This window comes from Helicobacter sp. (assembly GCF_022511165.1).
Taxonomy (GTDB): domain Bacteria; phylum Campylobacterota; class Campylobacteria; order Campylobacterales; family Helicobacteraceae; genus Helicobacter_C.
The window spans coordinates 1-48,610 of record NZ_JAFLSB010000007.1 but is presented as its reverse complement, the minus strand read 5'-3'; the positions used below and the strand labels follow the sequence as shown (position 1 = coordinate 48,610).

The 48,610-nt window shown below is 38.4% G+C and carries 51 protein-coding genes; 22 read left to right on the top strand and 29 right to left on the bottom strand.

Annotated elements, in window-relative coordinates; genetic code table 11:
* Positions 1 to 297: hypothetical protein (locus J1E28_RS01970; RefSeq protein ID WP_291026263.1), on the top strand; the 297-nt coding region annotated here is incomplete at its 5' end.
* Between the two features lie 97 nt (positions 298 to 394).
* Here the strand turns inward: J1E28_RS01970 and tsf are convergent.
* On the bottom strand, positions 395 to 1,462 hold the full coding sequence (tsf, locus tag J1E28_RS01965) for a translation elongation factor Ts (RefSeq protein ID WP_291026262.1): 1,068 nt from the start codon (positions 1,460 to 1,462) through the stop codon (positions 395 to 397).
* A complete protein-coding gene (gene rpsB, locus J1E28_RS01960) occupies positions 1,463 to 2,251 on the bottom strand; it encodes a 30S ribosomal protein S2 (protein WP_291026261.1) in 789 nt (262 codons plus the stop codon). It abuts the gene before it with no gap.
* Positions 2,252 to 2,643: 392 nt separating this feature from the next.
* Here rpsB and flhF point away from each other — a divergent pair, with 392 nt between their 5' ends.
* Genes flhF through fliY form a run of 6 tightly spaced genes read left to right on the top strand, consistent with a single transcriptional unit; the run spans position 2,644 to position 7,964 of the window.
* Entirely contained in the window at positions 2,644 to 4,110 is a 1,467-nt protein-coding gene (gene flhF / locus J1E28_RS01955; RefSeq protein WP_291026260.1) for a flagellar biosynthesis protein FlhF, read from the top strand.
* Between the two features lie 18 nt (positions 4,111 to 4,128).
* On the top strand, positions 4,129 to 5,001 hold the full coding sequence (locus tag J1E28_RS01950) for a MinD/ParA family protein (protein WP_291026259.1): 873 nt from the start codon (positions 4,129 to 4,131) through the stop codon (positions 4,999 to 5,001).
* Positions 5,002 to 5,021: 20 nt separating this feature from the next.
* Positions 5,022 to 5,366 (top strand): hypothetical protein, encoded by a 345-nt coding sequence (locus J1E28_RS01945; RefSeq protein ID WP_291026258.1) that lies wholly within the window; start codon positions 5,022 to 5,024, stop codon positions 5,364 to 5,366.
* A gap of 12 nt (positions 5,367 to 5,378) precedes the next feature.
* Positions 5,379 to 6,086: an RNA polymerase sigma factor FliA gene (locus tag J1E28_RS01940; protein WP_291026257.1), complete on the top strand. Its 708-nt coding sequence runs from the start codon at positions 5,379 to 5,381 to the stop codon at positions 6,084 to 6,086.
* Positions 6,079 to 7,140 carry a flagellar motor switch protein FliM gene (gene fliM, locus J1E28_RS01935; RefSeq protein ID WP_291026256.1) on the top strand — a complete coding sequence of 354 codons (1,062 nt, stop codon included), beginning with the start codon at positions 6,079 to 6,081 and terminating at the stop codon, positions 7,138 to 7,140. Before J1E28_RS01940 ends, fliM begins: the two co-directional genes overlap by 8 nt.
* Complete coding sequence (fliY, locus tag J1E28_RS01930; RefSeq protein WP_291026255.1) at positions 7,137 to 7,964, top strand: flagellar motor switch protein FliY; 828 nt, start codon at positions 7,137 to 7,139, stop codon at positions 7,962 to 7,964. Before fliM ends, fliY begins: the two co-directional genes overlap by 4 nt.
* A gap of 149 nt (positions 7,965 to 8,113) precedes the next feature.
* Here the strand turns inward: fliY and J1E28_RS01925 are convergent, their stop codons facing one another.
* From J1E28_RS01925 to ccoS, 3 genes are all read right to left on the bottom strand, one after another.
* Positions 8,114 to 8,299, bottom strand: a complete 186-nt coding sequence (locus J1E28_RS01925; protein WP_291026254.1) for a hypothetical protein — start codon at positions 8,297 to 8,299, stop codon at positions 8,114 to 8,116.
* A gap of 68 nt (positions 8,300 to 8,367) precedes the next feature.
* Positions 8,368 to 9,342: an NAD(P)-binding domain-containing protein gene (locus J1E28_RS01920; RefSeq protein WP_291026253.1), complete on the bottom strand. Its 975-nt coding sequence runs from the start codon at positions 9,340 to 9,342 to the stop codon at positions 8,368 to 8,370.
* On the bottom strand, positions 9,339 to 9,557 hold the full coding sequence (gene ccoS / locus J1E28_RS01915; RefSeq protein ID WP_291026252.1) for a cbb3-type cytochrome oxidase assembly protein CcoS: 219 nt from the start codon (positions 9,555 to 9,557) through the stop codon (positions 9,339 to 9,341). The genes J1E28_RS01920 and ccoS overlap by 4 nt, the downstream gene beginning before the upstream one ends.
* 161 nt (positions 9,558 to 9,718) lie before the next feature.
* Here ccoS and J1E28_RS01910 point away from each other — a divergent pair, with 161 nt between their 5' ends.
* The 3 genes from J1E28_RS01910 to J1E28_RS01900 all read left to right on the top strand — a co-directional run bounded on the left by J1E28_RS01910 (position 9,719) and on the right by J1E28_RS01900 (position 14,814).
* Positions 9,719 to 11,389 (top strand): methyl-accepting chemotaxis protein, encoded by a 1,671-nt coding sequence (locus tag J1E28_RS01910; protein WP_291026251.1) that lies wholly within the window; start codon positions 9,719 to 9,721, stop codon positions 11,387 to 11,389.
* Between the two features lie 56 nt (positions 11,390 to 11,445).
* A complete protein-coding gene (gene bioD / locus J1E28_RS01905; protein ID WP_291026250.1) occupies positions 11,446 to 12,057 on the top strand; it encodes an ATP-dependent dethiobiotin synthetase BioD in 612 nt (203 codons plus the stop codon).
* Positions 12,058 to 12,240: 183 nt separating this feature from the next.
* Positions 12,241 to 14,814, top strand: coding sequence for an AAA family ATPase (locus tag J1E28_RS01900; protein ID WP_291026249.1), 2,574 nt, complete (start codon positions 12,241 to 12,243; stop codon positions 14,812 to 14,814).
* A 435-nt stretch (positions 14,815 to 15,249) separates the two neighbouring features.
* Here J1E28_RS01900 and J1E28_RS01895 read toward each other — a convergent pair whose 3' ends face one another.
* The 6 genes from J1E28_RS01895 to J1E28_RS01870 form a co-directional block, all read right to left on the bottom strand.
* Complete coding sequence (locus J1E28_RS01895; protein WP_291026248.1) at positions 15,250 to 16,464, bottom strand: malic enzyme-like NAD(P)-binding protein; 1,215 nt, start codon at positions 16,462 to 16,464, stop codon at positions 15,250 to 15,252.
* A gap of 206 nt (positions 16,465 to 16,670) precedes the next feature.
* Positions 16,671 to 17,225: a WG repeat-containing protein gene (locus tag J1E28_RS01890; RefSeq protein WP_291026247.1), complete on the bottom strand. Its 555-nt coding sequence runs from the start codon at positions 17,223 to 17,225 to the stop codon at positions 16,671 to 16,673.
* Positions 17,226 to 17,409: 184 nt separating this feature from the next.
* Complete coding sequence (locus J1E28_RS01885) at positions 17,410 to 17,586, bottom strand: hypothetical protein (protein WP_291026246.1); 177 nt, start codon at positions 17,584 to 17,586, stop codon at positions 17,410 to 17,412.
* The gene (locus J1E28_RS01880; protein ID WP_291026245.1) at positions 17,583 to 18,044 is read right to left on the bottom strand and encodes a hypothetical protein; all 462 of its coding nucleotides are present in this window, start codon (positions 18,042 to 18,044) and stop codon (positions 17,583 to 17,585) included. Before J1E28_RS01880 ends, J1E28_RS01885 begins: the two co-directional genes overlap by 4 nt.
* Before the next feature lie 265 nt (positions 18,045 to 18,309).
* Complete coding sequence (locus J1E28_RS01875; protein ID WP_291026244.1) at positions 18,310 to 18,480, bottom strand: hypothetical protein; 171 nt, start codon at positions 18,478 to 18,480, stop codon at positions 18,310 to 18,312.
* Positions 18,481 to 18,594: 114 nt separating this feature from the next.
* Positions 18,595 to 19,866, bottom strand: coding sequence for a metallophosphoesterase (locus J1E28_RS01870; RefSeq protein ID WP_291026243.1), 1,272 nt, complete (start codon positions 19,864 to 19,866; stop codon positions 18,595 to 18,597).
* A gap of 185 nt (positions 19,867 to 20,051) precedes the next feature.
* Between J1E28_RS01870 and J1E28_RS01865 the strand changes: the two genes are divergently transcribed.
* Complete coding sequence (locus J1E28_RS01865) at positions 20,052 to 21,776, top strand: cation:proton antiporter (RefSeq protein ID WP_291026242.1); 1,725 nt, start codon at positions 20,052 to 20,054, stop codon at positions 21,774 to 21,776.
* Between the two features lie 20 nt (positions 21,777 to 21,796).
* On the opposite strand, the gene ung is transcribed toward J1E28_RS01865, so the two are convergent.
* The 6 genes from ung to J1E28_RS01835 form a co-directional block, all read right to left on the bottom strand.
* Entirely contained in the window at positions 21,797 to 22,504 is a 708-nt protein-coding gene (gene ung / locus J1E28_RS01860; protein ID WP_291026241.1) for a uracil-DNA glycosylase, read from the bottom strand.
* On the bottom strand, positions 22,501 to 22,779 hold the full coding sequence (gatC, locus tag J1E28_RS01855; RefSeq protein WP_291026240.1) for an Asp-tRNA(Asn)/Glu-tRNA(Gln) amidotransferase subunit GatC: 279 nt from the start codon (positions 22,777 to 22,779) through the stop codon (positions 22,501 to 22,503). The genes ung and gatC overlap by 4 nt, the downstream gene beginning before the upstream one ends.
* Before the next feature lie 89 nt (positions 22,780 to 22,868).
* Positions 22,869 to 23,669: a shikimate dehydrogenase gene (locus J1E28_RS01850; protein WP_291026239.1), complete on the bottom strand. Its 801-nt coding sequence runs from the start codon at positions 23,667 to 23,669 to the stop codon at positions 22,869 to 22,871.
* Positions 23,669 to 24,487, bottom strand: coding sequence for an SH3 domain-containing protein (locus J1E28_RS01845; RefSeq protein ID WP_291026238.1), 819 nt, complete (start codon positions 24,485 to 24,487; stop codon positions 23,669 to 23,671). Before J1E28_RS01845 ends, J1E28_RS01850 begins: the two co-directional genes overlap by 1 nt.
* Before the next feature lie 23 nt (positions 24,488 to 24,510).
* A complete protein-coding gene (purM, locus tag J1E28_RS01840) occupies positions 24,511 to 25,518 on the bottom strand; it encodes a phosphoribosylformylglycinamidine cyclo-ligase (protein WP_291026237.1) in 1,008 nt (335 codons plus the stop codon).
* A 99-nt stretch (positions 25,519 to 25,617) separates the two neighbouring features.
* Positions 25,618 to 26,823, bottom strand: coding sequence for an NAD(P)/FAD-dependent oxidoreductase (locus J1E28_RS01835; RefSeq protein ID WP_291026236.1), 1,206 nt, complete (start codon positions 26,821 to 26,823; stop codon positions 25,618 to 25,620).
* A gap of 146 nt (positions 26,824 to 26,969) precedes the next feature.
* Here J1E28_RS01835 and mutY point away from each other — a divergent pair, with 146 nt between their 5' ends.
* Positions 26,970 to 28,022, top strand: coding sequence for an A/G-specific adenine glycosylase (gene mutY, locus J1E28_RS01830; RefSeq protein WP_291026235.1), 1,053 nt, complete (start codon positions 26,970 to 26,972; stop codon positions 28,020 to 28,022).
* 62 nt (positions 28,023 to 28,084) lie between these two features.
* Here mutY and gdhA read toward each other — a convergent pair whose 3' ends face one another.
* Both gdhA and recO read right to left on the bottom strand, forming a co-directional pair.
* Positions 28,085 to 29,437: an NADP-specific glutamate dehydrogenase gene (gene gdhA, locus J1E28_RS01825; protein ID WP_291026234.1), complete on the bottom strand. Its 1,353-nt coding sequence runs from the start codon at positions 29,435 to 29,437 to the stop codon at positions 28,085 to 28,087.
* A gap of 97 nt (positions 29,438 to 29,534) precedes the next feature.
* Positions 29,535 to 30,155, bottom strand: coding sequence for a recombination protein RecO (recO, locus tag J1E28_RS01820; protein WP_291026233.1), 621 nt, complete (start codon positions 30,153 to 30,155; stop codon positions 29,535 to 29,537).
* 114 nt (positions 30,156 to 30,269) lie between these two features.
* Here recO and J1E28_RS01815 point away from each other — a divergent pair, with 114 nt between their 5' ends.
* The 5 genes from J1E28_RS01815 to J1E28_RS01795 are packed head-to-tail and all read left to right on the top strand — an operon-like array spanning position 30,270 to position 33,726.
* Positions 30,270 to 31,031: an inositol monophosphatase family protein gene (locus J1E28_RS01815; protein WP_291026232.1), complete on the top strand. Its 762-nt coding sequence runs from the start codon at positions 30,270 to 30,272 to the stop codon at positions 31,029 to 31,031.
* Complete coding sequence (gene accD / locus J1E28_RS01810) at positions 31,018 to 31,899, top strand: acetyl-CoA carboxylase, carboxyltransferase subunit beta (protein WP_291026231.1); 882 nt, start codon at positions 31,018 to 31,020, stop codon at positions 31,897 to 31,899. Before J1E28_RS01815 ends, accD begins: the two co-directional genes overlap by 14 nt.
* Complete coding sequence (locus J1E28_RS01805) at positions 31,871 to 32,329, top strand: 23S rRNA (pseudouridine(1915)-N(3))-methyltransferase RlmH (RefSeq protein WP_291026230.1); 459 nt, start codon at positions 31,871 to 31,873, stop codon at positions 32,327 to 32,329. The genes accD and J1E28_RS01805 overlap by 29 nt, the downstream gene beginning before the upstream one ends.
* A 9-nt stretch (positions 32,330 to 32,338) precedes the next feature.
* Positions 32,339 to 32,695 carry an RNA polymerase-binding protein DksA gene (gene dksA, locus J1E28_RS01800; RefSeq protein ID WP_291026229.1) on the top strand — a complete coding sequence of 119 codons (357 nt, stop codon included), beginning with the start codon at positions 32,339 to 32,341 and terminating at the stop codon, positions 32,693 to 32,695.
* Positions 32,695 to 33,726 carry a hypothetical protein gene (locus J1E28_RS01795; protein ID WP_291026228.1) on the top strand — a complete coding sequence of 344 codons (1,032 nt, stop codon included), beginning with the start codon at positions 32,695 to 32,697 and terminating at the stop codon, positions 33,724 to 33,726. Before dksA ends, J1E28_RS01795 begins: the two co-directional genes overlap by 1 nt.
* Here J1E28_RS01795 and J1E28_RS01790 read toward each other — a convergent pair.
* The 4 genes from J1E28_RS01790 to J1E28_RS01775 all read right to left on the bottom strand — a co-directional run bounded on the left by J1E28_RS01790 (position 33,723) and on the right by J1E28_RS01775 (position 38,512).
* Positions 33,723 to 35,096, bottom strand: a complete 1,374-nt coding sequence (locus tag J1E28_RS01790) for an NFACT family protein (RefSeq protein WP_291026227.1) — start codon at positions 35,094 to 35,096, stop codon at positions 33,723 to 33,725. The genes J1E28_RS01795 and J1E28_RS01790 overlap by 4 nt on opposite strands.
* Complete coding sequence (locus J1E28_RS01785) at positions 35,093 to 36,643, bottom strand: AAA family ATPase (RefSeq protein WP_291026226.1); 1,551 nt, start codon at positions 36,641 to 36,643, stop codon at positions 35,093 to 35,095. The genes J1E28_RS01790 and J1E28_RS01785 overlap by 4 nt, the downstream gene beginning before the upstream one ends.
* An 18-nt stretch (positions 36,644 to 36,661) precedes the next feature.
* Complete coding sequence (locus J1E28_RS01780) at positions 36,662 to 37,531, bottom strand: NAD(+)/NADH kinase (protein WP_291026225.1); 870 nt, start codon at positions 37,529 to 37,531, stop codon at positions 36,662 to 36,664.
* Between the two features lie 357 nt (positions 37,532 to 37,888).
* Positions 37,889 to 38,512: a hypothetical protein gene (locus J1E28_RS01775; RefSeq protein WP_291026224.1), complete on the bottom strand. Its 624-nt coding sequence runs from the start codon at positions 38,510 to 38,512 to the stop codon at positions 37,889 to 37,891.
* A 354-nt stretch (positions 38,513 to 38,866) separates the two neighbouring features.
* Between J1E28_RS01775 and pta the strand changes: the two genes are divergently transcribed.
* The 5 genes from pta to J1E28_RS01750 all read left to right on the top strand — a co-directional run bounded on the left by pta (position 38,867) and on the right by J1E28_RS01750 (position 43,668).
* Positions 38,867 to 39,877, top strand: coding sequence for a phosphate acetyltransferase (gene pta / locus J1E28_RS01770; protein ID WP_291026223.1), 1,011 nt, complete (start codon positions 38,867 to 38,869; stop codon positions 39,875 to 39,877).
* A 15-nt stretch (positions 39,878 to 39,892) separates the two neighbouring features.
* The gene (locus J1E28_RS01765) at positions 39,893 to 41,104 is read left to right on the top strand and encodes an acetate kinase (RefSeq protein ID WP_291026222.1); all 1,212 of its coding nucleotides are present in this window, start codon (positions 39,893 to 39,895) and stop codon (positions 41,102 to 41,104) included.
* A complete protein-coding gene (locus J1E28_RS01760) occupies positions 41,104 to 41,649 on the top strand; it encodes an isochorismatase family protein (RefSeq protein ID WP_291026221.1) in 546 nt (181 codons plus the stop codon). Before J1E28_RS01765 ends, J1E28_RS01760 begins: the two co-directional genes overlap by 1 nt.
* 142 nt (positions 41,650 to 41,791) lie before the next feature.
* Complete coding sequence (locus J1E28_RS01755) at positions 41,792 to 42,679, top strand: J domain-containing protein (protein WP_291026220.1); 888 nt, start codon at positions 41,792 to 41,794, stop codon at positions 42,677 to 42,679.
* A gap of 269 nt (positions 42,680 to 42,948) precedes the next feature.
* Complete coding sequence (locus tag J1E28_RS01750) at positions 42,949 to 43,668, top strand: endonuclease (protein ID WP_291026219.1); 720 nt, start codon at positions 42,949 to 42,951, stop codon at positions 43,666 to 43,668.
* 10 nt (positions 43,669 to 43,678) lie between these two features.
* Here the strand turns inward: J1E28_RS01750 and J1E28_RS01745 are convergent, their stop codons facing one another.
* The 6 genes from J1E28_RS01745 to J1E28_RS01720 form a co-directional block, all read right to left on the bottom strand.
* On the bottom strand, positions 43,679 to 43,903 hold the full coding sequence (locus J1E28_RS01745; RefSeq protein WP_291026218.1) for a YdcH family protein: 225 nt from the start codon (positions 43,901 to 43,903) through the stop codon (positions 43,679 to 43,681).
* A gap of 112 nt (positions 43,904 to 44,015) precedes the next feature.
* Complete coding sequence (gene argJ / locus J1E28_RS01740) at positions 44,016 to 45,230, bottom strand: bifunctional glutamate N-acetyltransferase/amino-acid acetyltransferase ArgJ (protein ID WP_291026217.1); 1,215 nt, start codon at positions 45,228 to 45,230, stop codon at positions 44,016 to 44,018.
* On the bottom strand, positions 45,223 to 46,350 hold the full coding sequence (locus J1E28_RS01735) for a potassium channel family protein (protein WP_291026216.1): 1,128 nt from the start codon (positions 46,348 to 46,350) through the stop codon (positions 45,223 to 45,225). The genes argJ and J1E28_RS01735 overlap by 8 nt, the downstream gene beginning before the upstream one ends.
* Before the next feature lie 14 nt (positions 46,351 to 46,364).
* A complete protein-coding gene (rpmB, locus tag J1E28_RS01730) occupies positions 46,365 to 46,553 on the bottom strand; it encodes a 50S ribosomal protein L28 (protein ID WP_291026215.1) in 189 nt (62 codons plus the stop codon).
* Between the two features lie 65 nt (positions 46,554 to 46,618).
* Complete coding sequence (locus J1E28_RS01725; protein WP_291026214.1) at positions 46,619 to 47,596, bottom strand: efflux RND transporter periplasmic adaptor subunit; 978 nt, start codon at positions 47,594 to 47,596, stop codon at positions 46,619 to 46,621.
* A gap of 15 nt (positions 47,597 to 47,611) precedes the next feature.
* Positions 47,612 to 48,610: TolC family protein (locus J1E28_RS01720; RefSeq protein ID WP_291026213.1), on the bottom strand; the 999-nt coding region annotated here is incomplete at its 5' end.

Below are 48,610 nucleotides of genomic sequence, written 5' to 3'. Positions count from 1 at the left end.
GAGGATTTTTTGGCTGTCGATAGGGTGCTAAGTGGGCTTAATTATGTGCTTTTAGCTCCGCTTAATCTTTGGACGATGCAGGTGTATTATCCTATGGAGCAAGTGAATCTTCATCAAATGCTGCAAAGAAATCTCTCTAACACAGCAATGCTTGGGGTTTTATGGGGTAATCGCAAACAAGATGGCTCATTTATACACGGCAAATTAGTAGAAATCTCCCACAGACTTGAGCATTCCTACATCACAAGACGATTAAGAAGGATTAAAAACTCCATACTCAAAAGGCTTAAAGGCTAAGATTTATATTATCATACATAGCTCATATAAGCTATGTATGCTTTATAGGGGGCTACCCAAAAAGTAACGCCCTATTAAAGCAATGCCCTAAAGTTGCCTATTTCATTTGAGCGGCGACTTCAGCAGCAAAATCCTCAACCTTTTTCTCAATCCCCTCGCCTAGCTCAAAGCGGACATATTGGACAATCTCAATATTATCATTGAGCTCTTTGCCCTTAGATTCAAGCACTTGAGCAATAGTTTTTTTATCGTCCATTACATAAAACTGCCCTAAAAGCGTCATTCTTTGATCAAGCAATGTGCTATCAGCTACAAATCGCTCCATTTGTCCGGGCAGAATCTTATCCCAAATTTTTTCAGGCTTCCCTTGAGCCTTCAAATCCTCTCGTAATTTTTGCTCTTGGGCTTTAAGCACAGATTCTGTAAGCTCGCTGCGGCTGATGTATTGTGGAATCTTATAGAGTGGTTTGCCAAGTCGCTTCAACTCCTCATTTTCTTTTGTCAGCTCAGCAATGATAGCAACTTTTTCTTTTTGAATAAAATCATTCTCAAGCTCTGTATAGCTTAAAACTTGAGGCTTCATCGCCGCTGCGTGCATACAAATACCTTTGGCAAGCTCCACACAAGCTGCCCTAGAGCTATCCTTGCCATATTTCATTGCAATAAGCACCCCCACGCGCCCATTTGAATGCACATAGCCATTGACGATGCCATTGCCCTTTGATTCTATACTCATAATGCGGCGCACCACGATGTTTTCTCCAATTTTTGCGATATTTTGTTGGAGATATTCCTCAAAATTCGCACCATCGACATTCATCGCGTGAAGCTCCTCTGTGCGAGAGAGTGAATGCTCATAGACAATCTTGCCTGTCTTTGCCACAAGCTCTTTAAAAGTATCATTTTTAGCGACAAAATCTGTTTCAGAATTTATCTCAATCATACTTGCTTTGCTGTGAGTATCTGCTACTTCTACGCTCACAATGCCTTCACTTGCCACCCTATCAGCTTTTTTAGCAGCCTTGCTTAAGCCTTTTTCTCTTAAATATTCTACCGCCTTATCAATATCACCATTTGTCTCCACAAGAGCTTTTTTGCAATCCATCATACCCGCATCCGTCATTTCGCGGAGCTGTTTTACAAGTTGTGCTGAAATATCTGCCATTTACGCCTCCTCTTGCATATCTTTTGCAAGCTCTTGGGTAAGTTCATCTAAAAGTGCTTCTTTTTCTCCTTCTGTGGCAGGAATCTGCTCTTCTTGGCTTTGCTCATCTTTATTTTCAGCTCTGCCCTCCAAAATCGCTTCACTAATTTCTTTGCAGAAAAGCTGAATTGAGCGAATCGCATCATCATTGCCCGGAATTGGATAATCCACCATATCCGGATCGCAATTTGTATCAAGTGGCGCAACCACAGGGATTCCAAGTCTGCGTGCTTCAGCCACGGCAATTTTTTCCTTTGCCGCATCAATGACAAAAAGCATATCAGGCGCTTTTTTCATATGACGCACACCGCCAAGATATTTATTGAGTTTCTCTTTTTTGCGCTGCAACATCAGCTTTTCTTTTTTAGTAAGCAAATCAATTTGCCCACTGCTTTCCATTTCCTCAATAATTTCAAGTTTGCGCACACTCTTTTTAATCGTGCTAAAATTTGTAAGCATACCGCCAAGCCAACGATAATTGACATAGGGCGCATTCACAGATTCTGCATAGGTTTTAAGCGTTTCACTTGCTTGTTTCTTTGTACCTACAAACATAATCACCTTGCCTTCACCCGCAGCTTCTTTGACAATATTATAAGTATAGCGGAAGTATCGCAAAGTCTTTTGTAAGTCAATAATGTGGATATTTTTTCTTACACCAAAAATAAATCGTTGCATTTTTGGATTCCAACGGCGTGTTTGATGCCCAAAATGCACACCGCACTCAAGTAAATCTTTCATTGTTACCATAAATTTCTCCTTGATAAGATGTGGTTTGTCCTCCATACCCCTTAACAAAGCTAAAAATAAGCTTAAAACTTTGCAACCTAACAAAAGGATTGGTATGTGTGAATTTTGCGTAACAAAATACTTTAATCTAAGCCCAAGATTCTAAAGAGCAAACAAGAATCTTGCCCAAAAGTATTTGCAAACAAAGGGCGTCATTTTAGTCTTGTTTCTCTAAAATTTTGCTTATAAATGCAGAATTTTGTATTTTTATGCGCAAAAAAGTAAAAAACATTTACATAATTTATTTTTTGCTTTTCCATATATAAATATAATGAAACTTAAGCCCTAAAAAGCTACAATAAGACTCTTAAAAATTGATTTCAAGTTTTTACATTAAAGAGGCGGAGACGACAATGGCAAAAAAACTGCATACCTTTATGGGGGATACCCCTGCACAAGCCCTCAAGAAGGCGCAAGATACCTTTGGGAGCGATGTTTTGCTCGTAGAAAATAAAGAGATACGTAAAAAATCCCTCGCACAGCCGGGCTTATATGAGATAGTGATTGCGGTTGATGATGATACACAACCCTCACTTGCAGAATCCACACATACACAAGCCCAAGAGGCAAAGCAAGAAGTTGCAGAATCTGCACCAAATAGTGTGCAAAAAAGGCTTGATGAAATTGCAGAGAAGAAAATGGCACAAAAGCGCCAAAAGAAGCAGCCTAAAATTTATGATGAGGTAACACTCCAGCTCTCTGATGCAGTCAAGCAAATCTCACAAATTGCTAATGTCCCAAGCAATATGCCTGAAAATCCTAAGATTCAAGCTTCTGCGCCTCAAACTTATACAAAAGCTTTCAAAGCAAAGTCTACAAAAACCACAAATATTGATGAACGCGCAAATGAGAGAATCCAAGATTTACAGCAAACGCGCTTGGAACAGCAAATTAATGATAAAATTGAGCTTAAAAATATTAAAAGTGAGCTTGATGAGCTCAATGACAAACTTAAAATCATTCAAAATATGCTATGGGAGGAAAAAGGACCAAAAAATGATGGACTAAATATCCCCCAAGAGTTTGCCGAGATTTATAGAATCGCCAAAAATAGTGGTATGAAAAGAGAGCATTTAGATACGATAATGCAGCTCTCTTTAGAGCTTATGCCTTTGAAAATGCGCTCAAATTCTACGACTATTAAACGTTATTTTCGCGAGGTATTGCGCAAGATGATTTATTGCAGAAATGAGAATCCGCAAAATGATACAAAAAAAATAATGATGCTTGTAGGACCCACAGGTGTGGGCAAAACAACAACCCTAGCAAAACTTGCTGCGCGCTATTCTTTAATGCTTAATGCCCGCTATCGTGTGGGAGTGATTACGCTTGATACCTATCGTTTAGCAGCAGTCGATCAGCTTATGGCATATGCGCGTATGATGAAGCTAAGCATTGATACGGTGGTAGAGCCTGAAGAATTTGGCAAAGCAATAGATTCTTTGAAGCATTGTGATTATATCCTTATTGATACTGCGGGACATTCGCAGCACGATAGAAAGAAATTACAAACGCTTAAAAGCTATCTCAATAGCGATTATAAGATCGATATAAGCCTTGTTCTTGCGGTAAATGCTAAGTATGAGGATTTGCGCGATACCTATAATGCCTTTGGTGAACTTGATATTGATACCCTCATTTTTAGCAAACTCGATGAAAGTCGCTATTTTGGGAATATTTTTTCACTCGTGTATGAAACAAAAAAACCTATTTCTTACCTTTCAATCGGGCAAGGAGTGCCTAATGATTTAGTATTGGCAGGAAATGATTATTTGGTAGATTGTTTGCTTGATGGATTTAGACGTCCAGAATCAAAGTAGTTATGTAAAGAGGCATAAATGATACAAAACCAAGCCTATGAGCTTCAATCTCTTGTTCAAAGCCAAGATAAACGCAACTTGAGCGCCACAAAATTTATAGCTATCACTTCAGGCAAGGGAGGCGTGGGAAAATCAAGCATAAGCGCGAATTTGGCATATTGTTTATGGAAAAATAAAAAAAGAGTAGCGGTTTTTGATGCAGATATTGGCTTGGCAAATCTTGATTTGATTTTTGGGGTGCGCTCACAAAAAAATATCCTTCACGCATTGCGCGGGGAAGCGAGCTTTCAGGAGATTATCCACCCCATAGAAGAGGGATTATATCTTGTCCCCGGAGATAGTGGGGAAGAGATTCTCAAATACGCTAAGAGTGGTGTATTTGAGCGTTTTTTGCAAGAAAGTGATATTTTAGATGATATTGATTATATGATTATTGATACAGGTGCGGGGATTGGCGGTGTTACGCAGGATTTTTTAGATGCAAGTGATATTGTCGTGGTAGTTACTATGCCCGATCCATCGGCACTTACTGATGCGTATGCGACCATTAAGCTTAATAGCAAAAAACATAATGAAATATTTATGATTCTCAATATGGTAAAAAATGCCAAAGAATCACAGCTTGTTTTTGAACGTATTGTAGGATTGGCACACAAAAATATCCCTTCATTGCAATTACATTCGCTTGGTTTTATTGAGCAAAGCCAAGTCGTGGCAAAAGCTGTGCGCCAACGAGAGCTTTTTGTCAAAGCAGAGCCTTTGAGCGCAGTAAGCGGACAAATAGAAAGTATTGTTCAAAATCTATTGACTAAGGTGGAACGCAATATGCTTACTTTACCTCAAAAGCAGCATTTTGCTCATTTTTTGAGGCGAGTGTTTGGTTACTTTTAGGGATTAGATAAAGGCAGGGTATGAAACCAGATAATTTTATGAGTTTTAGCATCGTGGCAGGGTTTTTTATAGGACTTGCTTTTTCTATTAGCAAGTTTGATGAACCTGAAATTATGGTACTATGGACAATCATAACAACACTAGGTATGTATCTTATCGTAGTAGTGAGTGTATCGTTGCACTTTTGGTTTCTTGATTTTGAACGTTCTAAGCTTAAAAAGAGCAAGTTAGAAAATAATTTAGAATTTTATCGCCTTGAATTTGATAGACGAGAAAAAGAATCTGTTAAGATTCGCAATTTTATCCGCAGTATAGAGGCTGATGATGAAGAAGAAATGCAGCAGCAAAATGATAATGCAAACTAGGGGGAAAGGTGCGTGAAAAGTATAAGTCAAGGCAATGGATACAATCAAACACTCAAGCATGCTCAAGATGAGCTTGCCTTGCAATATCTCCCAGCGGTTAAAGCAATGGCATTTCGCCTTAAAGAGCGCCTGCCAAGCTCTATTGAAATGGCGGACCTTGTATCTATTGGCACAGAAGAGCTTATCAAACTTGCAAGACGTTATGATAGTAGCCTCAATGATTCATTTTGGGGCTTTGCTAAAACGCGCGTGAATGGAGCAATGCTTGATTATTTGCGCAGCCTTGATGTTCTCTCACGCGCGAATCGTAGGCTTGTAAAAAGCATTGATTATGAAATATCAAAATATTTTAACGACCACCAAGAAGAGCCAAGCGATGAATATCTCGCAAAGGTTTTAAATGAGGATATAGCAAAGATTAAAGAAGCGCGTGTGGCTTCTGATATATATGCACTTGTGCCAATTGATGAGCAATACAATGCCATTTGTGCTGAAAATATCGTAGAAGATGTGCAAAAAGAGGAGCTTATGGAGCTTATTCATAATATCCTTAAAAAGCTTAGCAAGAGGGAGCAAATGGTAATTCAACTTTATTATTTTGAGGAGCTTAGCCTCAAAGAAATTAGTGAGATTCTTGATATTACAGAATCTCGTATTTCGCAGATTGCAAAAGAAGTAATTAAGAAAATTCGACAAGGACTAGGAGATATAAATGGCTGATATATTAAGTCAAGAAGAGATTGATGCTCTTTTAAATGTTGTCGATGATGATGGCGACGTTAGCGATATAGACAAGCAGGATTTAACTCATCAAAAGCAAGTTACGCTCTATGACTTTAAGCGTCCAAATCGTGTAAGTAAAGAACAACTTCGCGCCTTTAAGTCAATCCACGACAAAATGGCACGTTCTCTCTCTTCACAAATTTCAGCGGTAATGAGAAGTATTGTGGAGATTCAGCTCCATAGTGTGGATCAAATGACTTATGGTGAGTTTTTGATGAGTTTGCCAAGCCCAACGAGCTTTAATATTTTTTCGATGAAGCCACTTGAAGGTGCAGCCATTTTGGAGATTAACCCAAGCATTGCCTTTCCTATGATTGATAGACTTTTGGGTGGTAAAGGCGACCCTTATGAAAGTTCGCGTGAGTTTAGCGATATTGAAGTGAATCTCCTCGATACGCTTTTACGACAAATTATGCAGAATCTCAAAGAAGCGTGGTCTTCTATCACAGAAATTTTTCCTACCGTTGATGCAAAAGAATCAAGCCCTAATGTGGTGCAAATCGTGGCGCAAAATGAAATTGTTATTATGGTGGTAATGGAGATTATCATCGGGCATAGTAGCGGTATGATGAGTATTTGCTATCCTGTGATTTCGCTTGAAACCGTGCTTTCACGTTTGGCAAGTCGTGATTTGATGTTAAGTGATACTAGCTCAAAGAAAAGTCGTAACAAAGAACTTCAAGCACTTGTTGCAGGAGCAAGTGTGGTTGTCAATGGGTATTTAGGTGAAGCAACCCTAACACTCAAAGAAGTGCTTGATTTGAAAGTGGGCGATATTGTGCGCCTTGATACTGTCGCTGATGATACAACGATTGTCTCTGTTGATGGACGCGAAAAGTTTATTGCCACATTTGGTTTGCAACGTTATCGTAAAACTCTGCGGATTAAAGAAATTATTAAAACAGAAAAAGACCAAGTCAAAGAAGTACTTGAAATGCTTGAATCACAACGCAAGAATAAAATTGCTGATATTGCAGAGGAGGGAGAATGAAAGCCTTTATAGATTTAATTGTTGCAGAGACTATTGCCACGCTTGAGGGCTTAATGGGCAAAACGCCTAGTGTAACGCACACAAGTGATGCAAATGTAAGTCTTGAAAATCTCCCTGTGCCTTATTCGATTAGCTATATTGCTGTAAGTGGCGAAGGGACCGGTGAGCTTGCTATGGTGATTCCTGTGGCAATGGGGACGGCTTTAGCTGATATGATGCTAGGAGGCGATGGTGAGACAAAAACTGAAATGAGTCCTGATGATTTAGATGCAGTCAAAGAGATATGTGCAAATATCGTTGGTGCAGTTTCAACCTCTTTAAATGCGCAAAAGGAACTTCCAAAGCTTAATTTTACCTGCACAAATATTGAATTTGTTACAGATGAGATAGATTTATCACGTTTTAATAAGGCTTATGTGTTTAATTTCTCACTTGATTCTATTCAGGCAGTTTTTACGATTTTAGCTAATGCAGGCTTTACGGAATTATTTGAAAAAAATGATCAATCACAAAATAATAAAGCAGAATCAGCAGGCTCTCCTACACTCTCGCCCACAGAATTTAAAAATATCAATATGATTCTTGATGTGCGTCTTAATGTCAAAGTGCGCATCGGGCAAAAGCGAATGTTGCTTAAAGATGTGATTGCAATGGATATTGGGAGCGTGATAGAGCTTAATCAGCTCGCCAATGATCCGCTTGAGATTCTTGTCGATGATAAGGTAATTGCTAAGGGCGAAGTGGTGATTGTCGATGGGAACTTCGGCATACAAATCACAGATATAGGCACAAAACGCGATAGATTAGAGCAGCTGCGAGGCTAAACTCCTCTTTACCTCTAAGCCTTAGCTTTTACAAGCTCTAAATCCTAAAACGAGCAAATCGCATACAAGGCTAAAACATTTGATAATATTAAGTGATTAAGCAGATTCTTGCAAAAAAGCATTTAATAATGCCTTTTGAAATATTAAAATCATCGCGTAGTATAAAGCGGAGAAACTGAAAGGGAGGGGGGATTAGAATCATCTATATCAAGGCTTTGATACAAAATCTCACACTCTCTATTATCAAAGAGCAAACGATGCTCTGCTCCAATATAGCAAAGCTTTGCCCCAAATGCCCCCATAATACATAGCATTAGCGCATATACCACACGCATATAAACTTTTCTTTTGCAGATTCTTATCTTGCTTTATTTTAGAATCTACTATTTACAGAATCTGCTATTTACTTCACCCTTTTTGCAATTTCTTGGGCAATATCATAGCCACATTTAATCGCCGCAGCAATCGAACCGCCGCTTTTAAGCGCAATATCCCCTGCTACAAAGATATTTTTTGTATGAGTTTCCCACGATTGCAAACAGAGTGGCACCCCTTTTTCATCAGTTTCAATCGAGCATTTTTTTAAAAAATCAACAGGAGAAGCCCCGCCGATAGCATAAATTACGCGTTCAAAGCTTTCTTTACTCCCATCGCTAAAATGCACGCCCACCTTCCCATTTTCATCGCTAAGTTCTGTAATATCAATACCAAGCTTTGTTTGAAGTGTGCCATTTGCGATAATCTTTTGAAGCCCTGCGGCATTGGTATCATTAATACGACTAAATTCGCTGCGGCGATAATTGAGCGTTACGCTCCCGCCATTTTGTGCATTTTGCGCTAAATCATAGGCATATTCCACTGCGGAGTTTCCACCGCCCACAACGAGAATCTTTTCATTGCTTTTGGCATCATTTGCATTGAAATTAATACATTTTCGCACACTTGGTGGAAAAGGGTAGCTTGGCTTGTTAGGTTGTCCCATTTTGCCAATACAAATAGCCACATAGCGCACTTTATAGCTTTGATTATTTGTCGTATTGATACTAAAGCCTTTTTCGTTACTTTCTGTAAAAGGCACGATTGATTCTACATCACTTTGATAGACTATCTCTAAGGGAGAGACAATCTCATCAAAAAAAGCTAAAGTGCTCTCCCTCGTGCCATCTTTAAAGTTAATATGTCCTTTTAATTCTACAACTTGCCCTTTATAATCTCTATCAACGCGTTTGCCCTCTTTGTAAAATTTGCGAATACTCATATTATGCGCTTCACCTTTTTCAAGTGCAATCACGCTTAAACCTGCCTTCGTAGATTCTAAAGCCGCGCTGATACCCGCAGGACCACAGCCTACTACACCCACATCATATATTTTACTCATTCCTGCTCCTTGTCTTGAGTCATTGTTTTTTTCTGCTTTTTGTCAGCTTTTGCTGCAAGGTTTAAATCCTCTACGGAATCAAAAAGCACACCCTGCATCATTTTATTTGCATCATCAAATTGCCCATTCTTCAAACCCCATATAAAGGCAAGCAAGCCAAATAAACCAAGCACCAAAGATACGCCAAGCATCACTGCTATCATTTCAGTAGCCATTCATTTAAGCCTTTCATCAATGAGATGTGGTGATTCTAGCAGTTTTGAGATAAGTGAAATTAAACAAATGATATTAATCATAGATTTATCAAAAAAAAAAAAAACGATGTATAATGTCGATTTACCTAAGCATTTTTTCACTTTAAGGAGAATATTGGACAATGTCAGATCAAACAAAAGTAACTCAACCAAAGAAAACAATGAGCGTGGCTCTTATGTTAGCTCTTGGTTTTGGTGTCTCTATACTTGTTTCGTGCATTATCGTATTTATGAGCTTTAAACGTGTAGACTATATTGATGATTCGCTTACTCAAATTAATGATGTCAATGCCCTTGCGCAACGTTATGCAATTAACTTTCGTGGAAGTGTGCATGATAGAGCAATTGCAATACGCGATGTGGTGCTTACTAAGAGCGAAAATCAAAAAAAATTACAAGAGCTTTTGGCACAAATTAATTCATTGGAACAATTTTACAAAGAAGCAGAAGATAATTTGCGAGAAAAATTTATCAACACAAATATGTTGAATAAAGAACAGCTAGGTATTTTACGCGCTATTGAAGAGACACAGGCTAAAAGCATTCCTTTAATCGTGCAAATTACACAAGCAAAGCTCGCTGGAGATTCTCAAAGAGCTCAAACTATACTTGAAACACTCTCGCCCTATTTCACACAATGGCTCAAAGAGATTAATCAATTTATTGATTATCAAGAAAATAGCAACCAAAGTCTTACTAAAGAGCTAAGAGGAGTAGTATCTGATTTTAAAGTAGAGCTTTCTGTTTTACTTATATTTAGTATTGTTTTTGGGATTATTATTGCAATCGCTATTATACGCACATTGCGTAACTTACTTGGTGGTGAGCCTCATACTGCTTCATCTGTTGTATCACATATTGCAAATGGTAACCTCACTGATCCTGTGGTATATAGAGGCAAAGATTCAATGCTTGCCTCTATCGCCGCGATGCAGCATAAGCTAAGGGATATTGTGGAGAGCATTATTCACTCATCAAATCAAATTAATAATGCTGCCACTCAAGTAGCCAATGCTTCACATAAAGCTCAAAGTGCTGCAAATACACAAATGCAAAGTTCGGCAAATGTGGCAGAAAAAATAGAGCAAATGAATCAATCAGTTATAGAGGTATCAAATATCGCTAAGCAAACAGAAGAAAACTCCGCAAAAAGTGTGGAAATCTCCGCAAAAGGTGTGGAAATCATTAATGCAACAGCTCAAGAAATTGGCAAAATTACAGAGATGATTAGTACTTCAGCAGATAATATTCGTGGTTTGCAACAACAATCTGTAGAGATTGGCGGAAGTGCAAACTTGATTGCAGAAATTGCTGATCAAACCAACCTCCTAGCTCTCAATGCTGCTATTGAAGCTGCGCGTGCAGGAGAGCACGGAAGAGGCTTTGCAGTGGTAGCTGATGAAGTGCGAAAATTAGCAGAACGCACCGCCTCAACAACCACAGAAATTGCAAATATGATTACGCTTATCCAAGAAAACATAGGCGTTTCTGTTAGCTCTATTGAAGCTATTGTGCCACAAATTGAAAGAGGACAAAAGCTTATTATGGATTCCGTGCATACGCTAGAAGAAATAGAAAATCAAGCTCAAGATTCATTGCAAAAAGCTCAAGTTGTGGCTTCTTCATCAAGCCATCAAGAAAACACGATGAAGAGTATTTCACACGATATGCAAGGTATTACTACGCTTTCACAAGAAACACAAATTTCTTTGGAAAATGCAGCAAAATGCGTTGATGAGTTGAAAAACATTTCTGATTCACTTAAAAACTATATGACATTCTTTAAAATTTAATCTCAATTAAGCGCAAGTGCTACTTCTTAGCGGTATTTGCATTTTAGGATATAAGAATGCAAATTTATGTTTGCGGAGTGCATACAGATGTAGGCAAGACGCACTTTTGTGCTGCGTTTTGCAATGCTTTTATGTATGATTATTTTAAGCTTATCCAAGCTGGCACACCCACAGATAGCGATTGTGTAAGTGGCTTTAGCCCAAAAACGCGTATTTTTGCACCCGGTGTTTTTTTACAAACTCCCGCTTCACCCCATCTTGGCAAAAAAATCGAGAATCTTCGTTACAATGCCCTTGATATTCGCTTACCTCAAAGTGAGAATCTGCTCATAGAAACAGCGGGAGGGCTTTTTACACCTATTGATGAGCATCTTACAATGATTGATTACATTAACGCGTTTAAGCACCCTTGCTTTTTAGTAGCAAAATACTATCTTGGCGTGATTAATCATATTTTGCTTTCTTATGAGGCCCTAAGGCAAAGAGGGATTCCTATTCTTGGCTTAGTTTTTATAGGCGAGAAAACTCCAGAGAATGCACATATTGATGAGTTTATTGCTTCATATACTAATGGCATAAACTTCTTTCATCTCCCCTTTTTTACTCATAAAGACTTTGGGCATAAAAGTATGTATTTGAAAGAGCAAATGCAGGGCTTAAAGTTTTAGTTTTTGCTACACAAACTTGTTGAATTTTTCTCAAATTTTTGCACTCTTTCAATCATAACTTCATTGATACTTTTGATAAAAAAGGCCAAGATTCTAAAACTTATCAGTTATTTTATAAATAAACTTGACATTAAATGACTAAACTTATATAATGCTACTCCTATAAAATTTAAGGAGTTTATGATGAACATATTTGAAAAATTAACAAATCAAATGAAAGAAACCCTTGATAGCGCAGCTTCACTTGCTTTACATTCTAAAAACCAAGAAATTACGCCCGCACATATGTATTGGGCATTTTTAACCAATCATCAAAGTGTGCTTAATCAAGCACTTCATAAAATGAATATTCAAAAAGAAGCCATAGAGCTACAAGCGCGGAGTGAGGTTGATAAACTGCCCAAAAGCTCAAATGTTGCCAAAGAAAATTTAAGCCTAAGCAAAGAACTCTCCTCTGCGCTTACACTTGCACAGGGCGAAGCCACAAAAAATGGCGATAGCTTCATTGCAGCAGATATGTTTTTGATAGCAAATATCAAGGAACAAGACTTTGTAAATATTTTTAAACCATTTATTGATGTGAATGAGCTGAAAAAAACTTTGATTGCCTTGCGTGGTGAGGCAAAGATTGATACACAAAGCGGCGATGATAATTTAGAATCTTTAAGCAAATTTGGCATTGACTTAACCCAAAAGGCATTAGATAATACACTTGATCCTGTGATAGGACGTGATGATGAGATTAATGCAATGATGCAAATTCTCATACGCAAAAGCAAAAATAATCCTATCTTGCTTGGGGAGCCCGGCGTAGGAAAAACTGCGGTTGTGGAAGGTTTAGCACAAAGAATCGTGGCAAAATCTGTGCCTATGAGTTTGCAAAACAAAAAACTCATTGTCCTTGATATGAGCGCACTTATTGCTGGAGCAAAGTATCGCGGGGAATTTGAAGAGCGGCTTAAAAATGTCGTTGATGAAGTCAAAAAAGCCGGAAATGTGATTTTATTTATCGATGAGATTCACACGATTGTAGGGGCTGGGGCGAGTGAGGGGAGTATGGACGCAGCAAATATTCTAAAACCTGCCCTTGCGCGAGGCGAGCTACATACCATAGGTGCGACTACACTCAAAGAATATCGCAAATATTTTGAAAAAGACGCCGCGCTCACAAGACGTTTTCAACCTATTAATGTGAATGAGCCAAGCATTAATGAAGCTTTGCAAATTTTGCGTGGCATTAAGCCAAACTTGGAAGCCCACCATAATGTCAATATCACAGATAGTGCGCTTGTAGCGGCTGCAAAGCTTTCAAGTCGCTATATCACGGATAGATTCTTGCCTGATAAAGCTATTGATCTTATCGATGAAGCTGCAGCAGAGCTAAAAATGCAAATAGAATCCGAGCCTTTAGAGCTAAGTAAGCTCAAAAAACATATCGCCAATTTGCAGGTGGAAAAACAAGCTTTAAATATGGAAAAAAGTAATGTCAATGAGGCGCGGGTGAATGAAATTGATAAAGAATTAGAAAACTTGCGCGAAGAGCGAGTGGCATTAGAGGGAAAATTTGAGCAAGAAAAGCAGGTTTTTACAAATATCGCTACTCTTAAATCAAAGCTTGATAGCCTCAAAAGAGAATCCGAGCTTGCCAAGCGAAGTGGAGACTATAACAAAGCTGCCGAGATTGACTATGGCAAGATTCCGCAAATACAAACTGAAGAGAAAGCATTGCAGGAGCAATGGGAAAATATGCAAAAAAATGGCACTTTGCTTAAAAATGCTGTTACACAAGAGAGTATTGCTGGGGTAGTGAGCCGCTGGAGTGGTGTGCCTATTAAAAAAATGCTTCAAAGCCAAAAAGAGCGTATTCTTGGTATAGAATCTGAACTAGAAAAAAGTGTGGTAGGACAAGATGATGCGATTAAGGCAATTGCTCGAGCGATTAAACGCAATAAAGCAGGCTTAAGTGATGCTAATAAACCCATTGGAAGCTTTCTCTTTCTAGGACCCACAGGTGTAGGGAAAACACAATGCGCTAAGACTTTAGCGGAATTTTTGTTTGATAATGCCAAAAGCCTCGTGCGCATTGATATGAGCGAATATATGGAAAAACACGCCGTCAGTCGCCTTGTAGGCGCACCTCCGGGCTATGTGGGCTATGAAGAGGGTGGGGTGCTTACCGAAGCAGTGCGGCGCAAACCTTATAGTATTGTGCTTTTTGATGAAGTCGAAAAGGCGCATCCTGATGTGTTTAATATCCTTTTACAAGTGCTTGATGATGGACGATTGACAGATAGCAAGGGTGTTGTTGTGGATTTTAGCAATACGATTATTATCCTTACAAGCAATATTGCGAGCGATAAAATTATGGAGATTGAGGATAAGCAGCAGCGGCAAAAGGCAGTGAAAGAGGCATTGAAGATGTATTTTAAGCCTGAATTCCTTAACCGCCTTGATGATGTAGTGGTATTCAATCCTTTGGGTATTGCAGAGATTACGCAGATTGTAGATATTATGTTTGAATCTTTGGCAAAAAGGGCTAAGGAGCGGGGCATTAGCATTAGCCTAAGCACAGAAGCAAAAGAGCATATTGCTGCTGTTGGCTTTGATAGCGTCTATGGAGCGCGTCCGCTCAAAAGAGCATTATATGAAGAAATTGAAGATCGCTTGGCAGATTTGATTTTGCGCGATGAAGTAAAAGAGGGAAGCAAGGTGCGCTTTGTGTATCAAAATGAAAGTATAAGCGCAGAAATGAAATAGAAGGATAAAAGGATATTCAAATCTGCCCAAAAAAGGCAAAATTGCAAGCCTTATTTTTGTTTGCTTGTGTTTAAAACCTTAAGCCGATGTGCTTAAGAATCTCGAATTTATGCAGATTGCAAACCTCTTAAGGCATTGGAGAGAGACATATATCAAACAAAATCCTGCAAATGCCACAAAGTGGCAGGGAGTATCATAATTAAAAAAAGGGTTTTTAGGGGGAGTGAGATATATATCATTAAATACACTTTGTATTACTACAAAGCATCAAGGCACATTTAAGCTCCTCCCCTCTTATAACAAACAAAAAGAATCAAAAAAGATTCTTAAATCTCTTATGATATAACCTCTATAACAAAAGGTTATATCATAAGTCTAAAATTTTATACTTTGTTTAAGATTCTTAAGCCAACTTCATTTTTGGTTAAAAAGCATCTAGATTCTCGCTACGCCGCTTTTTATGGCTGCATCTGCCACTGCATTTGAAACAACATCAATAAGGCGTTCATCAAGCGCTGAAGGGACAATATACTCCTTGCCAAAGCTTACTCTTTCTTTCAAAAGTCGCTCAAGCTTATCGGTGATAGGCTCACGCGCAAGTTCAGCAATCGCTCTTGCTGCGGCAAATTTCATCTCTTCATTAATCTTACTTGCACGCACTTTGAGCGCACCTTTAAAAATATAGGGGAATCCAAGCACATTATTAATTTGATTAGGAAAATCACTTCGTCCAGTGGCAACTATCGCATCAGGTCGCGCTTTTTTAGCTTCATCGGGCATAATTTCGGGAATAGGATTACTTAGGGCGAAAATCAGCGGAGATTTATTCATACCCATAAGATCTTCTCCTGTAAGCAAATTGGCTTTAGAAAGCCCAAGTAATACATCTGCTCCATTGAGCGCATCTTTAAATGAGCTATATTTCTCCTTGCACACAAATTGCTTTTTGAACTTATTTAAATCTGCCCTATCTGCACTTATAGCCCCTTTAGAATCAAACATTACAAGATTTCTTACGCCAAGAGCCATATACATCCTCGCACACGCCATAGCTGCTGCTCCTGCACCAGATATGACTACTTTAATATCCTTTGCCTCTTTGCCCACAAGATAAAGGGCATTAATAATTGCTGCTGTGGAAACAATCGCTGTGCCGTGCTGGTCATCGTGCATTACAGGTATGTCAAGCTCATTAATCAATCTTCTTTCAATCTCAAAGCATTCAGGAGCCGCAATATCCTCTAAATTAATGCCTCCAAATGTAGGGGAGATGGCTTTAACAATCTCAACAAATTTATCCACATTTTTTTCATTTATCTCAATATCAAACGCATCAACATCAGCAAAAGTCTTAAACAAAATCACTTTGCCTTCCATTACCGGCTTGCTTGCCAGTGCACCAATATCGCCAAGCCCAAGCACAGCTGTGCCATTGCTAATAACCGCCACAAGATTGCTTTTAGAAGTATAATCATACGCGCTTAGGGGGTGAGCCTCGATCTGCTTACAAGGCACGGCAACACCGGGTGTATAAGCCAATTTTAAATCATTAACAGAACGTAATCGTTTGCGAGGAAGAATACCAACTTTGCCACCAATATGATAACCTAGGGCTTTTGGGTAAGCAGCCTTAAGTTTTTCTAAATCCACCGTATCTCCTTTGGATTATTCGTTGTGTTTCTCTTGCAAAGCTAACACAAATATTTTTGTAAGTGCTTTAGAGTGAATTTTTATCTTTTTATCACAAACAAAGCGTAAGTTTGCCTCAAATTACATTTGATTTGGTGATATTCTTAAGCAAGATTCGCTGTTATTTGTGTGTATGGCGATATTTAGCAAAAGCAGTGTAAATTATTTTATTGTACCAAAAATCGTATTTTAAATGTATCAGCTTCTATTACTATTTTATTCCCGACATTATCTACTCCAAATGCTCTATCATTATAAAAAGGCTCTAGTTTTGCATACCGCGCTTCATAGAGTGCCTCTCCACTTTTGTCAATATGAAAATATCCTTGTTCATCTTTAGCTACTGCTACACCTTTATGAAAAGGCTCCAACTCTACAAATGCCTTATTATGCACCCTAGCTCCATTGGTAAAAATATGAACGCATTTGCCACTTTCTAATACCGCCACTGCAATACCATACTTATAATCACCGACATACGCAAAATTTTCTGTGTAAATTCTTTTGCCTTGAGAATTTATATGAAAATATACTTCATTGCTATCTCGCACTACACAAGCCAACCCCTCATAAAATCCAAAGGCTTTTATAAAAGTCTTAATAAACACTTTTTGCCCTTGCATATCAATAAAAAAGGCACCCACAGAATCATACACGGGTGCAATATCTCCATAAGTAGTATGATGAAAGCTTAAAACTTTAATATATCTTTGTGGATACAATGGGCAATTTTTCTTTTTGGCATTTTGCACTTTAGAATCTATCGGAGTGAAATTCTCTAAAAGTATGTCGTGTTGGTATTGCTCTAAACGCTCTATGAGGCGATTCCACTCGCGTATGCTCTTTGTGTCTTTGTAAATAGCCTCAGATTCTAGCTCCTTGTGCGTAATCCATAGCCGATGTCCTTTAAGGCGATTTATCCCCCCATTGTATCGCCTGCTGCACGAGAGGTTCTATGGAAAGCATATTCTTTTTCATAAAAGTCATTTGCAGTGTAATACTTACTTGTGGTGCAACTCCATCACGCAATCTGCAAAGTTTCTTTATGGATTTGAGAATCTTCGCGGTATTTGCGCCCCTCATAATGTCCTCATTAATTGTGCAATCAAGGCTATTAAGGATATTTTTATATCGCTTAGGGCTTTGAAAAGCTTTGTTTCTATGTAACTTTGTGTGTATTTTTTGCCAAAAAGCTGGCTACCATTGGTTGTGTAGCCGCACATTTTCTCAAAGGCTTCTATTAAGATTCTAATACCTTTTGTAGGAATAATACGTCCCATAAATGCAAATCGCACCGGAGAATCTTTATGAAACGTGCGCTTGATATATTGAATAGATTCTTTATTAAAGCCATATTTTTGATAGTGCATTTTTGCTGGATTAACACCATTTTGTAAGAAAAAATCATAGACTGTATGAGAAGGAGCAATAAATGCATCTATACATTCACGCGCTCTAGCTAAGGCAAGGAGATTTTTCCTCACCTCATAATGTGAGCATTGTTTGCAGGATTTAATGCTTGGGAATTGACAGATTTTCATTTTTTCATTGATGAGTTGCCCTTTAACACAAAAAAGTCAAAAATCGTGGATAGTATAAACGATTTTTTTATTATATGCTTTCGCTATGACAAGAAGCTTGATAGAAAGATGACAAATATGTCCAAAATGAATAATATCTGGCTGCACTTCCTCTAAAAATTGCCCAAAAGCCTTTTCTATGCCTTTATCATAAATTTATCATTATAACTGCAATCTTTAGGTTTATTGATGCGGCGAATAGACATAGAATCCATTGTTTCATCAATCACCTCATAGGGCTTAAAAATTCATTTTCTATGCGCGTGAAAACAAAAACTTGATGTCCCATTTTTACTAATTCTTTACATAATGTATGTGAATACACCTCGCTCCCAGCCATAAAATAAGGGGGGGGGAAGCCGTGTATAACTTTAAGTATTTTATAGGTTGTTTTCATTATATTTTTTCATTTTTAATCGAAGGCGAAACTTTGATTAAATGCAATATTATATTATAATCTACATAGTTACAAATTACACCACTATCAAGTTTAACGAGCTTTGCCCCTTTATTATCCCTCTAGGGTTAAACACACAATTTCACTTGGGGCTAAAAAGCGAATGGCTGGTCCCCAAAATCCTACCCCACTGCTCACATATAGCTGCGTTGGCTTAGGGGTATTTGGCAGATGATAAAGCCCATACACATAATGTTGCTCAAGCCACACAAAAAATGACAGCGGAAAAACTTGCCCCGCGTGGGTATGCCCACAAAGCACTACATCAAAATCACTCACATCATACAAACGCGTAAATTTAGGTTGATGGGAAAGAAGAATGCTTGGCTTATGTGGATTTAAATCTTTTTTGGCAGATTCTATATCTGGCTCTATATGCCCAAAACGCAATCCCGCTAAATCACTCACCCCTGCAAGATTCACATTCTCAAGCTCAATGTTTGTATTATGTAAAATATGCAGATTCAAAGTTGAGAGATATTTGAGAATAGGATCTATGCCGTGATAGTATTCGTGATTCCCCGCGACATAATACACTCCTTGCGCGCTTTTAAGATATTTGAGTGGCTCTAAATCATCTTTGATATATTGAATCTTATCATCAACCAAATCGCCCACAATCACAACAATATCAGCATTAAGAGCATTAATCCTCTCTACAATCTGCTCCAAAAACTCGCGCCCCAAAGTTTTTCCAATATGCACATCAGTAATCATTGCTATACGAAGTGTGCCTTTGAGGTTTGAGAGGCGCAAATGCACATTTTTAACAGGAGGGATACTTAAGGCATTCACAAAACTCTTAATGCTAAAAATAGCAAATAAAATTACCACTGCCACATCAGTAATAAGATGCAAAAATGAGCGACGAGAAAGCGTAGAGGGCAAAACTAAAGAAGCAGAATCATTTGTATGAGATGAAATATTTTGAGTAGAATCTTTATAGGCGTTTTCTTTAGTATTACTGCTTTGACTTATAAAAGTGGAGGTTATATTTTCTGTAGAATCTTGTGTATTTTTGCGTGCCTTTTTAGCCCTATAAGATTGCACAAAAGAGAGATAAAACCTCACAATATCCACACATACACACGCCATAAAAAGTGCATAATCAAGCACCACACAAGAAGCGCATATAAGATATTGCCAATGCGCAAATGACGCATCACGCACAACAAAAAGCAAAATTTCGCCTATTGCAAGCAAACAGAGAAAACAAAGGCAAATATATCTATGAATAAAGCTAAAGTGTCGCAAAAAGCGCATATATACATAGCATTTCATTGCGCTTAGGACAAGAAAAATAATCCCCACAAATATATAAATCACTGCAAATCCACCAATACTTTTATCTTAAATTTATAGATATTGCCTTAAAAAAATTATCAATATTAGGCATAATTTAGTGTAGAATAAACATTTTTTCATTATATAAGATGAATTCTAATAATCTTTAAATTTTATTTGTGAGGTGGGCTATCGATTCGTATTTCATTATTTTGTGTGTATTAGCTATGGCTGTTATTTCAGGCATCATACTCTCTCGACTTAAGATTCCAACTATTATTGGATATATTCTTACAGGTGTGCTTACAGCATATATTTTTGGCTTTCGCGTGGAAGATTCTGAAAATTTAGAACATATCGCTGAACTTGGCATCGTGTTTTTGATGTTTATGATTGGCTTAGAATTTAGCTTTAAGAGTATTACAACAATGAAACAAGAGGTGCTTGTTTTTGGTGGATTGCAAATTGGGCTTTCAATCGCTTTTTTCTTTGCAATATGTTTTTATTTTTTTGGTTTTAATTTTGCAACATCCATTATTATAGCCAGTGCTTTTAGTCTCTCTTCAACTGCCATTGTGCTTAAATTTCTTAATGAAAGCAACCAAAGTAGAACCCCATATGGCAGGGCTTGCATAGGTATCTTAATCTTCCAAGATATTGCTGTTATTCCTATTTTATTAATGATTAAAATGCTAAGTGATAAAGATTCACATCTTTGGGCATTAATCCTCTCTACACTTCTTGCTGCAATCATTCTCTTAGTTGTACTCGCATTTCCCGGGCGGATTCTTGCAAAGATTTTTCTCCATTTTTCTGCAGCGATGAAAACTGAAGAAATATTCGTGGGCGCTGTGTTTTTAATCGTATTAGGCGCGGCATTTATCAGCAAAGTTTTAGGATTTTCACTCACATTTGGCGCATTTCTCGCAGGTATGATTATCTCAAATACGCCCTATAAACATCAAGTTGCTTCGGTTTTGGTGCATTTTCGCGACATACTTTTGGGCATATTTTTTATAACGGTGGGAATGCAGGTAAATGTATTATTTTTACTTGAACACCTTATTGTGATTCTTATTCTTGTTGCATTGATGATGGGCGCAAAAACACTTCTTGTATATTTCTTTTTGCTCTTTTTCCAAGGACAAAAAATCGGTATGCGTATCGCACTCTCACTCTCCCAAATTGGGGAATTTTCTTTTGCTATTTTTCTTCTTGCTAGTCAATATAAGATTCTTGATTTGAGTTTTGATGGAGGTTTTCTTAAGGTTATTTTTGGTGGATCTCTCTTTGCAGGAATTACCTCTGAGGAGATTTATCAATTCCTTACTTTAATGGTAATTTTCTCTATGATTGCCACCCCTTTTATACTTGATAAACTCGATAGAGTAACTGATTTTTTCTTGCGTTATATGCGCCCTTTGAATCTTATTCGCGCAATGAGACAAAAACTTGAAGATGAGGAAAGCCCACAAACAGAAGAGGCAAAAAAAGAAGAGCTTGAAGGGCATATTGTCGTATGTGGATATGGTGAGCTTGGGCATAAGATTCTAGAATATTTTAGAGGTTGCAATGTCTCTTATATCGCGGTGGATAAAAATTACGCCAAAGTAGAAAAAGCCATTAAAAACAAAGAACCTATCATCTATGGAGATGCTACGCGCAAAAGCGTATTAGAGCAGCTCAATATAGAACACTGCGCGGCTGTAATTATTGCTATAGATTCTGCTGAAGTAGTGCAACATTTATGTCAAAATATTCTCTCTGTTGCCCCTTTATGTAAGGTAATTCTCAAAACTAAAAGCTCTGCTTTTGAATCTCAAATGAAAGCCCAAGGTGCGTATGGCGTAGTGCATGAGAGACGTGAGCTTGCAAAAAATTTAAGCGATCTTGCCATTGAAGCAGTCAATGAATACATAGTAACCAACAAAGAAGAAGCGGTTAAGATTTAAGAATTCACATCATAGATAAACTAGAGCTGCTCCCACGCGATAGGCTTTTTGTCGTGTGCTACAAGATAGGCATTTGCCTCTACAAATACATTGCTTCCTACAAAGCCACGCGCAAGAGGGCTAGGGTGAGGCGCAGTAATAATCTTGTGCTTTGTGCTATCAATAAAAATTGCTTTTTTCTTTGCATAATTGCCCCATAGCATAAAAACAAGATGTTCTTTATGTGTAGATAATGCCCTAATTACACCATCGCTAAATCTTTCCCAACCAAAATGTTTATGCGAAGCAGGGGCATTAGCCCTCACGCTCAAAATCGCATTGAGCAATAATACCCCCTGTCTCGCCCAACCACTCAAATCCCCGTGCGTAGGAGGTGTGATATGAAGACTAAGAGCGAGTTCTTTATAAATATTTTGGAGTGAAGGTGGAGGGCACATACCACGAGGCACACTAAAGCTTAAACCCATAGCCTGTGGGATAAGCTCATTATTGATTATAGCACTGCCGTGATAAGGATCTTGCCCAAGTATGATGACTTTAAGAGTATCTAATGGAGTAAGAGTAAAAGCAGCAAAAAGATCTTTTGGCTTGGGGTAAATGTTTTCGCCATTTTGCAACGCCCTTATGTAATGTGATTTAATCTCTGCAAAATAAGGGCTTAAAAACTCATCTTTAAGAAGCTCTTTCCAATCATCGGGGATTTTGATTTTATCAAGGGTGATTGTCATTCGATAATTTTAGGCACGATGAAAAAATGATCTTGCGCTAAAGGAGCGTGAGAAAGCACATCTTGAGCAATTTGTGCATCTTTTGGTATATCCTCTCTTAAGGGCGTTTTTAAATCCTCCTCAAAGCAATTTTGTGGTACTTCTATGCTTGAGATATTTTCCACAAATCCCACAATCTCGCTCAAATGCTCTTGGGTTTTGGCGCGTTTATTTTCATCAATATGAATCATAGAAAGTCGCTCAAGTTTGCTTAAAAGGGCATCATCGATACGCATTCTTTCTCCTTTTTTCTCTTTGCCTTAAAATTATTATAGCACATCTGCCTTAACTCATTTTGTATATTTTTGATGCTTAGATTCTAGGCTTAAAGAAAAATCTCACGCATTATATCCGCAATCTGCGCAGATTCTATGCCCTCACATTCTTTAGCACAAAAAAGTTTAAAAGCAAGGGCGGCTTGATAAATAAGCATAGCTCCCCCGTCATTACAAATAAGCTGATGTGCTTTGGCAAGGGCAAGAAAGGGTGTTTGTTTGCCGTAAATAAGATCAAATGCATAAGAAGCATTAGCAAAAAGTGTTTCAAGCTGTGGTTTTGAGAGAGGCAAATGTGCATCATTAAGCCCAGCACTTGTGGTATTAATAATTATATCATAGGGCTGCTGTGGCTTAAACTCATCACTTACATAACATTCAAAACCCTTATCCGCAAAAAAGGTCAATTTAGGGGCAGAGCGATTAATAAGCGTTGTAGCAATATGATGATGTTTTAAAATCATCGCCACTGCCTTAGCCGAGCCACCCGCTCCAAGAATAAGCGCAGATTTGATAGGATAAGTTTTAATACATTCATAGAATCCCTGCGCGTCTGTATTATAGCCGATAATGCCACTTTGTGAGCGCACCCAAGTATTACACGCACCAAGCTCTTTAGCAATCCCTTGCACCTCATCACATAAATGATACGCATATTCTTTAAAAGGAATCGTAATATTTGCACCGCTTAGATGATGTGATATGAAACTTTGTCTAAGCTGCTCACCATTTTCAAGCAAAATGCGCCCATAATAGGCATTCACCCCAAGCTTTGCGTAGGCGTAGTTATGTAAAAGCGGGGATTTTGAATGCGCAATAGGATTCCCATACACTGCGAAGAATGTAAGCATTAATGCGAAGCTTTTGTAATAAATTGTGCAGAAATATAAGCATATTTCCCCCTAAAATACATAATTTTTGCCCACTCACCTTGTATCTCAAGCACAGAAACGCGCTCATTGTATTTAAGATGAGCAATCACTTTTGCATTCTTGCTCGGTGCGATACGCACATTGAGATTATCTGCTGATACAATATATGCTTCGCCCTCTTGGGCTTGGGATTCTACTTTGTCAATAATACGCGAAGCGATATAACCCTCTGTGCCATAACGATTTCTTACCTTAGCCCATTCCTCTCCTCTTTCTAATACTTCTAAGATTTCTCCCTCTACTGCCCCAACAATCACTGCAGCGTTTAAAGATGGGGCTTTGCGAATATTTGCAGTATTTTTTTCAGCAAGATGCCTCACCATATAGTATACTTGTTGGGTTTGAGCCGCTTGCTGAATCGGCTCTTGAGATGTTGTATCTGTTTCTGTTGATTGTATTTGTGTTTGAGTTGGTTCATTTTGGGCAGTCTGTATTGAATCTAAATCTATTTGTGGCTCATTTGTTTCTAATAATGTAGAGACTTCTATCTCTGTTGGTGTCGTTACAATATCTGTGCCAAGCTGCTCTGTTCCCTCATTGGCTGCAGTATTAGTAAGTACTTGTGTATCTTCGATAAAAGGTTCATTTGGGATTTGTTGTGAATAATGCTCACTGCTATGGGAAATTATAAGATTCTCTTTATCCATCACTATAACGGCAACACCATATATGGCAAGTCCGCCTAATATAATGAGAAAGGGTAAAGAATAAATCCTAAAAAAAGTTCGTATGCTCATCTAACAATTCAACCTTTATGTATCTAAACAAAGCGGACTCCACTTTGTTTGCTCACTTCACCAATGATATATCCATTAAAATCCCTAGAAATATGGAGAATCTCATCAGCTTTTTGCTTATCCACAGCAAAAATCATACCAACTCCCATATTGAATGTGCGATACATTTCATTTTTTTGCACATATTGACTAAGCAATCCAAAAATAGGGGGATTTTGCAAAGCTTTTTCTTCAATCCTTGCTCCAAGAGCTGCAGGGAATATACGAGGGAGATTCTCCACAATACCTCCGCCTGTGATATGGGCTAAGCCGTGCAAATATGGGCGCAAGGGCGAGTGATATATTTGTTTAAAAAGCGGCACATAAATACAAGTAGGGGCAAGTAAAACCTCAATCAAACTCTGCCCTTCAAATTCCTGCTCCAAAGGCATCTTAAGATGTTCAAAAAGCACCTTTCTTGCCAAAGAATAGCCATTGCTATGCAATCCGCTACTTGGCAAAGCAATAAGCACATCACCTGCTTTCACAGCCTCTTTTTCTACATCTTCTCTCTCTGCAATCCCCACCGCAAAGCCTGCCAAGTCAAAATCATCTTTTGCATACATACCGGGCATTTCCGCACTCTCCCCTCCAATAAGGGCGCATTGAGCGATTTTACAGCCCTCCACGATACTGCGTATGACTGCTAGGGCAACATTTTTATCAAGCTTTCCTGTGGCATAATAATCAAGAAAAAATAATGGTGTAGCAAAATTACAAATCAAATCATTTACGCACATTGCCACTAAATCAATACCAATACTATCAAATCTATGCGCATCAATGGCAAGGCGCAATTTCGTGCCAACTCCATCAGTCGCACCTAGGATTACAGGATTATTATAGCCACTTGGCAGGGCATACGCTCCAGCAAAAGAGCCTATCCCACCAATCACATTGGCATTAAAAGTCGATTTTACAAGTGGTTTTAAGCCCTCTACAAGTGCATTCCCCTCATCTATATCTACACCTGAATCCTTATAGCTTATCATCGCAATTTCCCTCATTGTAACCATTAGACAAAACTGCGCAATTATAACCTAATTTTTTCGTTTTTTTTTTTTTTGATTTATCTTAGCTCAATTTAAGGGCTAATTGCTTGTGCGATAGCGGAACTGCCCTTTTCTAAAGACAAGTTTAATGCCACCAATACCAAAAAGCCACTTATTTTCAATAAAATTTTTCAAAAAGGCAGCAATCTCACCACTGATATTCTTTTTATACACAATGCCTACTCCATCAGTATGCCCAATAGAACACACTGTGCCACGATGTTTGAATGCAAATATTTCTTTTTGTTCTTTATGATTTAAAATCTTAATAAGACTTTTGCCTACATAATCTCCCATTTGTGCGGCTAATTGCGCCGTAGGAGCGTGAATAGCATTACGCGAAGTAGCAAGCGCACAATCACCCACCACATAGATATTTTCATATTGCGGACATCGTAAAAACGCATCAACCTCAATGCGCCCTTTTTTATTTTTTAAACAAGAATTTTCAACGCTATCATTACCTTTTACACCCGCACTCCATAGGATTGTATTGCCCTTAATATGCTTTATCTCACCCTTATGTTTAATAATCACGCCATCTTCTAGGCATTCTTGCACCTCACCACCGCAAATGACCTCCACACCAAAGGCTTCAAGCTTTTTTTGGGCTAATGCACTCGCTTTTTGATTAAACATCGGCAGAATTCTTTCACTTCGCCCTATGCAAGTAATCTTAGGCACATCGCGTGGAATCCCACCAATGAGACAAAGCTCACTAATCCTTGAGCCAAGCTCGGCAGAAAACTCAATACCCGTAAAACCTGTGCCACATACGATAATGCTTAAATCATTCGCATTTTTTGTATGGCAATACTCTTTAAATTTATACTCAATCTCTTTATCAAGTTTGAGCGCGGCATTAAGCGAAGAGAGCTTATGAGCATATTTATCCACGCCTTTGATACCAAAATCATCAGGCTTAAACCCAAGAGCAATGACAAGATAATCATACTCATATGCCCCACCATTACCAATTACTCGCTTTTTTTCTGGCTCAAAAGAAAGAATCTTGTCTTTAATAAAATGCACTTTGTTTAAATCTAAAATCTTGCGGAAATATACCCGCGATTTGCGCGCACTCAATGTGCCAATAGCAACCTTATGTAAAAGCGTTGTTTGATAGTGATAGTCGTGTTTGCTAATAAGCGTAACATCTGCATCAACATTAAGCCCCTCTTGAAGCGTCATAGCCGCGCGCAAGCCACCATATCCGCCGCCAACAATCAAAATCTTGGGTTTCATTCTAAATCCTCTTGAGCAATGTAAAAAAAGTGTGGTTATTTTATCGTTTTTTTCAGATAAAACCGCTTTAATTTTGCCTAAAAGTAAAATAATAATTTATTTTTTACCATTTTTACTCATTTTGATTTTATGCTACACTCACATCTATGAAAGATTCACATTTAGAGCAACCTCAACATAAAGCTACCCTCATTGCACCCCTATGGCGCTCGCAGATTCTAGACTGGTATAGCATTTATGGTAGAAAAACCTTGCCTTGGCGCAATCTTAGCGGAGAAAATGCACCCTATGGTGTATATGTCAGCGAGATAATGCTTCAACAAACGCAAGTAAAAAGAGTGCTAGAACTTTACTATGAGCCATTTTTGGCATCTTTTCCTACACTTCATAGCCTCTCTTGTGCCTCGCAAGAGCAGGTGCTTAAACTTTGGGAGGGGCTAGGCTATTATACTCGTGCGCGAAATATGCTTAAAACTGCCCAAATATGTGCCACCTCATATCATAGCTTCTTGCCACACACCCACAAACAGCTCCTTGCTCTGCCCGGCATTGGTGCATATAGCGCAGGGGCGATTTTATGCTTTGGCTTTAAGCAAAGTGTGAGTTTTGTAGATGGCAATATCAGGCGGCTTTTATGTCGAATCTTCGCGCTTCAAAAACCAAAAACATCGCTTTTAGAATCCTTAGCCAAAATACTTTTGGAAAAAAGCCAAAGCTTTGATTATAATCAGGCTTTACTTGATATTGGCGCACTTCTTTGCACTCCAAAATCTCCATCTTGCCTCATTTGCCCTATTCAAAATCTATGCAGTGGCTATAAGAATCCACATCTCTATCCCCTGCCTCAAAAATCCACACTTGAACCCCTGCATTTGCATCTTGGATTCTGTGTATATAAAGATTGTATTGCTTTTGTATATGGGACAAAAGGACTCTATCAAGGACTTTATAATCTCCCCTCACTCTCACAAGCAGAAATAATACATTGCACAAAATGCGGTGAATGCACACATCATTATACAAAATACGCCATTACAGCACATATTTATCACATAAGCTTTGAATCTCTTCAAAACCTAAAGCAAGAAATAATATTTCTCTCACATCAGGATATACGCTCTAAACCTCTCTCATCATTATGCAAAAAAGCTCTAAAAGTCGCGGGAATTGAGATAGAAAAAATTAAAGAAAAAGATTAGGCAAGGGGTAAAATGTAGAGAATCTCCAAAAGATTCTCTACATAAATATAAGCTATGGGAGTTTAGATTACACCTTGATCAATCATCGCTCCTGCTACTTTTCTAAATCCTGCAATATTCGCACCAAGCACGAAGTTTGTAGGATCGCCAAATTCTTTTGCAGTTTCGCTGACATTGGTATAAATATCTTCCATAATAGTATGCAAACGTTTATCCACAACTTCAAAAGTCCAAGGATTCATACTTGCATTTTGCGCCATTTCAAGCCCACTCACTGCCACGCCACCTGCATTTGCAGCCTTACCTGGTCCATAGCAGATTTTCGCTTTGATAAACTGATGCACGGCATCAATAGTTGAAGGCATATTTGCACCTTCACTCACGCATTTGCAACCATTTTTAAGGAGTGCTTTTGCATCAGTGCCTGTAAGCTCATTTTGTGTCGCGCTTGGGAATGCTGCAAAACAAGGGATATGCCACACAGGGTGAGAATCTTTAGGATATTCGCTTACCTTTGTATATTTTGCTTTTGGACGCGCCTTTGCGTATTCTGCAAGACTTCCTCGCTTCACTTCTTTAATTTCTTTAAGTAAAGCTAAATCAATGCCTTCTTTATCATAAATTGTCCCTTGAGAATCGCTTGCAGTAACAGGAATTGCGCCAAGTTGTTGGAGTTTTTCAATCGTATAAATTGCCACATTGCCCGCACCAGAAACGCTACAAATTTTACCCTCTAGGCTTTCACCTCGAGACTTAAGCATCTCTTGAGCAAAATATACGCAACCATAGCCTGTTGCTTCTGTGCGCACAAGGCTACCGCCCCAAGGAAGTGCCTTACCTGTGAAAACGCCCTCAAAACAATTTGTTAATTTGCGATATTGTCCAAAAAGATAGCCAATTTCTCTTCCACCAACACCAATATCTCCTGCTGGGACATCGGTAGTTGCGCCAATATGGCGATAAAGCTCATTCATAAAAGCTTGGCAAAATCGCATAATTTCTCCCTCGCTTTTTCCTTTTGGGTCAAAGTCGCTTCCGCCCTTACCGCCACCCATAGCAAGAGTGGTAAGGGAATTTTTGAGAATCTGCTCAAATCCCAAAAACTTAATCACACCCTCATTTACACTTGGGTGAAAACGCAAACCACCCTTATATGGTCCAATCGCAGAATTAAACTCAATACGATACGCTCGATTTGTCTGAATCTTTCCTTTATCATCAACCCAGCTTACACGGAAGTGAATTTCTCTATCCGGCATAGTCATACGTTCAAGTATGGCATATTTTTCATATTTCTTATCTTTTTGGAGCGCAGGCTCTAAAGAATCGAAAACTTCTTCTACTGCTTGATGAAACAAAACTTGTGAAGGATATTGTTCCTTGAGTCTTTTAAGAACATTAGATGCGTATGACATAGTATCTCCTTGTGTTATAGAATCCGCGTTAAACGCAATGGAGATTCTATAACATTGGAACTTTAATATTTCTTAATTAAGTTTAACTTAAAGAAGTTTATAGACCTAATCCTATAATTCCCCACAATTCGCCCACTTGCCAATCATCAAGCAAAATGCTACTTTGAGAATGCAAAAACTGCAGAATCTCATTGCTATTAAACTCACTCCCACCTATACAAGAATGATGAGCAAATAAAAACCCCCGTGCAAGGCTTATCTTTTCTGCTAATGCCTCCTCACATACAAAGCAAAAATGCTCTTGTCCGCTTGGCACTCTCCCCTCAAAATGAAGTATTTTTGCATACATTTCAAGCACCACACGCTTTGGATTCTGCAAACAGAGCTTTTGTGCGCCTTCTTCTAAAAGCGTAAAATAAAATTCATCAATCTTATGCACATCAAATAAATGCTTATGGAGTAGCTTAATAAAATGCTGCCATACATAATAACGCAGAGTATCGGATTCCCATTTATATCCAAGATGCAAAATATGCTTAAGTTTTGGGAGAAAGGTGAGATTTGACTCTTCTTCAAAATCAATCTTGCGCCCTATATTGATGATACTATGGCGCGCACCATAAAAACGATAGAGTGTTTTGATATACATTGGAGTGAGAATTTTGACAATCATATCCTCATTGCGCATTTTTTGCATAGACAAAATATAGCCCTGCATCAACGACCTTTAAATTTTTCTTTAGCTATAAATGCTAAGATGTGTCTATATGATAATCCTTAAGAGATTTTAACATATAATTCTAGCTTAATTTTTGAGTTACCAAGGAGAGGTTTGAGCGCGTTTTTACATCAAGCGATTCTAGCTACACAAGAAATCATTAACATTTTACAAAAGAAAGATAGCTCACTCTATGCTCTCCATAATGTCGGTGCAGGGGGTGATGTGAGCATTGGCGCAGACCTTATCAGTGAGCGCATATATATGGAGCATTTGCTTCCTTTGGCAAGTGTAAATTCCGAAGAAAGCGGCTTTGCGCAAGGCAAAGGAAGTGATTATATTGTGCTTGACCCGCTTGATGGAAGCGACAATTTTCTCTCCCATATCCCCTATTATGGCTCATCTTTGGCATTATGTGATACAAATGGTGTGGTTAAAGAATCTGTGATTTTTAATTTTTGCACTAAAGAGGGTGTAGCGCGTGTGGGTGAAAAAGTGCTTACTTTTTGCATTCAATCCTATATGCTTCATAAAGAGGAGGCGTTTCAAACATTGCAAGTTGCGTCTATAAGTAAATGTGGCATCTTTGAAAAAGCCTATCATAATCCCAAAATTGCTACTCTTTTATACCAAAATCAGCTCAAATTTCGCTCTTTGGGTGCAAGCGCACTCTCTATGGCAAAGGCATATGAAGTCAATTTTATGCTTTTTGCTGGAAAAATACGCGATTTTGATAGTAAAGCCGGGCTATTTCTCTGCAAAAATTTACATTGTATTTCCACAGATAATTTCACCCTCATAAGTAAAGATAAGCATATTTTTGATACAATCTCACACATCTTTTCAAAACAAAAGGATAAAAATGGGTTTTGGTAATTTGTTTAAAACCAAAAAAGATGATGTAAAAGAAGAGGCACACAAACAAGAAGCTCCGCCTAATCATTGGCTCAAATGCCCTAGCTGTAATGCGCTGATGTATTACAAAGAGGTTTTTTCACAATCTCATATTTGCCCAAAATGCAATTATCACTTTAGAATCTCTGCCCAAGAGCGCATCGAAATGCTATGCGATAAGGATAGCTTTGTTGAATATGATAAAGACTTGCGTCCCATTGACCCCCTTGAGTTTGTTGATAAAAAAAGCTATAAAAAGCGGATTCAAGAGGGCGAGGAGAAAACAGGACGAGCAAGTTCGGTTATTGCAGGTGAAACGCTTATTGGTGGTGTGGGAATGCAGCTTGTGCTTTTTGATTTTGCTTTTATGGGTGGTTCTTTAGGCTCGGTAGAGGGCGAGAAAATTGTGCGTGCTGTAAATCGTGCTGTGGCTAAAAAACAAACTCTTGTGATTCTCTCTACAAGTGGTGGGGCGCGTATGCAAGAATCCACCTTTTCACTAATGCAAATGGCAAAAACTTCTTGTGCGCTCAATAAACTCTCTGATGCAGGATTACCTTTTATTTCTGTGCTTCTTGACCCCACCTTTGGCGGTGTGAGCGCATCTTTTGCCTTTTTGGGGGATATTATTATTGCCGAGCCGGGTGCGATTATTGGTTTTGCAGGACCACGTGTGATTAAACAAACCATAGGGGCAGATTTACCGGAGGGATTCCAAACAGCAGAATTTTTGCTTGAACACGGGCTTATTGATATGGTCGTACATCGCAAAGATTTAAAGAAGACATTAAGTGATATAAGCAAGATGCTCAATCCAAATTATGCAAATCAACATTTATTCTATAACTAAAAAAGATATTTCCTATCAAGCATTACAAGAGGAGTTATGTATGCAGTGTAAGCAATTTGGAGCGCAAATCACACATTTTGATTTTTTTTCTCAAGCTATCAAAAATGCACAAAAAATCTCACCAAATAAAGCACAGCAATCCTATACACAGGCTTTTCTTCCCCATTTAAACAGCGCAGGACTTAATATAGCCCTCACACCCGAAGGAAAAAGCTATGATTCAGTGCAATTTGCACATTTTATAGAATCTCACAATCTTGTGCAATTTTTTATCGGCGGAGCGTATGGGCTTGAGCAAAGTTTTATCAAACTCACCCACGCAATGAGCTTAAGCGCAATGACTTTTAGCCATAAAATTGCCAAAATTGTGCTATGTGAGCAAATCTATCGTGCCTTGAGCATTTTGTCATCGCATCCGTATCACAAATAGGGAGGATTTATGATTGATTATACTTTTTTTGAAACACTTCTTAATGAACGTCTTAATAAGCTCCTTGAGAGTATTGGGCATAAAAATACACATATCACACAGATTCAAAATACTTGCCACAAAGACGAGGGAGATGTTGTCATAGCAGGGTTGCAAGGAAACTTAGAAATGAATATGATTGATTTGTATCAACGCGAAATAAAAGATATTCGTAGTTCATTGCAAAAAATTAAAGAAGGTGTGTTTGGAATATGTGAAATGTGCGATGATGAAATTGGTGTAGAGCGCCTTAAAGTCAAGCCCCACGCCAAATATTGCATTAACTGCCGCGAACTCTTTGAAAAAGCACAAAAAAAGGAACGATAATGAAACTCAAATATTATGTGATATTTTCTGCTATTTTTATGCTTATTGTTGGAATATATACATACGATTTAGAATCTTCTCTCTACACCTATCACCTCCCTTTTAGCCAAATAACTTTCACAATGCCTGTGGCATTATGGATTGTGGCACTTATTGCTTTATTTTTTGTGGCAACTTTAGTATTTTTTGCCTCGGCTTGGGCGCAGGATTTATTAGAAAATTATCATCGCAAACACGACTATGATAAGCTTCTTTCACAAATTAACGAACAAGCCCTCAATCAAAATATTAAGAATCGTATCTATAAGCGCAAAGCTTTTTCAGATTTATCAAAGATTTTGCAACGTTTTTATCTTAAGCCTAGACTTGATTCAACAGAAAGCTTTAATCGTAAAATTGATACGCTCTTTGAAAACTATAAAGATGTGATGAGCGGCAAGGTTGTGGATTTAAAAAACTATCATTTAAGCAGAGACAATAAATTTAATGTGCAGAATCTAAAAAACAAAATTGGGGCGAATTATAAAAAAGGCTTTCAAATTTTAGAGCAAGATTATCCCAATGAGCTTAAAAGTTATGCCGCACTTGAAATACTAAAAAACGCCCAACTTAGAGAGATTGAGAAACTCCCCTCTTTGCTTACAAGCGAAATGATAGATAAACCTATTGCACAAGAAGTATTTAAACTCTATCTTAAAAACGCCAAAGACATTGCGAAAACAGAAGTGTATGGAGTACTTAAAAAAGTCAATACAAGCGCGATGGAATATATCCAATATGCGATTCAATCTAAAGGTGTGCTAGAGCCTAATGAATGGATACGATTTTTTGAAGGCTGTGCGGATTTTGATGAAAATGCAGAAATGGCATTTTTTTATGTGCTTTTTGAACTTGAAATGATAGATAAAGCAAAAGAGCGACATCGCTCCCATAGCAAAGGAGAATACAAACTCATTGATGCGTATTTAGACTTACGCTCATTGGGCAAACATTATCCTTTTGATATTTTTCTTTTACAGCCGCAAGCCTAAGATTCTGTGCTGATAAGGTGTGGTATCTTATCATTTTGCGCACGATAATGTATGCTTTTGTGCTTTGCATATACTACTTGTGCGCCCAAAGCGGCTTTGACAAAGCGCCTCCTTGTCCAATCTACCACAAAATCCCCCGCACCTTTGCGTGCCACATATAGCCCTACTAATATTTGGGCGGCTTTATGCAAAATCTCATCGTTTGGGGCTTTTTTCCCACAATGGATAATCATATGCGCACTTGGTACATCGCGTATATGCAGCCATATATCATCAGCCTTAGCAGATTCTAAAAGCTTTTGATTATCCTTTGCATTGCGCCCTACACTGATTTTAAACCCCTCCACAAAAAAACTCTCATTATCTTTTGTAATATTTTTATGTTTTTTGCTCACAAATATCTCACCCAAATCGCCAAAACGCTCGACAAAAGCAATTTGATGAGTGATAAAAGCAATCCTCTCCTCTAAATTTTCAACTTGTTTATGTAAATGCGCTGCTTTTTTTTGGTTTTTTTTACTTTGTGTAAAATACCAATTCCCCGCTTCTTGCAGATCTCGTGCGTGGGGAGGAAGCGGCACATAAACATCTTGAGCATTTATATCCTGCAACACAAGAGCATTTGAAGTGATTTTGTGTGTGGGCAAAAGGTGCAAGGAGCTAAAAATCAGCTCTCCATAGCGCGCATAATCCTTTGCAGATTCTAAAAGCATACCTTTTTGAGGCAATGATTCTAAATTCTGCTTAAGCGCATCTTGCTTTGTTTTAAGATGTTTAAGGATAGAGTGCTTTTTGTCTTGTTTTGTTTGAATCTGCATTGGGGCATTGCGCAATAAAGCGCATACAGATTGAGGCTCTATGCTCTCACTAGGCTTTATATTTTGAGGTTGGGGCAATGGCTTTAGCACCTTTCCTACACGCACCTCACGCCAAGATTTATGCTCGGGGATATGGCGCAGAGCTTCACATACGACTAAATCTTTATCGCATAATATCACATTTGTGTGCTTACCGGTAAATTCACATATCAGCCAAAAATGCTCTATTTTGTATCGCTCTTTTTGAGTAAGAAAAAAAGAGAGGATTCTATTTTCTCCATCAACTTGTATTGATTCTATGTGCGCTCGTGTAGTGCATTGAGCGAGTTTGTTATCAAATGGGGCGCAAAATGCCTTTGGGCTTATTATCTCTTCATCGCTTATAAAAATACCGCTACGTGAGCGCGTCATATCAAAATAAAACCTCTCTCTTATCCCTTGCTCATCTTGACAGATGAGCATAAAGAGATTATCGCCCTTGCGTTTAAAGCTAATAATTTGGCGCATTTGCTGCATATACGCACAAAAGCCCTTGAGCAAGGCGAGATTCACAACTCTGCACCCTTATTTAAATGCGCCCTTGCAAAAGAAAGAGCCTCATCGGTAATATTTGAACCACTGATAATACGCGCTACTTCGCGCACCCTACCTTCAAAATCAAGCTTACTAATCACGCTCTGCCCCTCTTTTTTCTCTACAAGATAATGCGTATCTGCAAGAGAGGGCATATGCGTTTGATGTGAGATAGCAAAGATTTGATAATCACGTGAGAGACTTTTGAGAATCTGCGCCACACCCTCGCTCTCCTCACCACTTAAATTCGCATCAATCTCATCAAGCACCAAAATACCGCTTTTAGGCTGAAGCTGTGTTTCTACACACATCATCACAAGGCGGAGGCGATTATATTCGCCAGAAGAAAGCATATTCACTTCACTTTTCCCCAAAGTAAGAGCGCATTCACTGATGCCCTTTTGATGCAATGGCACTTGGGTAAGGATAAGATGACTTGGTTGCAAACGTAATTGCACACATAGCTCACTTATACGCGCATTCAATGCTTCTGCAAATTTTTGGCGATTTTGGTGCAATAAGTGTGCGTTTGTTTCACACGCGTGTGAAAGCTCTTTAATCTGCTTTTGCAAAGTTTGTTTATCAAAGCTTAAATGCTCATATTCTTGGAGTTTTTGTTTTTGTTCATTAAGATAGCTAAGCGTATGTGTAATACTCCCAAAGCGGCGGATATATTCAGCAAGAGCGGCGATTCTATCAAGCACCTCTTCGGGATTAAGCTCATTGAGATTCTCCATTTGCTCTTCTTGACTTTGCACAAGAGACTCAAACTCACTCAAGCCCTCAATGAGATTAGGACAATTTTTATCTATAAGATGCAAAAAACTCTCAAAGCTTTGTGCCATCTCTAAAGCCTCTCGCACTTTATAGAGCTGCTCTTTAATCTTTTCTTGCTTAGAGAGCATTTTTTTAAGCGCAAGGAGTTCTTCGTATTCACCCTCTTTAGGATTTAAAGATTCTATTTTGGCAATTTCAAAAGCGGTAAATTCCTTAAGTGTGGCAATATTTGCTTCTTTAGATTCTAAATCTGCGAGTTTTTGTTTTTGTTCATTTAAAAGTTTAAAATCTGCCTCATATTGAGCTAATAATGCACTATGATTATTCTCTTTAGAAGTAATAAATATATCTAAGATTCTTAAAATATTGCTATTTTTAAGCTCGTCTGCGCCTTTGGTGCTGATATGTTTAGCAAAGCCACTCACAATTTCATTAAGCTTTTTTTTGGAACTTGAGATGTGATTAAGAAAATAGCGCGTTTTATCTTTTTTTAAAATACTTAGGACAATCTCATTATCATCATTAGGAATGCCATTTGCCTCCCAATCAAAGTTAATAGCATCTAAGGCAATATTTGCTTCGATTAAATCCGCATTGCTCTCTTTAATGCCAAAAATAGCAAGGAGGGATTCCATAAATACTGATTTACCGCTCCCACTTGCGCCACTAAAAACATTAAAGCCCCCTTGCATATAGAGTTCTACATCTTTAAAAGCAGGGGAATTGTGGATTAAAATCCGCTTAATCATCAACGCTCCTTATTTGCTTTAATATTCATCGCCCCATTTAAATTTTTCTTTTAATACACTAAAATAATCCCTCGTGCGTGGATAAATAAGCTTTGCTCCTTGAGTTAAAGCCAGAATCTGCACGCGATGAGAGGGTGTAATGTCTATCATTTCTTGCCCATCAATGATAAGCTTTGCTCTTTGTCCTGCACAAAATTCTAGCACAAATTCATCATTAAGCACTAATGGTCGCTGTGTGAGTGAGTGTGGCGCAATAGGAGTAAGCAGAATATTACGACAATATGGATAAATCACTGAACCGCCCGCGCTGATATTATAGGCTGTTGAACCTGTGGGGGTGCCAATAATTAACCCATCACATACATAGGTATTAAAATGCTTATTATCAATACTTGCGCGTATTTGCACCATACCACTTAGCTCGTGCTTTGAGATAAGAAATTCATTAATAGCGATAAATGTATGCACAAGCTTTTGTGCCTCATCATATACATTGGCTTGGAGCAAGAGATGCTCTTGTAAAGCATAATCACCGCTTTTAAGATAGGGGATAAAAGAGTGAAGATTCTGTGGCATAAGGGCTGTAAGAAAGCCTAAACGTCCTGTATTAATCCCCATACAAGGTAATTTGTATTCAAAAGCACGGCGAAGCGCAGCAATAAGCGTCCCATCACCACCTAAACTAAAAAGTGCATCACATTGTGTAGCAATAGAAGCAAAATCCTGCCCAAGAAGCTCAATCATACCCCCACTCATACTTTCTAAAATCACTTCAATATCTGCACGATGAAGCTCTTCACGCACTTGCAAAAATACACTCTTAAGCTCTGGCGTAGAAGGACGCAAGATAACACCAACTTTATGAATGCTAGGATTTGCTCTATTCATATTTGCCTCTCTTTATCAATTTCTTGCTATTTGAATAGGTATTTTACACTAATGGAGTGAGTTTCATAGAATCTGATATTGACAAAACAAAGAGCTTAAAATAACTTCAAACATAAAAACAAGCGGCAATGTCTGTTTTATTTTAATCTTCACTATGCTTAGCTATACTCGCTTATACTCACTCCTCATAGATTAAAATGCTCTGTGATATGCCCTACCAAAATCCCAAAAAGCATTGAAGTTTTTAAAATCCTAAATTCTTTCCCTGCCTTATCGCTTTCTTTCAATAGGACACTTTTGTCTATGCCGATATTTAGAATCCCTACCTGATGAAAGATTCTATCAAAGCGCACTCAATTATTCTACATAAAATGCACGAACAATAAAGCCTCTCTCCATTGCCTTTTGCTGGCTTAGCCCCTCAAATACTGCGACATTGGGTAATTTTTTACCTACAATATAAATTGCTTCTCTTGCGCGAAAACTCGCCAAACCTTCTTGCTTGAGCTCTGGACTTGAACCTGCATAGGGGAGGTTATCTACAATACCTGAAATCTCAAAAGCCACGATTTTATTATCTTTTGCTACCATATCCATAATACCCGCACTTAGCTCATCAAAACAATTTTGTGGCATTTTCCAACGTCCTATTTTCATATTTTTGCAATGTGCGACTATTTTATCTTTTGGCTTAATTGAATACTTAAGCTTTACAGAGACATTATCACGCTCCTTTTTGAGGGCATTGCTTTGAGCTTTCAAAAGCTCAATTTGCTTGTCCTTGGCATCAAGCTCTGATTGCTGCAAAATATTTTTATCTTCTTCTTGCTGCATAAGGCGAGTTTGTATGCTTTGAGTTACATCTTCAAGTGTAGCGGGAGAATACGCCACCATATAGTAATACCCGCCACCAAGCACAGCTAAAAGCAGGATAAGAGAGCATAAAAAATACCATTTTGCTTTGCCTGACTTCCTTTCCATAGCACCACTCCTTTGTGCAAATTTTGATATTTAAATTTTTGTGTTTTTACTTTGCAAAACAGCAAAAGCTATTCCTTATTGACTATGACAAGATTCTTGAATGTGTATTTAAAGCTAAGCATAGAGATGATAAGCCCTTAAAGCATTTGCACCCCCTTAAGTTCCTCAATATTTACAGAATCTATACACACTCACCTCAAGAGTTAAAAATATATCTAAGTGCGTATTTTTTACACATTAAGCTTATCTAAGTGCGTATTTTTTACACATTAAAAGCACGACTCGCTCTTTTAGAATATATAATTGACGCACTTTAGTTTATGACTAATCTCAATTTTTGTTTTGGAGGAAACTATGGGTTTTATTGATTCTATTAAAGCACAAGCGAAGGTGCGAAAAAAAACGATTGTTCTTCCCGAAGTCGATGATGTGCGCACACTTGAAGCAGCAGTGAAGATTTTAAGTGAGGATTTTGCAAATCTTATCTTACTAGGCGATAAAGAGAATATTTGTGCCAAAGCTCAAGCACAACTCTCTCATCTCCCCACAGAAGTGCTGAAAAAGGCGACTTTTTTTACCCTCAAAGATACAGCACTTCTTGATGAGCTTATCGCACTTCTTGTTAAGCTACGCGCTCATAAGGGGGTAGATAATGCCAAAGCAAAGGAACTTTTACTCAATGATTCCCTTTACTTTGGATCTGCTCTTGTAAAGGCAGGAAAGGCTGATGGAATGGTAGCAGGAGCCACTCGCGCAACTTCTGATGTATTGCGTGCAGGGCTGCAAATCGTAGGCACAGCGCCAGATTCTAAACTTGTTTCAAGCTTTTTTGTAATGGTTATACCTGATTGCGATTATGGACTTAATGGCACCCTTGTATTTTCTGATTGTGGGCTTTGTCAAAATCCAAATGCAGAGGAACTTGCCCAAATCGCGCTCTCAAGTGCAAAAAGTTTTGAATCCATTATGCAAAGTGAGCCTTTCGTAGCGATGCTTAGCCACTCTACCTATGGAAGTGCCAAACACCCTGATGTGGATAAAGTCGTAGAAGCAACAAAAATCGCTAAGCAACTTGCCCCACATCTTAAAATTGATGGTGAATTGCAACTTGATGCAGCAATCGTGCCAAGTGTAGGTGCATCAAAAGCAAAAGGCTCAAATGTCGCAGGAAAAGCAAATGTGCTTATTTTCCCTGATTTAGATGCAGGCAATATCGGCTATAAACTTGTGCAACGATTTGCCAAAGCTGAAGCCTATGGACCAATCACCCAAGGTATGGACGCACCTATTAATGATCTCTCAAGAGGTTGCAGTGCTGATGATATTGTAGGCGTGGTGGCGCTTAGCGCACTTCAAGCAAAATAAACTAAGGAGAGAGAAATGAATGTTTTAGTTATTAATTGTGGGAGTTCTTCTTTAAAGTTTCAACTCATTAATACAGATACTGAAGGCGTTCTTGCTTCTGGTATTTGTGATAGAATTGGTATTGAGGGGAGTGTATTTACCTACAAAACCGGTGAGGGCAAGAAATATGAGAAAAAAGAGCCTATGCCCAATCATACAAAAGCCATAGAAATGGTGCTAGAATCTTTAACAAATAAAGAATATGGCGCAGTCAAATCACTTCAAGATATTCGAGCCATTGGGCATCGCGTAGTGCATGGTGGAGAGTTTTTTAAGGAATCTGTGCTTGTAAATGACTATGTAATTAGTCGCATTAAAGAATGTTCAGATCTTGCGCCCTTGCATAATCCCGCTAATTTAATGGGAATTGAGGCGTGCAAGGCAAAAATGCCACATACACCTATGGTTGTAGTCTTTGATACTGCCTTTCATCAAACAATGCCGCCCAAAGCATATATTTATGGTGTGCCCTATGAATGGTATGAAAAGCACAAAGTGCGCCGATATGGATTTCACGGGACAAGCCACAAATATGTATCGCAAAAAACAGCTGAATTCTTAGGCATTGATTATCATAAATCAAAAATCATTGTATGCCACTTGGGTAATGGCTCATCAATTTCAGCCATCAAAAATGGCGAATGTATCGATACAAGTATGGGACTTACACCACTTGAGGGCTTAATGATGGGAACGCGTTGTGGCGATTTAGACCCTGCGATTTTAGAATACATCTCCAAGCACGAAGATTTAGACATACAAAGCATTCTTACTATTCTTAACAAAAAATCAGGGGTGCTTGGCATCTCTGGTGTTTCAAGCGATTTTAGGGATTTGCTTGATGCAGATTTAGGAGGAAATGAACGCGCAAAACTCGCTCGTCTTGCCTTTGCATATCGCGTAATGAAGTATGTGGGCGCATATTGTGCAGCGATGAATGGTGTTGATGCTGTAAGCTTCTGCGCAGGTGTGGGAGAAAATGCAAAATTTATACGCGGTATAATTGTGCAGAATCTTGAATTTTTAGGCGTGAAACTTGATGAAGAAGCCAATAATATATGTGGCAAAGAAGCAGTTATCTCTACACCGGATTCTAAAGTGAAAGTATGCGTGATACCCACTAATGAAGAACTTGTGATTGCACGAGATACAAAAAACATTGTCTCTCAACTCAAAGAGGAAAAATAATGAGGGCTATACTTCCAGCAAAAGATGTGCTTTTTATCTGCATTGATATACAAGAAAAGCTTACAGAGCTTATGGCACATAAAGAAAAAGTGATAAAAAATGCAAATATTCTCTTAAAAGCTGCTACAGAGTTTCGTATCCCTACACTTGTTGTTGAGCAATATCCTAAGGGATTAGGCAAAACCCATAGCGCAATTACAATCCCAGAGGGCGTGAGTGTTTTAGAAAAAATAAGCTTTGGTATATTTGGCGATGAGGGGATTGCCTCTTTTATTGCCCAAAGCAAGGCAAAAACGCTTGTGTTTTTTGGGATAGAAACCCACGTTTGTGTGCTTCAAAGCCTCATAGAAGCGCGACATTTGGGCTATGAATGTTTGCTTGCTGCTGATGCGTGTAGCTCACGAGAAAAAGCAAGCCACAAACTTGCCCTTGCTTTTTTCAATACGCAAGGCATAGTAACACTCCCTACAGAATCTATTCTTTTTAGAATCTTGGGTGATTGCAAACATTCCTCGTTTAAGGCAATCTCTGCTCTTGTAAAATAATCTCCTAGCGCATAGAATCCCACCTATGCGCCTATGTACTTTCAAGCTATTAAAACATAATGGAACTTTCTTTGCTTATAATCCCAAGAAAAATCACTTAAGAAGTGGCAGATTTAGGGGATTATAAAGGACAGAAAGTCATATGGATATAACACTATCGCAGAATTTCATTCAAATCACGGTTGATGAGGATAATGAGTTTCTCCATAAAGCCCTTGCTTATGCCGAAAAATATTTTTCTAAGAGCTACCGCTTATCACGCACAGTGCTTATCCTCGATGATGGAGAGCGATTTAAAAAAGATTATCTTGTAAATTGGGCATACCACGCCCTAGGACAAGATGAAAAACACCAAAAAATCCATAATCTTATAGACAATTTAGACAATCCCCCAGCCCAAGAAGAATATAACGAAAAAGATTCCCTAGAAAAGCCCATAGAAGATCCTTTGCAGGATTTAAAATATTTACTTGATTTTACCTATCTGCCTATACGCATTAAAATAACAAACAAAAATGCGCTTATTGAGCGCGTAAAAATTAGCCTACGACTTCTTAATACCAAACGCGTGGTGCTTAAAATGGATAAAGCAAATAATGTTGCAAGACGCTATATTGCGCATATATTTGAGGATTACTATGTGGGCTGCGATAGAGATGAGATATATTTAGATAGCACAAAACCCTATTTTTGGGAAAGTATTATGAATCTCATTAGTTTTAAAGTCATTCATAATGTGATTTTAGATTTTGATTATGATAGTTTTGCAAATCGTGGTGGTTTAGGGAGCTTTGAATCTTCTTTTCTTACTGATGAGGAAAGAATGCTGCGCGGCTGCTATATGACTTTAGAATGCCATTATCAAGATGATTTTGAACAAGTGAAAAAAAACTATCTCAAACTTGCCAAAGAATATCACCCCGATAATGTTTTTGGACAAGATGAGGAGATTATAGAAAGCTATAATGACAGATTTAGGAGGATTCAAGAGGCATATGAAAAAATAAAAAATTACCTCAAAGCCTCATAAATACGCCGAATCTCCCCGCTTATACAAAAGAAAAGTGTAAATTTGATGATTTTATTTTAATCCCAAAAATAAGCTCAATCTCTTGCAAAATACAAAAAAGATATGGATTCTCTCTCATTTATTCAATGTATTCAATGCGCTTAGAGGGGCTACGCATTTAGAGATACTTAATTCTGCAATTAAATGCGCTTTTGTATTATAAAATTACGCTTTCAATACACTTTCAGTTACAATATCCTGCAAAAAACTCTACACAAAAAAGGGCTACAATGAAGTTTTATCGCTTCTTTTATATTTATATTGCATTTTGTCTAGGCTTTATACTCTTTGGTTGCGCCCATAAGCCTAAAGTTGCCACACAACCCCCTGCGAGTTTTACTCAAAGTTTTGCCCAAAGCAAAGCACAATTAAAAAAAGTTTATAAAGCGCAAAATTTTCATACAGAGTTTTATTGTGGGATTGATTTTAATCCACATACCCTTGCGCTTTTACCCTCACCAAATTACACACCGCGCAATCCCCTCACAAAAACAGGAAAAGTAAATGTGCGCACTACACGTATTGAATTTGAGCATATAATGCCCGCTCACCGATTTGGCAAAGACTTGAAATGTTGGAAAAATGGGGGACGAAAAGCGTGTGCAAGAGATAAACAATTTATGCAAATGGAATCTGATAAGCGCAATCTCGTCCCTGCTATTGGCGAGATTAACGCCGATAGGAGCAATTTTGCCTATGCAGATTCAGCACATTTGGAGTCTCAAAACTCTAAACAATATGGAAAATGTGATGTTTATACGGATTTTAAGCATAAAAAATTCTATCCGCGAAAGAGTGAGCGCGGTATCATTGCTCGTATTTATCTCTATATGAGTGAGCGCTATAACATTACATTATCAGCAGAGGAAGAAAAACTTATGCGCAAATGGGATAAACTCTACCCACCCACGCCATACGAACAAAAACTAATTGCCACACAACAACCCTAAAGTTTTTATATTATTTATGAGTTTTGCGATACTCCAAAATCATTGCATATGCTTCATCTTTGAGGCGCAATTTTTGTTTTTTAAGCACTTCAAGCTCCATATCACCCATCACTTCTTCACCATCTTCAATTTTTTTGATTCTATCATCAAGCTCATTATGCTCATCAAAAATCTTTGCAAAATGTGCATTATGCGTCTTTAGTGCGGTAACCTCATCTCTGTATTCGTGAAACATCACTACTCCTTTGTGTAAAATAGGGCTTTTATTTTAAGATATTTTGTATAATAGCCTAGCACTTTATATATGAATGCTTTTCAAATATGAAAGATTCCCACCAAAAGAAGCATTAACTTCTATAATCGGCATTGATTTTTACATACTCATAGCCCAAATCGCAACCATAAGCGACAAAACACCCCTCACCCTTGCCTAAATCACAGCTAACCCTAAAACTTTCTTTTTGCATTACCGCCGCCGCTTGAGATTCTCTTTCCTTATCAAAACAAATCTGTCCCCTATCAAAAACCACCACATCATCAAAGGCAATACGCAAACTCTCTTGCGCACATTCTACTCCACTTGCGCCAATAGTTGAGGCGATTCTTCCCCAATTTGGATCTCCTCCAAAAATCGCCGTTTTTACCAAAAGTGAATTACTCAAAGCTTTTGCGGCTTTTATTGCTTCAGCTTCATTTCTTGCCCCCTTTACTTCAAAGGCTACAAGCTTACTTGCCCCTTCACCATCACGCACCATATCTGTGGCAAGTTTGTGCATAATCATTTTAAGCGCCTCTTTAAAAGCCATCTCATCATAGCTTCCGCTACGTCCATTAGCAAATAAAAACACAGAATCATTTGTGCTCATATCGCCATCTACGCTAATAGCATCAAAGCTTGTTTTAGCGCATTCTTTTAAGATTCTATCTCCACAAGATTTTGGCAGAGCCGCATCGGTAGTGATAAAACAAAGCATAGTCGCTAAGGCTGGTTGTATCATACCTGCTCCCTTTGCCATTGCACCAATGCAAAAACTCCCTCCTGAAGGCAGATTTACCCTAAGAGCAATTTCTTTGCTAAAGGCATCAGTTGTGCGTATAGCATCAGCAGCACGAGCGTGAGCATTTGAATCTTTGGCATTAGGGCTAAAAGCGGCAAAAGAAGCTATAATTTTTTCTTTAGGTAAATACTGCCCTATCACGCCTGTACTTGACATAATGGGATTTTGCACAAAGGGAAAGCGAGCTTTAAGTGCATCTAGAATCTCACATACATCTTCTATGCCTTTTTGCCCTGTCATCGCATTTGCATTTTTAGTCGTAATCAGCACAAAATTACTTGCTTTGCCCTGCACAAATGTTTTATAATGCGTGATGGGCGCTGCCTCAAAGGTATTGCTTGTAAAAAGCGTAAAAGGCTTGAGTGCATCTTCGCTATACAAAAAAGCAACATCAAGTGCGGGCTTACCATTGCTTAGTGGGGGTTTTAGCCCTGCGCTCACGCCATCAGCATAGAATCCTTGTGGTGCATTAATGCCGCCTTTGATAGGGATAATCTCAAACATAATCAACCTCTCTTGGTCTTTGTTTTTTCATAATCAATCGCTTTGTGGTGCGGATATTTTCACTTGATCCAATCACAAGGAGTTTGCATTCGCTTGAAACAATCACATTTCCATTTGGCATTGTAATATAAGTGCCATCTTTTTGTGTAAGCCCCACCACTGATACATTTGTAACATCGCGAAAATGTGCCTCTTTAAGCTTTTTTAGCACAAGCCACGAGTAGCGCGGCACGACAATCTCTTCTAAATCAAGTGGCGTATCGTGGCGATACAAAAATCGCTCAAGCAGATTCTCCATATCTGGGCGCAACGCCATTGCAGAGATTCTCTGCGCCATAAGCTTAGGGGCAGAGATTACAGAATCACAACCTAATTTTCTAAGCTTTTTATCCTCTTCTTCAGAAGTTGCTGTGGCGATAATATAATAAGGCTTTCTCCTAAGCTCCTCCTCAAATAATCGTGCGCTCACCACCATTGTAATATTATCTGCGGCATTTTTAGAAAAGCTCACAATTCCCCTCGCGCTTGAGAGGTGGGATTTAAGCATTGCAAGATGCGTGTGGGGGTCATCAACAATATAATAGGGATATTTGTATTTTTGTGCTTGGGATTCAAAATCTGGGGAATTATCTATGACAACAAAGGGTATGTGAGATTTCAAAAATTGTTGGGCAAGCTGTATTGTGAATTCATTATGATAGCAAATCACATAGTGATTCTGCAGACGCGCGATTTTATACACCATTTTTTGCTCCTTAATCAATGCGATAAGTGTGCCATTATTAACTACACTCATAATAAATGCCACACTAAAAGTTACTACTCCCGCCCCGCACACCATAAGCAACACGGTAAAAATAATCGTGATTGTGCCAAAATGCCCCTCGTTTAATGAGCCAAATCCTGTATTGGTAAAAGTATAAGAAGCCTGAAAAAATGCCTGCATTAAATCATAATCTTCTAAAACCAAATACCCCAAAGTCCCAAAAAGGAGAAAAAATTGAACAAGAATAAGCGGAAGGCGGAAATTTTTGAGCTGTTCATACAGCTCACCCGAAAGTGAAATGTCTGGTTTGGGCTTATTGCCCCAATGAAGAAGTTTCCTAAGTTTTGAAAACAAAATAAAATGTAACTCTAGGAGTATTTCTTCAATGTGCGTAAAGTAGAAGCTGCTACCCTCACGCGAACTTTTGTGCCATCTTCAAGCTTAAGTGCGATGCTACGAAGATTAGGAAGTGAGCGTCTTTTTGTCTTATTATTGGCATGGCTTACATTATTGCCAACCATTGGACCCTTACCTGTAAAAAAACATTTCTTTGCCATTATTTACCCTTTATATAAAAATAGGGCGAGATTCTAATCAAATTTAGCACAAAACTACCTTAATCCTAATCAATAAGCACACTCATACCTACGCGTAAACCCTCAATATGTGCAGTAGGATAAGCCTCTACCTCAAAAGTTTTCACATCATAGCCCTTATGTGCGCTTGTAGCTCTCCAAGTCGCAAAATCTCCCATAACAGATATAAAACTTACTTTAAACTCCGCTTCTTTCCCAAGTGCTGGGATATATGCCTTAAAAGTGCTATTTTTAGGAAAATCTTTGAGACGATATTCAGGCAGATGAAAGCTAATCCACGCATCATTCATATCAATCATTAACACCACAGGGAATCCACTTGGTGCAAGCTCACCCTCGTGAAGCAAAACATTACTAATCTCACCATTAGCAGGGGCTATGGCTTGGGTATCTTTGGCATAGCTTTCTACTTCACTCACCTGTCCTGCTGCAGCATCTTCTCTTGCTTGAGCAGCAATCTTAGTCTCACTGCTTGCACCCTCAAGAGCAAGTTTATATTGCTGATAGGTTACATTCTCATTATGTTTAGCCGTTGTGTAATTTGCATAGGCTTCATCTCTCCTTTGTTGGCTCACTACGCCATCTTTATACAGAGATTCTATACGCTCATAGGTGCTTTTGGCAAGATTTGCCATAGTTTTTGCACCAGCCCATACATCTTTTGCAGATTGTATGGTCTCCGCTCGCGTTCCTTGCTTTGTTTCTGTGCTTAGGGCTTTAGCCGCTTCATAGCCTGCCTTTGCTTGCTCAAGTTTTGCCTCAAGTTCAGGAGAATTAATACTATATACCAAATCGCCTTTTTGGAGCATATCACCCTTTTTTACAAAAATATTCTCCACACGCCCCGCAACCTTAGAGCTAATAGCATACTCTCGCGCCTGAACTTGGGCGTAGATTCTCTCCTCTTTTGGTTCATACGCGCGTGTAAAGCTCACAATAAGCCATAGTATAAAACATAACACAATCACGCATAGTGCGATAAGTTTTGGTGATATTTTTTTCATTTTGCCCCTCCTTTTTTAATAAAAAAATCCATAGAATCTCTCTATTTCATCACTTAATGTAAGCAATCTTGCAAGTGCAATAGTATAATTATATGCCACACTTTGACGCTCAATAAGAGCAAGAGAGAGGGCATTTTGTGCATCGCTCACTTCTGTGCTTGTGCTCATACCTTGCGAAAACGCACTTTTGCGCAATTTCAAATTCTCATTTGCAAGTTCAATAGAAGATTGTAGGCTGATATATTGTGTTTTGTAAGAAAGCACTTCGTTGTAGGTTTTTTCACAAAGTGTTTTGAGATCTTTTCGGGCTTGAGAAGTCGCATATTGCGCTTCAAGAGAGGCGATTTTGCTCGCTTGATATTTTTGGATTCTCCCATTTGGACTAAGGAGTGTCCATTTTGCCCCAACCCCCACATACCAATGTGGCATAGCCTTATCAAGCAAGGAGCTATTATCATTAATTAAATAGCTCCCAAAAAGCCCAACATCAGGCAAAAATGATGAAAATTCAATATGTGAAAGCTCATTAGCTGATTTAATTTTATTATCCATTATTTGCAAAGCTGGATAAACCTCAAGCGTTTTATTCACAAAATATTCCACCTTTTCTAGCAAAGCTTCCTGTTTAATATCAATACTCTCTGCCACATCTAAGGGTAAGTTTGATTCATTGCCAAGTATCGCATTAAGCGCCATATAGGCAATCTCAAGATTGTCTTTTGCCTTTTGCACCTCAATATTTGATTTATCATAATTTACTTGCGCTTGCAATGTCTCTAAACGCGCAATCTGCCCTTTTTCTTGGAGTTTAAGGGCATTTTGATAATGCGCTAAATGTCCCTCATTTGCGCTTTCAAGTGTGTGTAAAATCTGCTGGGCTAAAACTACGCCATAATAAAGCTTTGTGCAATCTTCAAAAAGGCTTAATTCCTTAAGCTTTAGTGCAAGATTGGCATCTTCAAGTGCGATTTGGGAGAGTTTATTTGCAAAATACTTTTTCCCTCCGGTAAAAAG

Coding starts and splice junctions, on each gene's coding strand:
- J1E28_RS01745 (WP_291026218.1), bottom strand. CDS start 43,903: ATGTTTCACGAATACAGAGATGAGGTTACCGCACTAAAGACGCATAAT.
- J1E28_RS01845 (WP_291026238.1), bottom strand. CDS start 24,487: ATGAGCATACGAACTTTTTTTAGGATTTATTCTTTACCCTTTCTCATT.
- recO (WP_291026233.1), bottom strand. CDS start 30,155: ATGCAGGGCTATATTTTGTCTATGCAAAAAATGCGCAATGAGGATATG.
- J1E28_RS01875 (WP_291026244.1), bottom strand. CDS start 18,480: ATGAAAACAACCTATAAAATACTTAAAGTTATACACGGCTTCCCCCCC.
- J1E28_RS01780 (WP_291026225.1), bottom strand. CDS start 37,531: ATGAATAGAGCAAATCCTAGCATTCATAAAGTTGGTGTTATCTTGCGT.
- pta (WP_291026223.1), top strand. CDS start 38,867: ATGGGTTTTATTGATTCTATTAAAGCACAAGCGAAGGTGCGAAAAAAA.
- mutY (WP_291026235.1), top strand. CDS start 26,970: ATGAAAGATTCACATTTAGAGCAACCTCAACATAAAGCTACCCTCATT.
- rpsB (WP_291026261.1), bottom strand. CDS start 2,251: ATGGTAACAATGAAAGATTTACTTGAGTGCGGTGTGCATTTTGGGCAT.
- J1E28_RS01885 (WP_291026246.1), bottom strand. CDS start 17,586: ATGAGGGGCGCAAATACCGCGAAGATTCTCAAATCCATAAAGAAACTT.
- accD (WP_291026231.1), top strand. CDS start 31,018: ATGGGTTTTGGTAATTTGTTTAAAACCAAAAAAGATGATGTAAAAGAA.
- J1E28_RS01755 (WP_291026220.1), top strand. CDS start 41,792: ATGGATATAACACTATCGCAGAATTTCATTCAAATCACGGTTGATGAG.
- J1E28_RS01835 (WP_291026236.1), bottom strand. CDS start 26,823: ATGAAACCCAAGATTTTGATTGTTGGCGGCGGATATGGTGGCTTGCGC.
- flhF (WP_291026260.1), top strand. CDS start 2,644: ATGGCAAAAAAACTGCATACCTTTATGGGGGATACCCCTGCACAAGCC.
- J1E28_RS01950 (WP_291026259.1), top strand. CDS start 4,129: ATGATACAAAACCAAGCCTATGAGCTTCAATCTCTTGTTCAAAGCCAA.
- ccoS (WP_291026252.1), bottom strand. CDS start 9,557: ATGGCTACTGAAATGATAGCAGTGATGCTTGGCGTATCTTTGGTGCTT.
- J1E28_RS01900 (WP_291026249.1), top strand. CDS start 12,241: ATGAACATATTTGAAAAATTAACAAATCAAATGAAAGAAACCCTTGAT.
- purM (WP_291026237.1), bottom strand. CDS start 25,518: ATGATAAGCTATAAGGATTCAGGTGTAGATATAGATGAGGGGAATGCA.
- argJ (WP_291026217.1), bottom strand. CDS start 45,230: ATGTTTGAGATTATCCCTATCAAAGGCGGCATTAATGCACCACAAGGA.
- J1E28_RS01925 (WP_291026254.1), bottom strand. CDS start 8,299: ATGCGTGTGGTATATGCGCTAATGCTATGTATTATGGGGGCATTTGGG.
- J1E28_RS01775 (WP_291026224.1), bottom strand. CDS start 38,512: ATGGAAAGGAAGTCAGGCAAAGCAAAATGGTATTTTTTATGCTCTCTT.
- J1E28_RS01750 (WP_291026219.1), top strand. CDS start 42,949: ATGAAGTTTTATCGCTTCTTTTATATTTATATTGCATTTTGTCTAGGC.
- ung (WP_291026241.1), bottom strand. CDS start 22,504: ATGACAATCACCCTTGATAAAATCAAAATCCCCGATGATTGGAAAGAG.
- J1E28_RS01920 (WP_291026253.1), bottom strand. CDS start 9,342: ATGAGTAAAATATATGATGTGGGTGTAGTAGGCTGTGGTCCTGCGGGT.
- J1E28_RS01765 (WP_291026222.1), top strand. CDS start 39,893: ATGAATGTTTTAGTTATTAATTGTGGGAGTTCTTCTTTAAAGTTTCAA.
- J1E28_RS01795 (WP_291026228.1), top strand. CDS start 32,695: ATGAAACTCAAATATTATGTGATATTTTCTGCTATTTTTATGCTTATT.
- J1E28_RS01945 (WP_291026258.1), top strand. CDS start 5,022: ATGAAACCAGATAATTTTATGAGTTTTAGCATCGTGGCAGGGTTTTTT.
- fliY (WP_291026255.1), top strand. CDS start 7,137: ATGAAAGCCTTTATAGATTTAATTGTTGCAGAGACTATTGCCACGCTT.
- J1E28_RS01785 (WP_291026226.1), bottom strand. CDS start 36,643: ATGATTAAGCGGATTTTAATCCACAATTCCCCTGCTTTTAAAGATGTA.
- J1E28_RS01760 (WP_291026221.1), top strand. CDS start 41,104: ATGAGGGCTATACTTCCAGCAAAAGATGTGCTTTTTATCTGCATTGAT.
- J1E28_RS01725 (WP_291026214.1), bottom strand. CDS start 47,596: ATGAAAAAAATATCACCAAAACTTATCGCACTATGCGTGATTGTGTTA.
- J1E28_RS01880 (WP_291026245.1), bottom strand. CDS start 18,044: ATGAAAATCTGTCAATTCCCAAGCATTAAATCCTGCAAACAATGCTCA.
- gdhA (WP_291026234.1), bottom strand. CDS start 29,437: ATGTCATACGCATCTAATGTTCTTAAAAGACTCAAGGAACAATATCCT.
- dksA (WP_291026229.1), top strand. CDS start 32,339: ATGATTGATTATACTTTTTTTGAAACACTTCTTAATGAACGTCTTAAT.
- J1E28_RS01805 (WP_291026230.1), top strand. CDS start 31,871: ATGCAAATCAACATTTATTCTATAACTAAAAAAGATATTTCCTATCAA.
- J1E28_RS01865 (WP_291026242.1), top strand. CDS start 20,052: ATGGCTGTTATTTCAGGCATCATACTCTCTCGACTTAAGATTCCAACT.
- J1E28_RS01910 (WP_291026251.1), top strand. CDS start 9,719: ATGTCAGATCAAACAAAAGTAACTCAACCAAAGAAAACAATGAGCGTG.
- tsf (WP_291026262.1), bottom strand. CDS start 1,462: ATGGCAGATATTTCAGCACAACTTGTAAAACAGCTCCGCGAAATGACG.
- gatC (WP_291026240.1), bottom strand. CDS start 22,779: ATGCGTATCGATGATGCCCTTTTAAGCAAACTTGAGCGACTTTCTATG.
- rpmB (WP_291026215.1), bottom strand. CDS start 46,553: ATGGCAAAGAAATGTTTTTTTACAGGTAAGGGTCCAATGGTTGGCAAT.
- J1E28_RS01850 (WP_291026239.1), bottom strand. CDS start 23,669: ATGCTTACATTCTTCGCAGTGTATGGGAATCCTATTGCGCATTCAAAA.
- bioD (WP_291026250.1), top strand. CDS start 11,446: ATGCAAATTTATGTTTGCGGAGTGCATACAGATGTAGGCAAGACGCAC.
- fliM (WP_291026256.1), top strand. CDS start 6,079: ATGGCTGATATATTAAGTCAAGAAGAGATTGATGCTCTTTTAAATGTT.